Origin of the sequence: Pseudomonas graminis (genome assembly GCF_001705435.1) — a bacterium.
GTDB classification, from domain to species: Bacteria; Pseudomonadota; Gammaproteobacteria; order Pseudomonadales; family Pseudomonadaceae; genus Aquipseudomonas; species Aquipseudomonas graminis_B.
The window spans coordinates 57,257-114,379 of sequence record NZ_MDEN01000062.1 but is presented as its reverse complement, the minus strand read 5'-3'; the positions used below and the strand labels follow the sequence as shown (position 1 = coordinate 114,379).

General features: G+C 61.4%; 53 protein-coding genes (2 of these 53 only partly in view). 25 read left to right on the top strand and 28 right to left on the bottom strand.

The window, feature by feature from the left end:
* The 8 genes from BBI10_RS12630 to BBI10_RS12595 all read left to right on the top strand — a co-directional run.
* Positions 1-171: the final stretch of a GH36-type glycosyl hydrolase domain-containing protein gene (locus BBI10_RS12630; protein WP_065988852.1), read on the top strand. Its footprint begins 8,475 nt before the window's first position; only the last 171 of its 8,646 coding nucleotides appear in the window; its start codon lies beyond the left edge, outside the window; its stop codon occupies positions 169-171.
* A gap of 64 nt (positions 172-235) precedes the next feature.
* On the top strand, positions 236-958 hold the full coding sequence (locus BBI10_RS12625) for a Crp/Fnr family transcriptional regulator (RefSeq protein WP_065988851.1): 723 nt from the start codon (positions 236-238) through the stop codon (positions 956-958).
* 95 nt (positions 959-1,053) lie between these two features.
* Positions 1,054-1,815: a YoaK family protein gene (locus tag BBI10_RS12620; protein ID WP_065988850.1), complete on the top strand. Its 762-nt coding sequence runs from the start codon at positions 1,054-1,056 to the stop codon at positions 1,813-1,815.
* A gap of 88 nt (positions 1,816-1,903) precedes the next feature.
* A complete protein-coding gene (locus BBI10_RS12615; RefSeq protein ID WP_065988849.1) occupies positions 1,904-2,179 on the top strand; it encodes a metal/formaldehyde-sensitive transcriptional repressor in 276 nt (91 codons plus the stop codon).
* Between the two features lie 20 nt (positions 2,180-2,199).
* Positions 2,200-3,135 (top strand): CDF family Co(II)/Ni(II) efflux transporter DmeF, encoded by a 936-nt coding sequence (dmeF, locus tag BBI10_RS12610; protein ID WP_065988848.1) that lies wholly within the window; start codon positions 2,200-2,202, stop codon positions 3,133-3,135.
* 35 nt (positions 3,136-3,170) lie between these two features.
* Positions 3,171-3,524, top strand: a complete 354-nt coding sequence (locus BBI10_RS12605; protein ID WP_065988847.1) for a hypothetical protein — start codon at positions 3,171-3,173, stop codon at positions 3,522-3,524.
* A 6-nt stretch (positions 3,525-3,530) separates the two neighbouring features.
* Entirely contained in the window at positions 3,531-3,701 is a 171-nt protein-coding gene (locus tag BBI10_RS12600) for a DUF1289 domain-containing protein (protein WP_065988846.1), read from the top strand.
* 142 nt (positions 3,702-3,843) lie between these two features.
* The gene (locus BBI10_RS12595; RefSeq protein WP_065988845.1) at positions 3,844-6,303 is read left to right on the top strand and encodes a mechanosensitive ion channel family protein; all 2,460 of its coding nucleotides are present in this window, start codon (positions 3,844-3,846) and stop codon (positions 6,301-6,303) included.
* 32 nt (positions 6,304-6,335) lie between these two features.
* Here BBI10_RS12595 and BBI10_RS12590 read toward each other — a convergent pair whose 3' ends face one another.
* Together BBI10_RS12590 and BBI10_RS12585 are read right to left on the bottom strand one after the other, a co-directional pair.
* Entirely contained in the window at positions 6,336-7,973 is a 1,638-nt protein-coding gene (locus tag BBI10_RS12590) for an EAL domain-containing protein (RefSeq protein WP_244160354.1), read from the bottom strand.
* Between the two features lie 98 nt (positions 7,974-8,071).
* On the bottom strand, positions 8,072-8,476 hold the full coding sequence (locus tag BBI10_RS12585) for a g-type lysozyme inhibitor (protein WP_065988844.1): 405 nt from the start codon (positions 8,474-8,476) through the stop codon (positions 8,072-8,074).
* Positions 8,477-8,833: 357 nt separating this feature from the next.
* On the opposite strand from BBI10_RS12585, the gene BBI10_RS12580 reads away from it, so the two are divergent.
* The 5 genes from BBI10_RS12580 to BBI10_RS12560 all read left to right on the top strand — a co-directional run bounded on the left by BBI10_RS12580 (position 8,834) and on the right by BBI10_RS12560 (position 14,857).
* Positions 8,834-9,526, top strand: coding sequence for a bacteriorhodopsin (locus BBI10_RS12580; RefSeq protein WP_065988843.1), 693 nt, complete (start codon positions 8,834-8,836; stop codon positions 9,524-9,526).
* Positions 9,527-9,537: 11 nt separating this feature from the next.
* Positions 9,538-10,386, top strand: coding sequence for a Brp/Blh family beta-carotene 15,15'-dioxygenase (locus BBI10_RS12575; protein ID WP_065989067.1), 849 nt, complete (start codon positions 9,538-9,540; stop codon positions 10,384-10,386).
* Between the two features lie 335 nt (positions 10,387-10,721).
* The gene (locus BBI10_RS12570) at positions 10,722-11,573 is read left to right on the top strand and encodes a phosphate/phosphite/phosphonate ABC transporter substrate-binding protein (RefSeq protein WP_065988842.1); all 852 of its coding nucleotides are present in this window, start codon (positions 10,722-10,724) and stop codon (positions 11,571-11,573) included.
* Between the two features lie 31 nt (positions 11,574-11,604).
* Positions 11,605-14,523 (top strand): GGDEF and EAL domain-containing protein, encoded by a 2,919-nt coding sequence (locus tag BBI10_RS12565; RefSeq protein ID WP_065988841.1) that lies wholly within the window; start codon positions 11,605-11,607, stop codon positions 14,521-14,523.
* Positions 14,524-14,617: 94 nt separating this feature from the next.
* On the top strand, positions 14,618-14,857 hold the full coding sequence (locus BBI10_RS12560; protein WP_065988840.1) for a hypothetical protein: 240 nt from the start codon (positions 14,618-14,620) through the stop codon (positions 14,855-14,857).
* A 21-nt stretch (positions 14,858-14,878) separates the two neighbouring features.
* Here the strand turns inward: BBI10_RS12560 and BBI10_RS12555 are convergent, their stop codons facing one another.
* The 9 genes from BBI10_RS12555 to BBI10_RS12515 form a co-directional block, all read right to left on the bottom strand.
* Positions 14,879-16,033, bottom strand: coding sequence for an ATPase (locus BBI10_RS12555; RefSeq protein ID WP_065988839.1), 1,155 nt, complete (start codon positions 16,031-16,033; stop codon positions 14,879-14,881).
* Between the two features lie 213 nt (positions 16,034-16,246).
* Positions 16,247-17,080 carry a phosphodiesterase gene (locus BBI10_RS12550; RefSeq protein WP_065988838.1) on the bottom strand — a complete coding sequence of 278 codons (834 nt, stop codon included), beginning with the start codon at positions 17,078-17,080 and terminating at the stop codon, positions 16,247-16,249.
* Positions 17,081-17,102: 22 nt separating this feature from the next.
* Entirely contained in the window at positions 17,103-18,134 is a 1,032-nt protein-coding gene (locus tag BBI10_RS12545) for an ABC transporter ATP-binding protein (RefSeq protein ID WP_065988837.1), read from the bottom strand.
* Positions 18,131-18,925 carry an ABC transporter permease gene (locus BBI10_RS12540; RefSeq protein WP_065988836.1) on the bottom strand — a complete coding sequence of 265 codons (795 nt, stop codon included), beginning with the start codon at positions 18,923-18,925 and terminating at the stop codon, positions 18,131-18,133. Before BBI10_RS12540 ends, BBI10_RS12545 begins: the two co-directional genes overlap by 4 nt.
* Complete coding sequence (locus BBI10_RS12535; protein WP_197985849.1) at positions 18,922-19,743, bottom strand: ABC transporter permease; 822 nt, start codon at positions 19,741-19,743, stop codon at positions 18,922-18,924. The genes BBI10_RS12540 and BBI10_RS12535 overlap by 4 nt, the downstream gene beginning before the upstream one ends.
* 48 nt (positions 19,744-19,791) lie before the next feature.
* The gene (locus tag BBI10_RS12530; RefSeq protein WP_065988834.1) at positions 19,792-20,796 is read right to left on the bottom strand and encodes an ABC transporter substrate-binding protein; all 1,005 of its coding nucleotides are present in this window, start codon (positions 20,794-20,796) and stop codon (positions 19,792-19,794) included.
* On the bottom strand, positions 20,780-21,811 hold the full coding sequence (locus BBI10_RS12525) for a LacI family DNA-binding transcriptional regulator (RefSeq protein ID WP_065988833.1): 1,032 nt from the start codon (positions 21,809-21,811) through the stop codon (positions 20,780-20,782). The genes BBI10_RS12530 and BBI10_RS12525 overlap by 17 nt, the downstream gene beginning before the upstream one ends.
* Positions 21,812-22,090: 279 nt before the next feature.
* Positions 22,091-24,673, bottom strand: coding sequence for a M10 family metallopeptidase C-terminal domain-containing protein (locus BBI10_RS28230; RefSeq protein WP_065988832.1), 2,583 nt, complete (start codon positions 24,671-24,673; stop codon positions 22,091-22,093).
* A gap of 151 nt (positions 24,674-24,824) precedes the next feature.
* On the bottom strand, positions 24,825-25,571 hold the full coding sequence (locus BBI10_RS12515) for an SDR family oxidoreductase (protein ID WP_065988831.1): 747 nt from the start codon (positions 25,569-25,571) through the stop codon (positions 24,825-24,827).
* A gap of 100 nt (positions 25,572-25,671) precedes the next feature.
* On the opposite strand from BBI10_RS12515, the gene BBI10_RS12510 reads away from it, so the two are divergent.
* Together BBI10_RS12510 and BBI10_RS12505 are read left to right on the top strand one after the other, a co-directional pair.
* On the top strand, positions 25,672-26,577 hold the full coding sequence (locus tag BBI10_RS12510) for an AraC family transcriptional regulator (RefSeq protein ID WP_065988830.1): 906 nt from the start codon (positions 25,672-25,674) through the stop codon (positions 26,575-26,577).
* 190 nt (positions 26,578-26,767) lie between these two features.
* Positions 26,768-27,151 (top strand): DinB family protein, encoded by a 384-nt coding sequence (locus tag BBI10_RS12505; protein ID WP_347876468.1) that lies wholly within the window; start codon positions 26,768-26,770, stop codon positions 27,149-27,151.
* 133 nt (positions 27,152-27,284) lie between these two features.
* Here BBI10_RS12505 and BBI10_RS12500 read toward each other — a convergent pair whose 3' ends face one another.
* Positions 27,285-27,599, bottom strand: coding sequence for an RcnB family protein (locus BBI10_RS12500; protein ID WP_065988829.1), 315 nt, complete (start codon positions 27,597-27,599; stop codon positions 27,285-27,287).
* A gap of 266 nt (positions 27,600-27,865) precedes the next feature.
* On the opposite strand from BBI10_RS12500, the gene BBI10_RS12495 reads away from it, so the two are divergent.
* Together BBI10_RS12495 and BBI10_RS12490 are read left to right on the top strand one after the other, a co-directional pair.
* Positions 27,866-28,423, top strand: coding sequence for a GNAT family N-acetyltransferase (locus BBI10_RS12495; protein ID WP_065988828.1), 558 nt, complete (start codon positions 27,866-27,868; stop codon positions 28,421-28,423).
* Between the two features lie 102 nt (positions 28,424-28,525).
* Positions 28,526-29,704, top strand: a complete 1,179-nt coding sequence (locus BBI10_RS12490; RefSeq protein ID WP_065988827.1) for an MFS transporter — start codon at positions 28,526-28,528, stop codon at positions 29,702-29,704.
* Between the two features lie 44 nt (positions 29,705-29,748).
* Here BBI10_RS12490 and BBI10_RS12485 read toward each other — a convergent pair whose 3' ends face one another.
* Both BBI10_RS12485 and BBI10_RS12480 read right to left on the bottom strand, forming a co-directional pair.
* Positions 29,749-30,123, bottom strand: coding sequence for a MerR family transcriptional regulator (locus BBI10_RS12485; protein WP_065988826.1), 375 nt, complete (start codon positions 30,121-30,123; stop codon positions 29,749-29,751).
* 577 nt (positions 30,124-30,700) lie between these two features.
* On the bottom strand, positions 30,701-31,588 hold the full coding sequence (locus BBI10_RS12480) for a LysR family transcriptional regulator (protein ID WP_065988825.1): 888 nt from the start codon (positions 31,586-31,588) through the stop codon (positions 30,701-30,703).
* Positions 31,589-31,691: 103 nt separating this feature from the next.
* Between BBI10_RS12480 and BBI10_RS12475 the strand changes: the two genes are divergently transcribed.
* Positions 31,692-32,354, top strand: coding sequence for an NADPH-dependent F420 reductase (locus BBI10_RS12475; protein ID WP_065988824.1), 663 nt, complete (start codon positions 31,692-31,694; stop codon positions 32,352-32,354).
* 22 nt (positions 32,355-32,376) lie between these two features.
* Here BBI10_RS12475 and BBI10_RS12470 read toward each other — a convergent pair whose 3' ends face one another.
* Positions 32,377-32,811 (bottom strand): GlcG/HbpS family heme-binding protein, encoded by a 435-nt coding sequence (locus BBI10_RS12470; RefSeq protein WP_065988823.1) that lies wholly within the window; start codon positions 32,809-32,811, stop codon positions 32,377-32,379.
* 187 nt (positions 32,812-32,998) lie between these two features.
* On the opposite strand from BBI10_RS12470, the gene BBI10_RS12465 reads away from it, so the two are divergent.
* Positions 32,999-33,433 carry a GNAT family acetyltransferase gene (locus BBI10_RS12465; protein ID WP_065988822.1) on the top strand — a complete coding sequence of 145 codons (435 nt, stop codon included), beginning with the start codon at positions 32,999-33,001 and terminating at the stop codon, positions 33,431-33,433.
* 87 nt (positions 33,434-33,520) lie between these two features.
* On the opposite strand, the gene copM is transcribed toward BBI10_RS12465, so the two are convergent.
* A complete protein-coding gene (gene copM, locus BBI10_RS12460) occupies positions 33,521-33,862 on the bottom strand; it encodes a CopM family metallochaperone (protein WP_065988821.1) in 342 nt (113 codons plus the stop codon).
* Between the two features lie 452 nt (positions 33,863-34,314).
* Here copM and BBI10_RS12455 point away from each other — a divergent pair, with 452 nt between their 5' ends.
* Positions 34,315-36,801, top strand: coding sequence for a hybrid sensor histidine kinase/response regulator (locus BBI10_RS12455; protein ID WP_244160363.1), 2,487 nt, complete (start codon positions 34,315-34,317; stop codon positions 36,799-36,801).
* Between the two features lie 30 nt (positions 36,802-36,831).
* Here the strand turns inward: BBI10_RS12455 and BBI10_RS12450 are convergent, their stop codons facing one another.
* The 9 genes from BBI10_RS12450 to BBI10_RS12410 form a co-directional block, all read right to left on the bottom strand.
* Complete coding sequence (locus BBI10_RS12450; RefSeq protein WP_065988819.1) at positions 36,832-42,057, bottom strand: DUF4011 domain-containing protein; 5,226 nt, start codon at positions 42,055-42,057, stop codon at positions 36,832-36,834.
* Positions 42,058-42,236: 179 nt separating this feature from the next.
* A complete protein-coding gene (locus BBI10_RS12445; protein WP_065988818.1) occupies positions 42,237-43,430 on the bottom strand; it encodes an ABC transporter substrate-binding protein in 1,194 nt (397 codons plus the stop codon).
* Complete coding sequence (locus BBI10_RS12440) at positions 43,427-44,431, bottom strand: CobW family GTP-binding protein (protein ID WP_065988817.1); 1,005 nt, start codon at positions 44,429-44,431, stop codon at positions 43,427-43,429. The genes BBI10_RS12445 and BBI10_RS12440 overlap by 4 nt, the downstream gene beginning before the upstream one ends.
* Positions 44,428-44,727, bottom strand: coding sequence for a hypothetical protein (locus tag BBI10_RS12435; protein ID WP_065989066.1), 300 nt, complete (start codon positions 44,725-44,727; stop codon positions 44,428-44,430). The genes BBI10_RS12440 and BBI10_RS12435 overlap by 4 nt, the downstream gene beginning before the upstream one ends.
* Before the next feature lie 64 nt (positions 44,728-44,791).
* On the bottom strand, positions 44,792-45,538 hold the full coding sequence (locus BBI10_RS12430; RefSeq protein ID WP_065988816.1) for an SDR family NAD(P)-dependent oxidoreductase: 747 nt from the start codon (positions 45,536-45,538) through the stop codon (positions 44,792-44,794).
* Between the two features lie 60 nt (positions 45,539-45,598).
* Entirely contained in the window at positions 45,599-46,360 is a 762-nt protein-coding gene (locus BBI10_RS12425; RefSeq protein WP_065988815.1) for an SDR family NAD(P)-dependent oxidoreductase, read from the bottom strand.
* A 24-nt stretch (positions 46,361-46,384) separates the two neighbouring features.
* A complete protein-coding gene (locus BBI10_RS12420; protein WP_065988814.1) occupies positions 46,385-47,725 on the bottom strand; it encodes an MFS transporter in 1,341 nt (446 codons plus the stop codon).
* Between the two features lie 27 nt (positions 47,726-47,752).
* Positions 47,753-48,634, bottom strand: a complete 882-nt coding sequence (locus BBI10_RS12415; RefSeq protein ID WP_065988813.1) for a polysaccharide deacetylase family protein — start codon at positions 48,632-48,634, stop codon at positions 47,753-47,755.
* Positions 48,634-50,046, bottom strand: a complete 1,413-nt coding sequence (locus BBI10_RS12410) for an amidase (protein ID WP_065988812.1) — start codon at positions 50,044-50,046, stop codon at positions 48,634-48,636. The genes BBI10_RS12415 and BBI10_RS12410 overlap by 1 nt, the downstream gene beginning before the upstream one ends.
* Before the next feature lie 341 nt (positions 50,047-50,387).
* On the opposite strand from BBI10_RS12410, the gene BBI10_RS12405 reads away from it, so the two are divergent.
* Positions 50,388-51,380 carry a GntR family transcriptional regulator gene (locus tag BBI10_RS12405; protein WP_432213748.1) on the top strand — a complete coding sequence of 331 codons (993 nt, stop codon included), beginning with the start codon at positions 50,388-50,390 and terminating at the stop codon, positions 51,378-51,380.
* Positions 51,381-51,446: 66 nt separating this feature from the next.
* Here the strand turns inward: BBI10_RS12405 and BBI10_RS12400 are convergent, their stop codons facing one another.
* Positions 51,447-52,499, bottom strand: coding sequence for a GGDEF domain-containing protein (locus BBI10_RS12400; protein WP_065988810.1), 1,053 nt, complete (start codon positions 52,497-52,499; stop codon positions 51,447-51,449).
* A gap of 263 nt (positions 52,500-52,762) precedes the next feature.
* On the opposite strand from BBI10_RS12400, the gene BBI10_RS12395 reads away from it, so the two are divergent.
* Positions 52,763-53,788, top strand: a complete 1,026-nt coding sequence (locus BBI10_RS12395; RefSeq protein ID WP_065988809.1) for a YrzE family protein — start codon at positions 52,763-52,765, stop codon at positions 53,786-53,788.
* A gap of 97 nt (positions 53,789-53,885) precedes the next feature.
* On the opposite strand, the gene BBI10_RS12390 is transcribed toward BBI10_RS12395, so the two are convergent.
* On the bottom strand, positions 53,886-54,185 hold the full coding sequence (locus BBI10_RS12390) for an ArsR/SmtB family transcription factor (RefSeq protein WP_065989065.1): 300 nt from the start codon (positions 54,183-54,185) through the stop codon (positions 53,886-53,888).
* An 85-nt stretch (positions 54,186-54,270) separates the two neighbouring features.
* Here BBI10_RS12390 and BBI10_RS12385 point away from each other — a divergent pair, with 85 nt between their 5' ends.
* Both BBI10_RS12385 and BBI10_RS12380 read left to right on the top strand, forming a co-directional pair.
* Positions 54,271-55,362 (top strand): NADH:flavin oxidoreductase/NADH oxidase, encoded by a 1,092-nt coding sequence (locus tag BBI10_RS12385; RefSeq protein WP_065988808.1) that lies wholly within the window; start codon positions 54,271-54,273, stop codon positions 55,360-55,362.
* A gap of 130 nt (positions 55,363-55,492) precedes the next feature.
* Positions 55,493-56,371: a LysR family transcriptional regulator gene (locus BBI10_RS12380; protein WP_065988807.1), complete on the top strand. Its 879-nt coding sequence runs from the start codon at positions 55,493-55,495 to the stop codon at positions 56,369-56,371.
* A 17-nt stretch (positions 56,372-56,388) separates the two neighbouring features.
* Here the strand turns inward: BBI10_RS12380 and BBI10_RS12375 are convergent, their stop codons facing one another.
* The gene (locus BBI10_RS12375; protein WP_065988806.1) at positions 56,389-56,814 is read right to left on the bottom strand and encodes a VOC family protein; all 426 of its coding nucleotides are present in this window, start codon (positions 56,812-56,814) and stop codon (positions 56,389-56,391) included.
* 299 nt (positions 56,815-57,113) lie between these two features.
* Here BBI10_RS12375 and BBI10_RS12370 point away from each other — a divergent pair, with 299 nt between their 5' ends.
* Positions 57,114-57,123, top strand: the 5' end (the start) of a protein-coding gene (locus tag BBI10_RS12370) for an acyloxyacyl hydrolase (protein WP_065989064.1). The gene runs 503 nt beyond the window's last position; the window shows 10 of its 513 coding nt (coding positions 1-10); it begins with the start codon at positions 57,114-57,116; its stop codon lies beyond the right edge, outside the window.

Genomic DNA, 57,123 nt, shown 5'->3' with positions numbered 1-57,123 from the left:
GTCCGTGGCGAGACGGCCGGCAGCTCGATGACGCTGGATGGCACGCCGGTGGACGGAATGACACTGACGCTGGTGGACGATGGCGTAGAGCGCTGGGTTCGCATCCAGTGCGGCGGTTCGCAGCCGGCAGCCCCCAAGCCGGTGGATTACGCGAAAGCGGCCGATGATTGACCTCCAGCGCCGGCGCTGCACTGGAGTACTCTCCGTTGGTCGTCCCCACTCCTGGAGCTCCACCATGTACACGGCGCCGCAGCCCGTCGACAACCACCTGCTTGCTGCGCTGGCCGATGAAGAACTCGTGCGTCTGGCGCCGCACATGGAGTGGGTGCAATTGGTATTGGGTGAGGTGCTGTATGAGCCCGGGGACATTTTGCGTCAGGTGTACTTTCCCACCGACTCGATCGTGTCCCTGCTGCAGGTTACCGAGAGCGGCGCCTCCGCAGAGATCGCCGTGGTCGGCAACGAAGGGCTTGTCGGCATTGCCGTGTTCATGGGTGGCAAGAGCACGTCCAGCCGCGCGGTGGTGCAGAGTGCCGGAGGCGCCTTCCGCCTGCCCGGCCATAAACTCAAGGAAGAATTCGATCGTCACGGCGAGCTGTTGCTGCTCATGCTGCGCTACACCCAGGCCCTGATTGCGCAAATGTCACAGACCGGTTTGTGCAATCGCCACCATTCGATCGACCAGCAATTGTGCCGCTGGTTGCTGTTGTCGCTGGATCGACTGCAAGGCAATCAGCTGACCATGACCCAGGAACTGATGGCCAACATGCTCGGTGTGCGCAGAGAAGGCGTGACCGAAGCGGCGGGCAAGCTGCAGCGCCAAGGCGTGATCGAATACACTCGGGGCCAGATCAAGGTCCTTGACCGCCCGCGACTGGAACGGTTGAGCTGCGAATGCTATTCAGTGGTGAAGGCCGAGTCCGACCGCTTGCTGAGCTATACCCGACGACGTGAGTGATCAGGTCATTATCAGGGTCTTGAAGGCTCAAGGCGGTGATTGCACGGATCGGATGAAAACGGCGTCAGGAACTTCAGCAGCCACGGGACCCTTTGATGGCGATCAGATACATCCGCAGCCTGACCGGCCGAAGACGCACACCGGACGCTAACCGCCACCTCGGGTTTGTCCTGGCCTTTGTGGCCGGCGCCATCAACGCCGGGGGCTTTCTGGCGGTTCAGCAGTACACCTCGCACATGACCGGCATCGTTTCGTCCATGGCCGATAACGCGGTGCTGGGTGCGTACGACCTGCTGCTGCGCGGGGGCAGCGCCCTCTTGTCTTTCATGGCAGGCGCGGCCTGTTCGGCCATCATGGTCAATTATTCCCGCCGCAGACGCCTGCACAGCGCGTTCGCCCTGCCCCTGTTGTTCGAGGCGTTTTTACTACTCTGCTTCGGCTTTCTGGGCCCCAGGCTGGCGGCCGTGGACGGATTGGTCGTGTCCCTCACGGTCATGCTGCTGTGTTTCATCATGGGCCTGCAAAACGCCTTGATCACCAAGGTTTCCAAGGCTGAAATCAGAACCACGCACATCACCGGCATCGTCACCGACATCGGTATTGAACTCGGCAAGCTCGTCTACTGGAACGGCGCTACACCGCCCGGGCAACCGCGAGTGGTCGCGAACCGCGGACGGCTGAAACTGTTGACTGCTCTGGCATTGAGCTTCTTCACCGGCGGTGTGGTGGGTGCGTACGGGTTCAAACACGTGGGGTACACCGCGACCGTACCGCTTTCGCTGGTCCTCGGCATGCTGGCGGTCGTGCCTGCCCTGGACGATGTGCGGCGCTATGTCCGGCGTGCATGCCGGGAGTGATCCATCGTTGATCCGTGCCCGAGTCAACCCTTGCATAGGTATAGGGGGTACCCCTATGCTGCATCCCGTCTAGCCAGGGGTGTATCCGATGGGTCATGTCGCAGCCAACAAAAACGATCTTCTCAAGCGTGTCAAACGCATCGCCGGACAACTCCAGGCCGTCGAACGGGCGTTGGAGTCGGACCTCGACTGCGCCAAGACGCTGCACCTTGTCGCCGCCACTCGCGGGGCCATCAACGGCCTGATGGAGGAGATCATTGAAGACCACGCGCGCGCGCACGTGGCGGATCCTGGTCTCAGCGAAGCCGAGCGCAGCAAAGGTGTCGAAGAGCTGCTTGAAGCCATTCGTCGTTATTCCAAGTGAACACATCCAGGCGCCCGCTTATGCAAAGTCCGAACATCAATTACCTGCACGACCACGTCTTCCTGGGCTCGGCGCACGATGAGAACGCCAGGCGTACGCTGTGGGTGGTCGCGCTGACGGTGGTGATGATGGTCGGTGAAATCACCGCCGGGTATGTCACCGGCTCGATGGCGCTGCTGGCCGATGGTTTTCACATGGCGACGCATGCCGGTGCATTGGGCATCGCCGCGGCCGCCTATGCTTACGCCAAACGCAACGCTTCCAGCCAGCGCTTCAGTTTCGGCACAGGAAAGGTAGGGGATCTGGGCGGCTTCGCGTCGGCACTTATTCTCGGCATGGTTTCCCTGGGGATCGGCGTTGAATCCGTCATGCGCCTCTTGCAGCCCACCGATGTTCAGTTTGGCACCGCTACCCTCATCGCGATTGCCGGGTTGATCGTCAACATCGTCAGCGCCCTGTTGCTGGGCCACGGGCACAGCCATGGACACGATCATGACCATCACCATGATGATCACGGCCATCCCCATGCCCCTCATGGCAACGACAACAACTTGAAATCGGCCTATGTCCACGTCCTCGCGGACGCGCTGACCTCGGTGCTGGCCATCGCTGCATTGCTCGCCGGTCGTTATCTGGGCTGGGTATGGCTGGACCCGGCCATGGGCATCGTTGGCGCCCTCGTTATCGCGCGGTGGGCCTGGACTTTGATGGGCGTCACCGCAGGCGTATTGCTCGATCAGACTGACGCACACGTTGCCGAGGAGATCCGCCAGTTGGTTGAAGAACCGGGAGACGCCACCATCACCGACTTGCACGTCTGGCGGGTCGGCCCCCAAGCCCATGCGGCCATCGTCAGCGTCCTTGGCGCCGCCACTGCGGACGCCGACACCATCCGTGAACGTCTCCAGCCGGTCCATGAAATCAGGCACCTGACGGTCGAATTTCGACCGGCCTGATTGAGCGCTTCTGCCCTGCCCCAGAGGAAATTGCCATGCCACCCGGCAAACGTGAACTGGCGCGAATCGAACGCCGGTTAATCGCCACGCTGACCGAAGCGTGCGAAACAGCAAAAAGTGAAATCAAAGGCTTCACCTGGCTGACCCACACGGCTGACCTGAACGCGCTGGCTGACACCCTGAAGGTGATCTGGGTGTTCGAAACGCGGGCGGACAAACAGCGCGCTCAGCTTGAAGCGAAGGCGCGCATTTTTGAGCTGACGGCCATTGCGTTGAATGAAGCCTGCATCGACCTGAAACTCTCGGATCGCAATGTTCGCCTTGACTCCGAAGAGGAATGCCAGCGCGCTCATGAGGGCAACTGGCAAAAGCGACTTGGTCAAGGGTGACTGACGATGGCCAAAGAAATTGAAAACCCATGCATCGCGGTGTGCCAGCTCAGGGATGATCTGTGTGTGAGTTGTGGCCGGACGAAGGACGACATCAGAAAGTGGAAACGCATGAAGCGGCCTGAAAAAATGGCGGCGGTGCAAAGGGCGAGTATGCGTTTGAAGGCGCTGAAATAGGCCTGTGGAGGGTCGTTCGCCATGAGGCGGCGCCGTAGGTAGGCCAGATGTTCCAAGCCAGGTTTGTATTGGTCACCGGTATATCTGTACTCTCGAAAACGATACAGCCAGTTGACATTTCTACGGACGGACACCCCATTCAATGCGCGTATTGCCAAACTCTGCTTTGTCTTCCGTCGTTCGGCGCTGGTTAACGGGCGCATTGATGTGCTTAGCGACTATTGCCCATGCTGATGCCTTGCCTGGCAGCACTGCGGCATCGGACTTGCCCTCAGCGAAGGCATCACCGATCGCCCTGACGGATATTCTTGATCGCGCCGCCGAGGATCAACAGCGCGTGGATATGGCCAAGCGGCTGCTTGCCTCGCCGGACCCGGTTATCCACCTGAGCCGCTCACTCGACGATATCGCTCGTCCTGCTCGCGCCAAACAAAATACGGCTCACAGCGTCGTGTTTGGTGAGTTGCCTGTCATGCGAATTGAAAGCCTGGCTCGGCATTGGGAGTTTGACGCTCGCCGCCTGGAGCGTTGGGATATGCAAGCGCGTCGAGCCTTTGGCCCTTACTCCGACGCTGCCTTGCAACTGGCGCAACGCCGGGCGGTCTGGGCGTCGACCCAGACCGCAGGCCTGCTGGACGGGCTGCCGCCGGTGCTCTCCGCTCGCATCACCAACATGCTCACGCAAGTTGACTCTACCGAGGCGAATCTGGGTGTGGAGCTTTCGCGGCAGTTTGCACTTATGCAGCAAGCAAGCGAGCTTAAAGCCACGATCGAAGCTGGCGGCAACGAAGTGGCCCTGGCGCTCGACACTCTGGACCGCCGGCTGCTACGCATCGATGTTGCGCCGCTCTGGCAGGGCCTTGGTTCGAGCATGGATCAAGCCTCAACCTGGGACGCCATGTGGCGAGGTTTAGAGATCGAGGTGCAATTCGCCCGCGACTACCACTCGGCTGGGACCCGCAATCAGCAGGCCCTTACGCTGGTGCAGATACTGCTGCTGCCCCTGATTCTGTGGTTAGTGGTCCGCAGCCGGCGCACGCGGCGTCTCCAGGAGAATCCGGACAAGCTGACGCGCGCATTACGTCGTCCTTTTTCCACGTGGCTGCTGCTGTGCATGCTTGCGGTACTTGTACTGGAGCCGGATGCTCCGCTATTGGCCCAGGAAATTGCGCTGCTGGTGGCCTTGATTCCTGTGCTGCGATTGCTGCCCAGTGGTGCCCTGCGCGCGCTTGGGGTATGGCCTTATATCGCTGTTTCCATGTATGGACTGGATCGGTTGGGCATTCTGGCTGCCGATAACGGCGGGATTTACCGGATCTACCTCCTCGCGGTCAACGGCCTTGCCTTGGTGCTGACCCTCTGGCTGCTTTGTCGTGCAATTCCGGCGATGCAGAGTCCTGACAGTCGCTTACAGCAAGTCATGCGTCCCATCGGCTGGATAGCAGCTGCCTTGCTGACCGTAGCGCTTGGCGCCAACGTCGTCGGCAATACCTCGTTGGCCGAAACGTTAACCAGTGGCGTGATCGATAGCGGTTACATGGCCCTGCTGCTCTATGCAGGCATCGCCGCATGCGTGGGGCTGTTTCAGGCGTTGTTAGGGCAACCGGAGCTCGCCAATCGCCACTTCGTTCGACATCAGGAAACGGCGTTGCAATCTGGATTCACTCGCCTGCTGATGCTTGGCGCTGCCATCGGCTGGCTTCTCTACAGCATGGATCGATTTCGCGTGCTGCGGCCGCTCTACGGCGTGGGCAGCACGGTCATGGAGTTTGGTATCGATGTCGGTGAGTTTTCCCTGAACATTGGCCATCTGCTGGTGTTCCTGCTGTCGTCCTGGCTCGCTTTTTGGGCGGCTCGCACCGTAAGGCGATTGCTTCGTGCAGAGCTGCCCAATCACGCAGGCTTGCCGCGAGGCGTGGGAAATAGCATCGCATCACTTAGTTATTATGGCGTTCTGATGCTTGGCCTGTTAGTGGCACTGTCTGCGGCAGGGTTCAAGGTCAGTCAGTTGACGCTGATCTTCGGTGCGCTGGGTGTGGGTATCGGATTCGGGCTACAGAACGTCGTGAATAACTTCGTCTCTGGCTTGGTGCTTATGTTTGAACGGCCAATCCAGCCGGGCGACCTGATCGATGCAACGGGGACCTCAGGCACGGTACGCGAGATCGGCCTTCGTGCGACAACCATCCGCACCTCAGATGGCGCCGACGTGGTTGTGCCGAATGGCCTGCTGCTCAATGGCAACCTTACCAACTGGACCCTGTTCGACAAGAGTCGGCGTATCGAAATCCCCATAGCCGTCGCACACGGCTCTGATCCTTCCACAGTACTGTCAGCGTTGGCTGCAGTCTTGCGTGATACACCGGGCGTGGCTGAACAGCCTGCGCCGGTCGTCGTGTTGACCGGCTATGGGGATAACGCCCTTAATTTCACGATAAGTGCCTGGACACACGACATCGGTAGCTGGGTAAGGCTGCGCAGTGAAGTACTTGCGCGGGTATTGGTCGCTCTCCAACAGGCGGGGGTTTCGCTTCCCCATAAGCAGGTTGAGGTGAATTTACACACCGTGCAGGATGAGCAAACGCGTTTCCCGTTATCCTGACAGGTCTGCGACACCTGATTGGCAGCGGCGGCTCATCCATCTGCTTTCGCGACAGTGCGTTCTTCCGAGCCCACATAAGAGATGAACCCTTCTGCGCTCATCGCTTTGGCGAACAGCCAACCCTGGGCATAGCGAACGTTGCGGGAACGCAGATAGGCCAACTGTTCTGCTGTCTCGACCCCTTCCGCCACAACAGCCAGTCCCAACGATTCAGCGATGTTGATCAACTGGTCCAAAAGGACCGCTGCCTTTTCAGCGTGGGCAATGCCAACGACGAAAGACTTGTCGATTTTCAGGATATCCAGCGGTAGCTGTTGCAAATACTGCAGACTTGAATACCCGGTCCCGAAATCATCCAGCGCCATCACATAGCCCGACGCCTGAGCTCTGCTGATGGTGTCTTTTGCCGCTTCCAAGTCCATGAACCCGGTTTCGGTTGCTTCCAGCCAGATCTGTGATGGCAGTATCCCTGCCCGCTCTCTTATCCCGTCCAGCACGGTGATGAACCGGCCACTGCTTACGTCAGCTGCAGACAAGTTGATGGCCACATGCATTGAACGATCATTCAACAGCAGAGTGCCGAGATCGTATATCACTTGACTCATGACCTGATCGGTCATGGCCAGGATCAATCCGCTCTGTTCTGCCAACGGAATGAACGCATCAGGAGGGACGGATCCATGACCTGGCTTGATCCACCGTACCAGCGCCTCGGCACCCACGCAGCGTCCATGTGCCAGCTCGATGATGGGCTGGTAATGGACCACGAACTCATGGTTCTTCACTGCGCGTTCAAGTTCTGCCAGAGGTGAAAGACGGCGCTTAGACAGGCGGACAATACCGAATACCGGCACAACTGCCAGTAACAGACCCAGTGGGATCATGTACAGCGCGTGGCGGACAAGCATGCGCATCAGTTCGGCACGGGGAATCGCCGCAACTGCTATCCAGGAGCCCTGGCGGACCGACGTATACAAGTAGCCGTCCTTAAGTCCTTTTGTCGGGCCCGAATGCGCCAGGGTGACGATGCTTTGAGTGCCGTGATCGCTCGCACGTACGAGATCGCCGTTACGGGTGGCTATCGCCAGCCTGACACGATGATCGAACAGCACATCCAACAGTTGCTCTGAATCCACCAGAACGTTAAACGCCGTGTATTCCAGAGCCATCATTGGCTTGGATGATTCAAACAAGGGCGACACGCCGATCGAGATCTTTACGCCATCGTCAGTCGTAAAATCCGCGGGCCGTGCCTCTATTTTCCTGCCGATCATTCCCCACGAGCCACACACGAAAATGTCCTCGTGGATATAACCCACCGATTTCACTGACAGCGTGTTTACCGCAACAAGACGCATCTGATCGATGCTCTCCGGGCTACAGGGGCGCAACTCGCTGGCGGCAACTGACTTCAGTGCATCGGAAGCCTGTAACAGCGTCGACTGGGCACGCTGCGACAATAACACCGCAATTTCTTCCAGCTGGCGCTCGGTGCTGTGCAGCGTTAGCAGCCATCCCACTCCGCCCATCACGCCTACTGTCAGACACGTGACGAGAGTACTTGCAATTACGCCCTGCCAGATTACAGACGACCGCATCGGCCCCGCCTTGGTGATAGAGAAAAGGACTGACTGCTTACTTCGCAACGATAGCTTATCCCGGCCGAACATTACTGGCCCGCTCCTCGGCCATCCATCGTTGTCAGTGCGCAGAAATCCGGCGTCACCAAGACAACTTTCAATCCATATCAGCGGCCAGTTGCGGCAGATCAGTCGATGCTGAAGGTGATCGCATAGGGCACCGCCTCACTACGCCTGGCTGATGCGCGCATCTGAAACACCTGCACCGTGTACTTGCCCGACGTCGGTAACGCCCCGGACCAATCCGCATCAACACCACCACTGCCCAATGCTGCGGATTGACCGGGCTTGTCGCCAGGCGCAAACACGTTGAAGTTGGCATTGCGACTGCCCGTGATCCGTACCGTCATGTGCTGACCTGACCTGGCAGACAGCGTGTACTGGACGCTGTCATAGCCGTTGAATGATCCGTTGACCTTCGTACTGTTTGTCCCCTTGGCAAAGCTGACCGGCACAGTCGTCACTTTATCGGCAGCCCAACACAGTGAAGAACTGAACGTGAGTGCAAGACCGTAAAGTATCGCTTTGTTCATATGCGCCCCCTTGGAAAGTGGCTTTAAGCAGCACCTGCGCAACGCCTTGGAGGATGCGCTACGCAGAATCCGATAGCTGATCACCGACCGACACGTTCAAGCCAGACAGGCGAGTTATCTGTAGCCATCATAGCGTCACTTTTTCGGGCTGCTCGGATCGACGACGTTGATCCCGGAGCAACCTGGTGGTGAATGTGGGGAATGCAGGCCCAGGGAGCGGAGTCTGTCAGCACCAGCGAAACATCTTGAACCATTTTAGTCCGTGACTTCTCTATCTGACTGCAGCGCTCGGCAAAGCCCCTCTTAATTGGAAGATGGTGTCGCCAAGCGGATCTCATAGACTATCTGGACACCCCAATGACCCCAATACCTCTGCTCCTGGGCTTCGTCATCATGTCGCTTGCCTCGTTGGCCATCTACGCCAAAGGCGCTCACAGCGGCCCATTGCGCGGCCACACACTGGTCCACTCCGCCGTCCCTTTCATTGCGGCAACGGCCTACCTCTGCATGTACCTGGGCGTGGGCAACCTGATCAAACCGGACGACAGCGTTACCTATCTCGCTCGCTACGTCGACTGGGCCTTAACCACGCCTCTGCTGCTGGCCGGGGTCGTTAGTTCGGCGTATCTGGGCGCCCGTGAGCAGGAAGGCCAAGCCGGCTTCGTGGCGTCTATCGTGACCCTGGATGTGATGATGATAGTGGCCGGTCTGATCGCCTCGTTGGCGCCTTACGGCACTTTGAAATGGGTATTTTTTGCCTGGTCGTGCGCGGCTTTTGTCGGTGTGCTTTATCTGCTGTGGAAGCCACTGGCGAATATCGCCGGGCAGCATCCGGCCATTGGCGCGGCGTACCGTAAAAATATCGGTTTTCTCACTGTGCTCTGGTTGATCTACCCGGTTGTTTTCGCCATCGGGCCAGAGGGGATATGGATGGTAAGCGATGCCGCAACCATCTGGATCTTCCTGGTCCTCGATGTTCTGGCCAAGGTCGTGTACGCCTTCACCTCCGAGCGCAAGTTGCACGCCGCTCTGGCGAAGTCAGGCGCCTGAAAGTGAACAGGATGGGCTGGCTAGTCATGCTGTCGACCGCCGTGATTGCCAGCCTGGCCGGGGCAGCGACGCAGATGACGTTTGCGCTGGCGGTAGGGTTGGGCCTGGGGCTTCTCCACGGGGTAAGCGATATGCATCTGGTGGCAACGGCACGACGCCCCGCTTTCCTCTTTTCCTACCTGGCGACAGCCCTTGGGTGTCTACTCTGCTGGCAGCTGGCAAGTGCGACAGCACTCCTGTTGTTTCTGGTGCTGTCGGCCTGGCATTTTTTCCATGAAGACGAATTGTTCCACGAGCGGCTGACATCGCTGGCGTTGGGGCTCTTCATCATTGGCGGTCCGGCAGTGGTGCATGGAACAGAGGTCGCCCGGTTGCTCGCGTTAACCATCGGCTCGGGCGAACCCCATGGACTGGCGGAACGGCTGACGTGGTTGCTCGCCACAAGCGGCGTCATCGCGCTACCGGTATTGCTGCTGGCCTCCTGGCGCCAACGCAGCCTGTGGTTAGCGGCCACGCTGTTTGCCGTGGTGCTGTTACCACCCCTCGTCGGCTTCGCTGTTGGATTTTATAGCTTGCACGCCGCGCCTCAGACCCAGGTTCGCCAGCGTCTGTTGGGCGCGCCTCACCTGTCTGCCTACCTGCGCCTCACTTGGCCAATATGCCTGGGCGCTGCCCTGTTCATCGTGGTTGGAGGTCTTGTCTTCCTGCTGCAGGAAGGCACCGGAATCCGCGCGCTGTTCGCTGTATTAACGGCCTTTGCAGTACCGCACATGATCGTATTGCCGCGTTTTCTGCCAGTGGGTAAAGCGGCGGGTATAGACGGCCAGCCACCCTCGGAAGCGCGAGTGGTTGAGCGGTAACTGACCCGCACACTAACTCTTTGACCCACTCAGGTCGCCTTGCTTCTACCAAGACGAATGCCCGGGCGGGCCAGACGCGTCACCATCAGGAATGCATCCACTGTCGGAATAAGGGCTCTTCCTCCAATCACCTCCCTCATCCAAATGAGTATGGGGTAACGGCCTTATCACAGGGATCAATGCGGGCGGATTAGTGGATCCAATAGACTTAACTAATTATTTAAGCAAAGGGTGCTTAAGATCCCCCGCGCCCGGCCGATTATATTGGATTGATGAGTTTGATTTAACTTTAATCACCGTTGGGTCAGAAGCTAGTCTACCGCTGGAGTGAACACGTGACGTTACGCCTAACCTGCAAAGCTTTTATTATTGCGCTGTCTTTTGGGTTGTCAAATGTGGCGAGTGCCGAAGACGTTAAAGTCTACAATTTTTCGCCGGTCAATCAATACAACCTTAATCTCTCAGCCAGTTTCTGGAACCCCATCATTCGGTACGTGTCCGATAAAAGCGGCGTGAACCTGACCCTGAAATTAGGGCGTACCTCCTCCGACACCACCAGTTATGTGCTCGCACAAGAAGTTGATTTCGCTTTTACCAACCATCTTTTCAGTCCAGAGCGGGACAAAATGGGTTGGAAGGTGTTTGGTCGCCGTGACGCCCCTCCCCTGGAAGGGCAAATCGTGGTACCTGCCGATTCCCCCATCCATAGCCTTGCTGAACTGGAAGGCCAAGAAGTCGTGTACCCGGGACCCGAAGCGTTCATCGCTTATAAAGTCACCAGCGCCGAATTGGTAAAGAAAGGGATAAATACGTCTACGGTGTTTGCAGGAAACATGGATGGTGCGTTCAGCCAGCTGATCAGTGGCAAGGCCCAGGCAATGGGGGTTAATTCACAGCTGGTCAGCGGCTACACCGAGAGAGAAGGCAAGTCGTTCCGCGTACTGTGGAACTCGTCCTTGTTCAACGATTTAGCCCTCATGGCCTCCCCCAGAGTGTCTCAAAAAGAACTGACGGCGGTCGCCGATGCATTTTTTAATATGCAATATGATAGTGAAGGCAGCAAAATTCTTCATGACGCGACTGAGCTCGTCCATGCACCTGAACCGATCAAGTTTATTCCTGCGACGGAAGCGGATTATGCGTCCTATCGCGATTTTTATAACAGCGCTCCAGCAAACCATAAGTAATCAATCTCACACCTAGCGGGAGAGGCTGTTAATGAATTTCTTTAAAAGCCTGATGCCCAGATCACTGACGTCGCGCATATTGGCGATGCTGTCCATTTTGATCGTGGTATTTCTGACAACCGGGCTGGGTCTTTTTTATAAAAACCAGATGCTCCAGCACATTGAAGAGATACAAGACAGCGCTAACATGCTGATAGAGGTGGCGGCACAGGCCGTTGAAGAAAGCGTCATCATCGGCGATTACGACACCATCAAAAGGACCCTCGAAAAAACCCTGTCTCGCTCACCGTTCAAGTCGGCCATGTTTATTGACCTGTCAGGTGGCGTCATTCGTCTGCAGGCACCCAAGGCGCCTGCTGGAAGAGCCCCTGCGTGGATAGAATCCGAGGTGGCTGCACGGTTATTCGATGTCAACCGTCCGATAACGATCGGGGGCAAAGATTATGGCGTGATGCGCCTGTCTTTCAATGCCGAGAAAATTGCGGCTGAACTGTGTACGTTGGTGGTGCAGGCGACCGTACTGGCAGTGCTTTTTCTGCTGACCAGTTTGCTGTTGATGGGGTTCATGATCAAACGGTCGCTCGCACACCTGGACAAGCTTCACTCTTATGAAGCGGAAATCGCTTCGGGTGCGGTGGCAGCAGAAGCGATGTTGGTGGCCGATGCGCCCGTGGAAATACAGGAGGCTATAAAGGCGGTAAACCGTACGGCAGCCAGTATGCGCAACCACTTTGGTCAGCGCATTGAATCGTTGATGAACACATTGGTGCAGCATAAGAATGCCCTGGATGAGGTTTCGATCGTTTGCGAATTTTCACCCTCCGGCCGTATTACCTATGTTAACGAACGATTCGTGTCGAGCGCCCAGCGTTCTCGCGCTGAGCTTCTGGCGTTGACGATCGATGAAGTCTGGAACGGCATGTATTGCGCCACTCAGCCGTGGCAATGGACACCTGAACGTGAAGTGTGGAACGGTGAGGTCAGGCTTTCAGGTCGTGCCGGGACAGATAAATGGCATCAACGCACCATCATCCCGATCCTCGATGACAGGGGCGGCGTTGAAAAATATATCTGCATCGACATCGATATCACCGACCGAATAGAGTTTGAGGTCGCCATTCTGGATAACTCCAGAAGGCAAAACCTGATCGCCTTGTTTGGCCAGCAGGCATTGACCGAGGAGAACGTCAGAGCCCTGGGTCAACTGGCGGCGCTAACAGCGGCGCAAGGTTTAAAAATGAGCAAGGCAGCGCTATCAGTCGTTGACCAAGTGAGTCACGGGGTGATCCTCAGCGCTGAGATTGGCCTGACCCACGATGACATCCGCCGCAGCTACGCGAGCCAAGTGTCCAGCCGTATGGGCGCTTCGACTGAGCTTGCCATTATTTCCGATGGAGCTGATGACACCTACAAGCTGTTGACTGATGACACAGTGGAAACCCATGGCATCAGAAGCACCCTGGAAGTTGATATATCGTGCAGGGACGTTTTCAAGGGCGTTCTTGGGGTGTATGCCACCACTGACTACGTGTTTACCCGTGAAGATGTTAGCTACATCCAGACATTGGCAAACCTGTTGGCAGCCGCGCTTGAAAGGGATGACGCGAAGAAAAAACTCACCCATCTTGCCGAGAATGATTCGCTCACCACCTTGCCCAATCGCTGGTTTCTCAATAATTACCTGCACGCTGCAATCAGCCGCACAGCCTCCGCGCCATCTGCAATAAGCGTCATCTTTATCGATCTCGACAGATTCAAAACCGTGAACGACACCATGGGGCATTCCGTGGGCGATGAGTTGCTTATCCAGGCGAGTCGACGTCTGGAAGAGTACATCGATGAGAACAGCATGGTTGCGCGACTGGGCGGGGATGAGTTCTCGATTGTGGTCACACACCCTGTCTACTCGGCAAGTTTCATCAAATCCCTGGCGGCCCATGTTGTTGACGCAATGGAGAAGCCGTTCAACCTTCGCGGCCAGGACATATTTGTTTCAGCAAGCGTGGGCATCGCCAATTATCCGTTTGACGGAGATGACGCCGGCGTCATCCTCAAGAATGCGGATACCGCCATGTACCATGCGAAAAAAAGTGGGCGTAATAATTTCAAGTTTTATAACGCCGAGATGAACGAAAGTGCCGTTAAACGCTTGCAAACTGAAACACTCTTACGGGGTGCGCTGGAACGCGATGAATTTATTCTGCATTTCCAGCCAAAGGTCAGCCTCGCAGATGGCAGCATCAGTGGCCTGGAGGCTTTGTTAAGGTGGAATCATCCCTCGCTCGGCCTGGTGTCTCCCGCTGATTTTATTCCCATGCTTGAGGAGACCGGCCTGATCATTCCGGTGGGCGAGTGGGTGATTCGGAAAGTCTGTGAGACGTTGAAAAGCTGGGAAGACAGTCATATCAGACTGGTACCCATCGCCATCAACCTGTCCGCCAGGCAGCTTCAGGTAAAAGGCCTGGCCAACATCGTCAAACATATCCTGGAAGAATACGGTATCAACCCTACTCTTTTAGAGTTCGAGCTCACTGAATCGGTGTTGATGATTGAACCCGAGTCGGCGGTTGAAATACTTCGAGACATCAAGTCATACGGGATAGGCCTTTCGGTCGACGATTTCGGAACGGGTTATTCCAGCCTTGCCTACTTGAAGCGATTCCCTATCGACATCCTCAAAATAGACAGAATGTTCATTAAAGACATCATGAGCAATCATGAAGACGAGGCGATCACCCGAGCGGTCATCGTATTGGCGCATGAGCTGGACTTGAAGGTCATTGCCGAAGGGGTCGAAACATTCGAGCAACTGGAGCTGCTGGTGAAACATGGCTGCGATCAGATACAGGGTTATCTTTTCAGCAGACCCGTACCGAGGGATGAGTGCGCTGCGATGATCAAGTCGTCACGTACGCTGGACATAAAATTTGCCGAGCCTGATGTTGCGTAAACCCGTGATATTGAGGTCGCCACACTCTCCAGTTGTTGACACACTGTGTGGCAATCTCCTCGGGCACCCCGCCCGACTTCTACCTGGACGTCACATGACACCCAACGCAGAACTCTATAATCCCTCCACCGAATACGCTGACAAGCTGATCTCGCGGATTGGCCAAACACCTTCGTGGATCGCAAAGCGTATCGGTGTGACTGACAAGCGCATCCGCTACATCCTGGATGGCGAAAGGACCGTCAAGGGCGAGACCACCCCGATTCAGATGACCTACACCGAGCAATTTGCCCTTGAGTGCCTTGTCCAAGAGGCGATAGCCCTTAAGAGGTGACGGTTGCGGGCTGCCGCGACGCTACAAGCCGTCCAGCAGCCCGTCGGCACGGAGCAGATCAACGATCACGTGCTCATCCACCGCGTAAACGCCCCGGGAAGCCTTCCAGACCAGGTTCTTTTCCTGCAAGGCAATGAGCGCTTGTTGCACCCCCGGCACCTCAACCTTGATGGCACTTTCGGCAACGCCTGACTGCTTCATCGCTGTGGCGTACAACGCCATGGTGGGCGCCTCGAACGGGGCGAAGTTATCGCCCATGCTGCCCATGACGCGAATGACGGCCGACTGGATCGGGGTCAGGCTGTGGATCACCTTCTTGAGGTTCGCGTTCAGCTCATCCGCCTGCGACCGGACCAGCTCGGCAAAACGCTCAGGTACATTTTCAGGGTCGATGAAAAAGTCGAAGCGAATAGCATCAGCTGCTGCGCCAAGCAATTCGGGCCGATAGCCACTTTCTTTGAACAGCTGGAACACTTCTGCCGGATCGAGCGGAGATGGCAGGTCGATATTGGCGCACAGCCAGTCGATGTAGTTCTGATCGAGCGTCGGGAAAGGCACCATCGACGCGCCGAAGAACGCCTGATCCTTGCTGTTGCGCAGCATGGCCAGCTTGTCCCGGTTCGAGCCGGTGCAGACGATACGGAGGCCATGGTGCCGGGAGCTGTTGAGTTCGTCCCTCGCCGCCTTGAGTGCGAACAGCGCCGCCACACCCGCCTCGGTAGTGATCGCGTGTTGCGCTTCATCGATCATCAGCACGATGAGCTTCTTTGATTCGTCGGAGAGCGCCACCAGCGCCGTGGTGAGGTCGATGTCCCTGCCAAGCCCGATTTTATCCACGCTGAAGTTCAAGCCGCCGACAACGACCTTCTCCACGCCGGACGCCTTGGCCAGCCGTGTGATGAAACCGTCGCTGCGACCCACCGCTTCGCGGATGGCTTCCACGATGACCAGACCTGGGTCTTTGGTGAGGTCTTGCCAGAGGTCGGCATACAACACAATCGCACCCGCTTTTTCCAGCGCAGGCCGCAGGTCTTCACGTGCGAAGGTGGATTTGCCGGTACGCCGTGGCGCTGCCAGGAAGACGCCGGAGCTGGCGGAACTGCCCACCGACACCTGCATGATCAGCTTGGAGAGCCGGGTGGCCAGCTCGGGACGGTGGTAGAGGATTTCAGGCATTTGTAGCTCTCTGCACAGCTCTATAGGCAATTATAGAGTGACTATAGACCAATTATAGATATGGGTGAAATCTACGTTTATAGGCGATTATAGAACGACTATAGACTGATTATAGGTAACCCAATTCAGTCGTACGCCAACCATCAGCGCCCGCAGAACATTCGGGCGCCGCCAGGCCAAAGCGTAAGGACAGTCCACCGAGATGGGGCGTGCCTAATCGATCAACCCCTGAGCGTCGTAAAACGGGTACGGCCCCGGGTAATCACCGAACACGCCGTTGTGGGTCACCAGGCCCTGCTCCGCTTCCCAGCGATGCAGCAGATAGCCCGCCGGCTCGAGGTTGAAATGCGCCGGGGCGTCGTCGCGCAGGTCGAGCACGATCTGGTGCGAGGTGCCCGGGCAGGTGCAACTGATGCTGCCGCCGAAGCGCCGTTGCATCGGCCGATGCAAATGACCGCACAGCACCCGTTCGACTTGCGGGTGCCGTGTGATGACCTGCTCAAGCGCCGCCCCGTTAATGAACGCTTCGCGCTCCATGTGGCCGATACCGGTGACAAACGGCGGGTGGTGCATGATCACCAGGGTCGGCACCTCCGGGCGCCGACCGAGCACGTCATCCAGCCAGGCCATCTGGCTGTCCAGCACTTGGCCGCCGTGGGCACCGGGGATCGTCGAGTCCAGTCCGATCAGACGCACCGGGTGCTCTTCGACGACCCAATCCAGGGGCGACTGGGGACAGAGCGGCAGGTAAACGTGATCGGCAAATTCGGCCAGCAGGTGCTCGCGGACGTCGTGATTACCGGGCACCAGGTAATACGGCATGCTCAGGCGCGCCAGCTCGGGGTGCAGGACGGCGTATTCATCCGGCCGACCGAAGTCCACCAGGTCGCCACTGATCACCACGATGTCCGGCCGCGGCGTGCTGGCGTTCAGATGATCGACCGCGCGACGCAAGGCGCCGAGGGTGTCGACCACGCCATAGGTCAGCTTGTTGCCGGCTTTAAGGTGCAGATCGCTGATCTGCGCGATGAGAAACGGGGCGTTCACATTCAACTCACTTAAACAAGGATCACGGGTGCAGGGCGAACAGCGCCTGCGGCTCGATGGCCAGGGCAATGAGATCGCCCGGCGCATGAATAACGCTGTCGGCGCTGTCGACCAGCAGCGGTTGCGCGGCGCCGACCTCAATCAGCAAGCGGCTTTGCGCGCCCTGAAAAAACTGTCCCAGCAAACGCCCGTGCAGGTGCCCTTCGCGCGTCACCACCCGCAGATGCTCAGGCCGGCAATACACCGTGGATGGCTCACTCGCCTCAGCCCAGGGCAGCTCGCCGCCGCTGACTTTCAGGCCGTTGACGGTACGGCCTGCCACCGAAAAGGCATTGAGGTTGCCGACGAAACCGGCCACGAAAGGATTGGCCGGCTGCTGATAGATTTCACGCGGCGTGCCGAGCTGGGCGATGCGCCCTTGCTGCATGACCAGAATCCGGTCGCCCAAGGCCATGGCTTCGCCCTGATCGTGGGTGACGAACACTGAGGTGATGCCGAGGCTGCGCAACAGCTGATCGAGTTCGCTGCGCAGGCGTTCACGCAGTTGCGCGTCCAGTGCCGCGAGGGGTTCGTCGAGCAGCAGGACTTTCGGCCGTGGCGCCAGCGCGCGGGCCAACGCCACCCGCTGACGCTGTCCGCCGGACAGCTCATGAATGCCGCGTTTGGCGTGCTCTTGCAGGCCGACCAGTTCCAGCAGTTCGGCGCAGCGTTTGTTGCGCTCGGCAACAGACATGCCGCGCACCTTCAGGCCATAAGCGATGTTGCCTTCCACGGTGAGGTTGGGGAACAGCGCGTAATTTTGAAAGACCATGCCGACGTCGCGACGCTCGATGGGCAGACGGGTGACGTCATGATCACCGAACAACACCTGGCCTACGTCCGGCCGCTCCAGCCCGGCGATCATCCGCAGGGTGGTGGTTTTACCGCAACCGGACGGGCCGAGGATCGCCAGGGTCTCCCCCGCCTCGATGGTCAGGTTGAGGTCGTGAACGGCAACAGTGCCGTCGGAGAAAGCCTTGCGGCAGCCGATCAGGCGCAGCGTGGTTCCAGTCATCTTTGCTCTCCACGGGAAAGGCGCGCGCTGATGGCCTGCAACGCCACCAGCAGCGGCACGATCATCAGCAGAAATATGAGGGTGTAGGCGCTGGCGACTTCCAGCCGCGCCGAGGCGTAACTATCCGCAAGACCGACCGGCAGGGTTTTGGTCATGGGCGTGTGCAGCATCCACGTCAGGTTGAATTCGCCCAGGGACAGCGTCACCACCATCAGCACGCCGGCGAGAATCCCCGCCCGGCAGTTGGGCACCACCACGCTGAAGAACCGTCGCAACGGCCCGGCACCGAGACTGGCGGCGGCCTCCTCCAGCGTCGGCAGGTGCTGACGCTGCATCACCGCCATCACTGGCCGCACCAGAAACGGCAACGTGAACAGCACATGGCCGACGAGGATGAACAGCCAACTGCTGCGAAAACTGCCGAACTGGCCGTAGGTCAGCAGCAGGGCCAGGGCGCTGGCCAGGCCGGGCATCGCCACCGGCAAGACCATCAATTCCTCGAAGGCGCGACTGAAGCGGTTGTTCATCCGCACCAGCGCATAGGCCGCCGGGACGCCGATCACGCAGACGCACACCGCACACGCCACCGCCAGTTGCAGGGACAGCCACACCGTCGGCGAATAGGCCTGCCAGACTTGCGCGATCCAGTCGAAGGTCAGTCCGCTGGACACGCCCTGAAAGTAATTGCGGGTGAGCCCGGCCACCAAGGACATCAGCACCGGCACCAGCATGAAGGCGCAGACCAGCAGCGTGAACAGCAGCTGCGCGATGAACAGCGAAGAGCGCTTCACAGGACCGTCCTCGATTGCTTGACCATGCGCCGCGCGAGCAGCAACACCGCCCAGGTCAGCGCGCCGAGCACCACCGACAGCGCCGCCGCGACAGTGAAGTTGGCGTAGTTGGTGAACACGTTGTAGATCGCCACGGGGGTGACGTTCAGCTGGGTGCCGAGGGTGAACGCCGTGCCGAACGCGCCCATGGACGTGGCGAAACAGATCGCCCCGCAGGACACCAGCGCTGGCGCGAGCCCTGGAATGATCACGTCACACACCACGCGCCAGTGCCCGGCGCCTAGGGAGTGGGCGGCCTCCTCCAGGCTGCGGTCGAGGCTTTCGCAGGCGGCCATAATCGTGAGGATCACTCGGGGAATCGAGAAATACAGGTAGCCGAGGAACAGCCCCGCCAGGGAATAGGCGAACACCCAGCGCTCACCCGCCAGTTTCAGGCCGAGCATCGCGAACAGCCCCTGCCGCCCTGCCAGCAGAATCACCAGAAAGCCCACCACCACGCCAGGAAACGCCAGCGGAAAGGTCAGCAGCGCCACCAGTGTGGTGCGACCGAAAAAACGCTGACGGGCGAGAAACACGCCGGTGATGCCGCCGACCAACAGCGCGGCGAGGGTCACCACGGCGGCGAGCACACAGGTTTGCGCCAGGCTGCCCAGATACTGCGGGCTGCTGAGCACTTGCCAGTAACCGCTGCCGGCGCCGTCCCGTTGCTGTCCGCCGAGCACTATCAGGTGCGCCAATGGCAGCAGCCAGAACGCCGCCAGTACCGCCGCGGCGGGTGCGAGGGCCCAAGCGGCCGTCGGGCGCAAACGCCGTTTCAACAACCCACCCGCGGCCACGTTGTGCGCCTTCAACACCGTGCTGCTCACTTACTTGACCTCGCTCAGGTAACGCGCCGAAAAGGCTTCCTGCACGTCGGCCATGTGCTGGTAATCCACCACACCGGCGCGGGCGTAATCGCTGTCAGGCAGGAATTGCGCGGCCACGTCGGCCGGCATTTTCATCGCACGAACCGGGCGCAGATACGCTTTGGCCCACAGCGCCTGGCCCTGCTCGGAGAGCACGAAATCCAGCACCTTCTCGGCGTTGGCCTGATGGGGGGCATTGGCGACCAGGCTCATCACGTAGGGCACGCTGATGCTGCCTTCCTTGGGGATGACGAAGGCGACATTGGCCTTGTCCTTGTAGCGGGCGCGGTAGGCGTTGAAATCGTAATCCACCAGGATCGGCAGCTCGCCTGAAAGCACTCGGGCGTAGGCGGTCTGCTTGGGCACGATCGGCGCGTTCTTCGCCAGTTTCTGGAAATAGTCGATGGCCGGCGCGAAGTTATCCAGGGTGCCGCCCATGGCCTGGTTGATCGCCACGGCCGACACGTAGCCAACGAACGCGCTGGACGGATCAAGGTAACCGACCATGCCTTTGTATTCCGGCTTGAGCAGATCGGCCCAGCTCTGCGGGACCGGCAAACCGCCCAGGGCATCGACATTGACCATGATGCCAAGGGTGCCGGAGTGGATCGCGAACCAGTGGCCTTCCGGGTCTTTCAGGCCTTCGGGAATCTGCTCCCAGCCTTTGGGTTTGTAGGTGCCGACGACGCCAGCCTTCTGCGCCTGCAAACCGAAGGTCACGCCGTAATACACGACGTCCGCCACCGGCGCGGCTTTCTCGGCCACCAGTTGCGCCAGGGATTGGCCGGAGTTCTTGTTGTCCAGCGGCACTTGCACGCCGGTGCTGTCGGCGATCGCCTTGAGCTGGGTGCCCCAGTCCGCCCACTCTGGCGGGCAGTTGTAGCAAATCGCGGTTTCGGCGGCCTGGGTCAGGCTGGCCACGCCACACAGCAGCAGTGCCGCCAGGGTTTTACTGAAGCGGATCATGGAGCGTCTCCTCGTAGGGCTGATTGTAGGGTTGAGTACTTTCACCAGGCCGGATGTGGCACGGCAGGCAATGGGAAGTCGGGGCGGCGCCGGCGATCTGCGCCAGCAATTGATCGATGACGGTGGTGGCCAGGGCGGCAATCGGCTGGACCACGCTGCACAGGGTCGGGTGCATCTGAGTGCCGATGTCGATGCCGTCGAAACCGATGATCGACAGTTGCTGAGGAACCGCCCATCCGTGGCGGCGCAGTTCGGCGATCAGGCTGATCGCCAGCAAATCGTTGGAGCAGACCAGCGCCGTCGGCGCGTGAGGTCCGCTTAATAAAGGCGCGAGCGCAGTGAAATCGGCCTGGGTGTGGCTGGGCATTTCGATGATGGGCATGGCGGCCAGGCCGTGTTCAGCCATTGCGTCGCAGTAGCCGGCGTAGCGCTGCCGCGCCCGGTCGGACTGCAGCGTCGGCCCCGCGACCATGCCGATGCGTCGATGACCGGCCTCCAGCAGATAGCGCGTGGCCAGGGCCATGCCGGCACGGTTGTCCACCGAGACGGCGCTGTATTCGGTGCTGCCGGGCTGGTGATAGGCGAGAACAAAGGGCGTGTCTTCGGTGCTGAGGCTTTGCAGGACGCGGTTGCTGTGGGCGTCCGTGACCGTCAGCACCAGGCCGTCGACCCGTTGGCGCAGCAGCTCTTCAACCACCGCGCTTTCCCGCTCGGCGCTGTAGTCGGTGGTCGCCAGCAGCAGGTTGTAGCCCCGCAACCGCGCGGCGCGCTCCATGGCTTGAAACTGTTCGGCGAACACCGGGTTGAGCAGGCTCGGCACGACGACGCCAATGAGCTGGGTGGTTTGAAGGCGCAACTGACGGCCGAGCAGATTGGGCCGAAAACCCAGTTCTCGCGCGGCGGCGAATACTTGGTCACGGGTTGTCGGGCGTACCACTTCGGGGGAGGCGAAACAACGGGCGGCGGTCGCTCTGGAAACCCCGGCCACCCGTGCGACGTCTTTCAGGTCACTCATGATCACTCGCTTGAGATCGATCTCATTGGCGAGGACATTAAGGTGTCAATGTGGCATTTCAGGGGCGAGGATGTGACAGATTGGAGTCATTGGGTGAGGCAGGACTGACTGCCAGGCGGAACTCGGACTGGCTCAACCCACTGTAGGACCGGCTTTAGCCGGGAAGGCGTCAGGTGTCACACCGTTAATACGGGATGTCAGGACTGACCTCTTCCCGGCTAAAGCCGGTCCTGCAATGAGATCGCGTGGAGCCTGAGAGACCGCATGCATTGACGGCGATCAGGCGTCGGACAGCACCACATGGTCCATCGGCGCCGCCACGCCCACCACCTTGATCTCAGCCGCATTAACGGCGGCGCTGAAGGCAAAGTCCTCGGCTTTCAGACTGTGGCTGTAATCCCCCGCCAGGGTGACCTGGAATTTCTGGCCAGCGCTGTCCGCTTCGTTGCTGCGAACGTAGGTGCGGTCGCTGTTGGCGTTGTAACTGACCTGCAGAGTGTCGTTACGCCCGTCGCCCAGGCCGGTAAAGCCAAGCGCCGAAACATCCAGCGTGTCGTGGCCAGTGGTGAAATCAGTGATCAGGTCCGCCGCCCCGACGTAGCTGTCGCTGATGTGATCAAAGCGGAAGGTGTCCTCGCCCGATCCGCCGGTGAGCTTGTCGCTGCCGGCACCGCCAACCAATAAATCATCGCCGACGCTGCCGGCCAGCACGTCGTCGCCCGCCAGGCCAAACAAGGTGTCGTTGCCCCAGTCGCCATACAGCGTATCGGCGCCTGCCGTGCCGGCGGCGTTCACTGAGGTCAGCGGCTGGGACGAATCGGTGCGCGTGTCATCGGGGTTGGCGAACAGCACGTTGCTGGCGGTCAGGTCATAGAGGTGATTGCCGCTGAGCAGGATTTCGAAGCGGTTGCCGTCGGCGTCCGGCTCCAGCGACTTCAATGCCGTTTGATCGCCGGCGAGGTTCAGCACCACTTTCAGCGTGCCGTCGTAGCCGTTGCCCAGGCCTTTGTAATTCAAGGCGGTGAGATCCAGGCGATCATGGCCGTTGCTGTTGAAATCCGTGATCAGGTCGCGTTGCGCGTAGCTGCCGCTGGCATCGTTGCGCAGGCTGTCGCTGACGCGGGTGTAGACGAAGGTATCTGCGCCTGCGCCACCGGTCAGCGTGTCGCCGCCGCTGCCGCCGATCAGACGATCCGCGCCGCCGTCGCCGGACAACGTATCGCGACCTGCACCGCCGAGCAGCACGTCGTCGGTAGCGGTCCCCAGCAGCTTGTCGTCATTGGCCGTGCCGGTGATCGACGAAAAGAAGTTCGCCGCGCTCAGGGAGCTCAGGTGGTTGCCGTCCAGTGCCAGTTGAAAACGGTTGCCGGCGGCATCGGCGTCCAGGCTGGCGAGGTAGGTGATGTTGGTGCCAGCGTTATAGGTCGCTTTCAGCGTGCCGTCGTGACCATTGCCCAGGCCGGACAATCCCAGCAGGGTCAGGTCGAGACGGTCGCTGGTGTCGTTGAAATCGGTGATGCGATCGGTGAATGACGTGGTGGCCGTGCGGTAGCTGTCGCTGACCGAGGTAAAGCGAAACACGTCGCTTCCCGTTCCGCCGCTGAGGCGGTCCGCGCCTGCACCGCCCTGAATGACATCATCACCGGCGCCGCCATCGATGCGATCGCGCCCTGCCCCGCCACTGATGAGTTCGTCCGAGCGGCTGCCGATCAGCGTGTCGGCGCCCGCACTGCCGCGCACGATCAGCACATCGCTGTTGTTGTAGACCTGGCTTGCGTTGCCCGCCGCGCTGATGTCGCCGGCTTGAGTGCCGTTGATGACGTTGCCGAAGATCACGCTGCCTTCCACGCTTGCCACGTCCGACGGCACCTCGGCCACGCCCCAGGTCGATCCGGCGCCGCCGGTGATCAGGTTGTCGTAGACGAAATTCTGCGTGCCGTTATCGCTGCCCAGGTTGCGGATGGCCACTTCCGGCACGTCATTGCCTTGCGCATTGGTGTGGATGACGTTGTTGGACACCTCGATGTGGGTCGTGCCTTGCAGATTGACACCCGAGCCGCCGTTGCCGTGGATGTCGAGGCGATACACGCCGCCGTATTCGATGCCGCGCATGTGCACGCCATCGCCGCCGTTGCCGGAGACGTCGCCACCGATGACGCTGAAAAAGCCGGTGTCGACGCCACTTTCTTCATGGACGTAAATCCCGTCGCCAGCGTTGCCGGACGCCTGGTTGTCTGTCAGCGAAACCGCTACGCCGCCCAGGCCGACATTGATGCCGTTGGCGCCGTTATCCAACGCGCGGTTGTCCTGAAAGGTCAGTGCGGGCAGCGAACCTCCCACTGCAAACCCGTCGGAGGCGTTGTCGGTGGCCGTGCTGTTGCGCACTGTCAGATGCACCGACGCGCCGGTCAGGTCGAAGCCACTGCCGCTGAAGTTCGTCGCGGTGACGCCGTCGATCAGCAGGTTGGTACTGTTCGCCCCCGACTGGGACCAGCCACTGACCTGCCCACCGCCGTTGGCCTGATTGCCATCCAGCGTGAGATTGCTGACGGTGGCGTCTCGCACGGTGCTGCCTGCCACCACGCCCAGCAGAGACGTGGTGTTCCAACCGGTGCCATCGGCCAACTGGAGCACGCTGTCACCGGCACCCTCACCGGTGAGGGTGACGTTGCTTTTCAGCGCGAGCGCGTTGCCCGAACCGTCGCTGTCCGACACCCGCCAGGTGCCGCCAGGGATGTAAACCTTGCCCCCACCCGCGGCGCTTGCGGCATCAATTGCCTTCTGGATGGCGACGGTATCGTCAGTAGTGGCATCGCCCTTGGCGCCATAATTGCGGATATCAAAAGTGGGGGTGATGCTCATGCGCTGCTCCTGCCTGGAAAACTGACGACCTGTGAGCCGGTTGTCGCAACCGGCTCGGGGAACAGCTTGGACCGGTGGAGTTCCTGATTGTTAGTTCCCTTGAAGGGGCTTTCGTCGGATGGGCAGCACGATCCGCGATAACAGCGGATCGTCAGTCCGCCTCCCCCATCAAGGCGACCGCATCCGCGCCCGCCGCGATGCGCATCGGCGAACCAGGGTCGTTCGCCGCCCCCCAGATGGCTTCGGCGACATCCTGGGCCTCGGTCACCAGTGTCGATTGCGACCACTCGCTAAACACGCGTTGAGCCAGATCGGCATACGCGTCCGGAATGCTGCCCTGCATGCGGGGCTGTGCGTTTTTGCCGAAGTCGGTCCCCGGTGCGCGCCCCGGCAGTACCAGGTTGACGCGAATGTTGAACGGCTCAAGTTCCAGCGCCAGGGATTCGGTGAAGGCATTTACCGCCGCCTTGCTCGCCGTGTAGATGCTGAGCAATGGCAGTGATTTGATCGTCACGCTGGAGGTGACGTTGATGACGACCCCGGCGCTGCACTGGCGGAACTGCGGCAGTACGGCCTGAGTCATCGCCATGGTGCCGAAGGTGTTGGTGTCGAAGATGCTGCGGATCTTCTGCATCGAGCAGCCTTCGAGGGCGCCCAGCAGTCCGATGCCGGCGTTGTTGACCAGAACATCAATCGGCCCGGCAACGTCGATCGCGTTCTGGATGCTGTCTGGGTCGGTGACGTCCACCGCGAGCACGCGCAGATGTTCGGACGTTTTGAAAAGCGCTGCATCCGGCGTGCGCATGGTCGCGATAACTTTCCAGTTTCGGTCGATAAAATATTGGGCGGTAGTCAGGCCGAAGCCCGAAGAGCAGCCGGTGATCAGAATGGTTTTCATGGTGTGTATCCATCGCGTGATTGACAGTGACACAACGATAAGCTGTGGTAACCGGACTGAATATCATCGCCCATCCGCTATTCTTTTGCAGGAGTCCGGAATGCTCGATCCGCTCGCTGAAGTGGTCACCCTGCTGCAACCCAGCGCTTCACTGTCCAAAATCGTCAACGGCGCCGGCGCCTGGCGGGTGCAGCGCTCCGTACACGGCCAGCCTTTTTACTGCGCGATTTTACAAGGGGAGTCGAGGCTTTCGGTGGCCGGGCAGTTGCCGATGACCCTGCAGGCAGGCGACTTTGTGCTGATCCCGGCGGCTTACGATTTCGAGATGATGAGCCTTCAGCCCGTTCTGGAGGGTGACGCTGAACGGGTTCCCGTCGAGGTCCGTCCACGGGACATTCGTGTCGGCCCGCCCGATGTGCCCGTCGACGTTCAGTTGTTGGTAGGTCACTGCACCTTCGGATCGCCGGACGCTGCTTTATTGGTCTCGCTGCTCCCGCAACTGATCCACGTGCGCGGCGAGCCCCGACTGGCGACGCTGGTTGGCTTGGTGACCGGGGAAGCCCGGGCTCAGCGGCCAGCAAGGGACGTGATCCTCGCCCATTTGCTGGAAGTGCTGTTTATAGAGGCGCTGCGTTGCACCGCCACCGAAGCGGCGCCACCCGGATTATTACGCGGACTGGGCGACGAACGCCTCGCGGTGGCATTGCGGCAAATGCACGGGCATCCGGGCCGCCCGTGGACCGTGGAACAACTGGCGAGGGAAGCCGCCCTGTCGCGTTCGACGTTCTTCGAGCGTTTTCAGAACGCATTGGGTATGCCACCCATGGCGTATCTGTTGGCGTGGAGAATGGCGCTGGCAAAAAAGCTGCTGCGTGAGCGCGTGGAGGACATTGCCGGGATTGCACAGCGCGTGGGTTACGGCTCGGTGAGCGCGTTCAGCGTGGCATTCAACCGCTACACCGGGCGCGCGCCGGGTCGGTACTCGCGGGAAGGAGACGGTGGGTGACTGACCGCCCGCACATTCAATACGATTTGTCGTTCCAGCCATCTACACGGGGCCCTCGGATGAACAGCTATCTGGCGCAGGCACACAATAATCAATGGTCTAACCGGCGCTTGCTCTCGGCATGCCTTGGCTTAAGCGACGAAGAATACCTGGCGCCGCGAACAGGTTTTTTCCCTCGATCGAGCTGACATTGCGGCACATTCTTGATGTCGATCAGTTTTACCTGGCGGCACTGACGTTTGATCTGAAGGGCCAACGACAGAACCTGCCCGAGAATCTGTCGATTCAGCAACTGGTCCAGCTCCAATCCGGGGCCGACGCCCGACTTGTCACCTATTGCGAAGGCTTGAGTGAGGACGTCTTGAGCAGTCGAGCGCGCGTGGTGCGGGCAGCAGGCATTATTCCTGAACAGGTGGATCGCTTGCTGCTGCACTTATTCCAGCATCAGATTCACCACCGTGGACAGGTTCACGCCATGCTGTCCGGTACCCGCATATCACCGCCACAACTGGATGAATTTTATCTGGATGGGGATTTGCCCTTGAGGGCCGCCGACAGGCCTCTTCCCGGCTAAAGCCGGTCCTACCAGACCACACACATCTAGTCAGGCTAGCGGTGAGCCCACTGTAGGACCGGCTTTAGCCGGGAAGGCGTCAGACGTCACGCCTTCATTCGTTGACTGAGAAATGGGGTCTCAGCCAACGGCGTTACTTGTGCCCCTTGGCCTTCGGCACCATCTGTTTGATCGTCCCGGTAGGGATGTCAATCAACGCGTATTTGTCCTTGATTTCCACCCACTGCTGGTTCTTGTCCGGTGCAGTCAGGTGGCGTGCGCGCCAGTCTTTAACGGCGAGGCTCGGACGTTGGTACTGGTCAGGGGCGTTATCGCCTTCCTTGATTTCCTTGACCCCTGCTCCCGGCCGATCCATCGTCACGCTTGGCTGTTCGGCAGCGTACGAAAAGCTGCTGACGGCGCATACGGCGGTGAACAGCAGATGAGGGAGGTATTTCTTTCCGAGCATGATCAGATCCTCTGGCAGACGAGTGCCATTTAATGAATAAAGGGTGACGGTGCATCCGTCATGCTCAGACCGGGACTGATTCGGAGGAGTTCGATCGGATCAGGTGCCATACGCTCCCATCGACTTTCGTGTGCTTGCCAGCGGAGCAACAGCCGAGACCAGAAGCTGGCGATCAACAATGTCCGGGAGCCAGTGGCCGGACGCTTGTTCTCTGCCCAATGAATAGGGCATCAATGTCGCTGCACTGTTTGCAGGGAGAAACCCACATGGACAGCCCCACGCTCCACACGGCTCGACTGATACTCGCCCCGCTGCTGTTGACAGATGCGCCCGCGATTCAACAGGTGTTTCCCCAGTGGGACGTGGTCCGGTATCTGGACAGCCATGTGCCATGGCCCTATCCCGAAGACGGCGCACTGACCTACATCCGCGACGTCGCGCTTCCTGCTGCGGCAGAGGGAAGCGAATGGCACTGGACGATACGCCTGATCGGCGAACCGGCGCGGGTGATCGGCTGCATCAGCCTGCACGATCAGCTCAAAAACCACAGGGGTTTCTGGCTCGCGCCGCAGTGGCGCGGCCAGGGCTATATCCAGGAGGCGTGCGAGGTGGTCAACGCCTTCTGGTTCGAAACGCTGCAGCGGCCAGTGATGCAGGTGCCCAAGGCGGCGGGCAATGATGCCTCGCGAAGGATTTCTCAGCGCGAAGGCATGCGACTGATCGAGCGCCGGGACGGCCATTTCGTCTCGGGTCCGATGGTTCAAGAACTCTGGGAATTGACCCGCGAGGAATGGCTGGCGATGCAAGCGCGGGCCTCGGGATGATGCAACCGCCACTGTTTTCCCGGGACAGTGACTTGATTGCCTGTTGACCTGCCCCGTCTCAATCCCTAGGGTAGCCGGCCTTCTTTACCCCTCGGGAACCCCATGTCCAGCCGCAGCAAGCTCCCCTCCACCGTCTACCTTCTGGGCCTGACGATTTTCTCGCTGGTGACGGCCGAGTTCATGGTCGCCGGCATGATGCCGGCACTGGCCGACGCGTTCTCGGTCAGTCTCGCCCAGGTCGGCAACCTGATCGCCTTTTACGCCTTGGGCATGGCGATCGGCGGCCCGCTTGTGACCGTCCTGCTGCTGTCAAAAGGCGTCAGCAACAAACGCTCTTTGATCGCGCTGCTCGTCTGTTATGTGGTCGCCGGCGCAGTCGCAGCGGCCGCGCAAAGTTATCTGGTGCTCGCTGCTGCTCGCGTGGTCATGGGCATCTCCAGTGCCGTCTGCATCGGTTTGTGCATGACGGTGTGCGCAGGCCTCGTGACGCCGGAACGTCGCGGTCGGGCGGTGTCGGTGGTCCTTGCCGGGCTGATGCTGTCCCCGGTCGTAGGCGTGCCGCTGACTACAGGGGTCGAGCAACACTTTGGCTGGCGTGCGAGCGCCTGGCTGGTGGTGGTGCTGGCGATGCTGTGCACGGTGCTGGCGAGCAAGCGCCTGCCGGCGAGCGCCAACGGCAGCGAACCGCCACTGCGCCAACAAGTCGCCGACATGAATAACCCGCCCCTCTGGGCGGCGTACGTCACCAGCGGGTTGATCATCGGCGCTACGTTTGCCGCCTTCAGCTATTGCACGCCCATTTTGATTCAGGAAGTCGGCGTCGCGCCGAAATTCGTCGCACCGCTGCTGGCGCTGTACGGCGTCGCGAACGTGCTGGGCAACTGGGTGGTGGGCCGGCTGGCGGATCGCTACATGATGGCGATCGTCGGCTGGGGCTTGGCAATCATGGTGCTGGCGTTATCGGGCTTCGCCCTGGCCGGGGATCATCTGTGGCTCAACCTGATGTGCTTCCTTGCCCTCGGACTGACCGGTGTGGCACTGAATCCTGCGATGGTGGCGCGCGTCATGAAAGCGGCCGAGCCCGGCGCGCTGGTGAACATCATGCACACCTCGGTCATCACCGCCGGGCTGGCGTTCGGTAGCTGGGCGGGCGGTGTGACGATCGACGCAGGCCTGGGTTTGCGCTCGCCGCTCTGGGTCGGTGCGGCCATGGCCCTGGCAGGATTGCTGAGCCTGGTGCGGCCGATAGCGATGCGTCGCAGCCAGGCGCTGTGCGACTGAAAGCGGCGTTAGGGACGGCCGGGCATTGCCAGGTGATGCCCCCTTCAGGGCGAGTCAGCGGCGCCATTGCCCAACAGCGGACAGACCTGCCCGGCCCGCTCGGCCAACAGATTGCGCAGCGCGTGCATCTGCCCGATGCGCTCGTCCAGCAACGCGATTTTCTCGCTGAATAATCGAGCGAGCAGGTCGCTGGAGACCTGCTCGCTGTTCCACAGCAACGGCAGGTTTTCGCCGATCTCCTTCAGCGAAAACCCCAGTTGCTGCGCCAGCTTGATGTACCCCACCAGCTGCAGGGTCTCCTGCGGATAATGCCGGTAGCCATTGGCACTGCGCCGGGGCTTGATCAGGCCTTTCTCCTCATAAAACCGCAACGCGTCCACAGACACGCCAGCGTGCAGTGCCACTTCACCTATTTTCATAACGTTCAATGCTCACGTTGACTCTGGACCTAAGACCAGGCTTTAGCCTGCGGGCTCAACTCTGAGGGATGATCATGATCAACGCAAAGACCAACAGGCACCTTGTCAGAGGCAGCGCCGTTTACGACTTGATAATGACGGCAGGCTTCATGACGCCCTGGACTGCAACATGGGTGTTCAGCGCCTTTGCCGCGCTTTCGGCCGCTCTGGCACTGGAGCGGCCCGTGCCTGTGCTGGACGTCAACGGGATGCTGTTCGCCAATCTGCTTGGCAGCGTGGTGGTGGTCTGGTCGTTGTGGCGCCTCGCGCAACCGAGCCGTCGCGTCGGGTTATACGACGCACTGGCAAGGGCGCTGTTTGCGGCCTGGCAGCTTTATGCAGTCGCTCAGGGAGCGAGTTTTCTGATTCTCGGGTTTACGGTTTTCGAGGTGCTGTTTGTTGTTGCACAGGTCTGGCCGGTCTGGCATTCAGGACAAGCCAGCCAGAGGGAGAAACAGGCGCCAGCGTCGTCCGGGGGGGCACTAAACGGAATAGCTGAGTCCTCGAACCAAGCGCGGCGCCCACCTGCACGAAGCGCTCAACCGAACCGCAGCAGCGCCGCATCAATAAACCGGCGCAGCTTGGCCGTTCGCTGCCGGCTGCCGGTGTACAGCATATGCAGGGGCCGGCTCGGCGCCTCATAGTCAGGCAATACTCGCACCAGCTCGCCACTGCGCAAGGCAGGCTCCAGGAATATCAGCGGGCCGAGCACGATGCCGAAGCCGTCCAGCGCGGCCGAGAGCAGCGCGCGGCTCTCGTTGACCCTCAATCGACTGGCCACCTGAACCCGCGCCACCGTCGAGCCCTTGCAGAACACCCACTCGCGGTCAGTCGGCTGCGACCACCAGGCGTAGCCCAGGCACTCATGCTGGCTCAGGTCCTGCGGACGTTGCGGCACACCGCGTTCTGCCAGATAGCCAGGCGCCGCGCAGGCCACCAGTTGGTAAGGCGCCAACGGCCGGGCGGTCAGGCTGGACACCTCCACCGGGCCGATCCTGAATGCGATGTCAAACCCCTCCTCCACCAGATCAACGAAGCGATCGGTCAACTGCAGATCGATTTCAATCTCGGGGTGCAGCCGCAGGAATGTCGTGACGAAGGGCATGAGGCGAGAGGAGCCGAAGGTGATGGGCGCGCTGATTTTCAGCTTGCCGCGCGGGGTGTCATTCATCATCTCCCCAAGGGAATCCGCCGCTCTCGCTTCACTGAGAATGTGTTTGCAACGCTCCAGATACGCCTGGCCCAGTTCGGTCAGGCTCTGGCGTCGAGTGGTGCGGTTCAGCAACCGCGCGCCGAGCCGATGCTCTAGCGCAGCGACGTGTTTGGCGACCATCTGCGGCGACAGCCCCATTCGCTCGGCCGCTTTGGCGTAAGACCCGCACTCCGCCGCCGTGACGAAGGCTTCCATGCTGCTGAGACGGTCCATGATTCAACACTCCTGGTAGCGAGACTATGTGCCTGATGATTATTTATCTGCCGCTGGTTCGCAATCATCATGGCCGCTTCCAGCACATCATCGGAGTTATCACATGCGCATCGGCATCATCGGGGCAGGCTTCATCGGGCGCGCAGTGGCGCAGTTGTTCATCACGGCTGGCCATGAAGTCATGATCAGCAATTCGCGCGGGCCTGAAACCCTGGAAAATGTGGCCACCGAGATCCCGCAGGCTCAAATTGGCACCATCCAAGATGCGACACGCTTTGGCGATGTTGTTCTCGTGGCGATTCCCTTCAAGCACTACCCCACCCTGCCCGCCGAATGGCTTGCGGGTAAAACGGTGCTGGATGCCAACAACTACTATCCCGACCAGGATGGCCCTATCCCGGCGCTGGACAGGTTCGAAACCACCACCAGCCGGCTGCTCGCCGAGCATCTGCCTCGCGCCCATGTGGTGAAGGTGTTCAATGCGATCCTGGCCGATGACCTGATGCGCGATGCTCGCCCAGTTAAAGCGCACGACCGACGTGCCTTGCCGGTGGCCGCCGATGACCCTGGGGCGAAGGCGCTGGCCGTCCGGCTACTGGACGAGGTGGGATTTGACGCGGTCGACGCCGGCAACCTCGATGAAAGCTGGCGATTCGAACGGGCCAAGCCCGCTTACTGCATTCCGTTAAGCAAGGAGGCGCTGAAGGCCGCGCTGGCCAAGGCTCAAAGGCACGTGGAATTGCCACACGGGTCTTGGCGCCACTGATCAATCGACCCATTCATACCGGTTACAGGTCGAACCCGATCGCCCGAATGGCTGCCTCGGCAATCTGCTGATCCTGCAGATAGGTGCCGCCAGAGACACCAATGCCGCCGGTCAGCTTGCCGCTGCTAATGAGCGGGTATCCACCCCCAAGCGCGAGGAATCGAGGGAGCTTGGACAAGGGCTGAAGCTTTGGATCGGCGAGGTACTCATTCCACACATGGGTCGGATAACCGTAAGAGGCCGCTGTCCAGGCTTTATCGATGGCAGCGTCGGCGGTCAGAAAAGGCGCCTGATCTGACCGGGAGAACCATTTCATGGCGCCACCTGCATCGACAACAGCCACGGAAACGGCAATCCCCATTTTTTCAGCAGCGCCAATGGCTGCATAGGCGAGCGCCTCGGGGGCTGTTCTACAAACAGTGGCGGCGCTGATGTAAAGCGGAGTCAAAGAGCTCATCGTTCAAATCTCGAAAGTGTGTTTGGTGTAGGCGCGACGCACGTGGTGAAAATCGAAAAAAAGAGACGTGATGATTGATCTCTCGGTATTGCTGGCCTGTCGGCTGGCACTGGTCTCGGGACGATAAGTCGCGAGTGCCAGCGCAGAAAATCCCTTCGCCCACTACCGCTGAATAAGGAGCCTGACCATGGTTGCCATTACCAACTACTCCGACGCGCTGCATCGCCAGGCCGTGATCGAACTCTGGAACGCTGTATTCGGCTACGAAACCGCCCATAACACGCCCGGCCTCGCCATCGACAAAAAGCTGGCCGTTGCGGACGGTCTGTTCTTTGTCGCCCTGACGGACAATGAGGTGGTGGGTACTGTTCTGGCCGGGTACGACGGGCACCGTGGATGGCTGTATGCGGTGGCGGTGCACCCCTCACATCGCAGAAAAGGCGTGGGCGTGCAGTTGGTTCGTCATGCCGAGCACGCCCTGACATTGCAGGGGTGCATGAAAATCAACCTGCAGATCGTCAGCATCAATGCCAGCGTCCAGGCGTTCTATGAGTCTGTGGGTTACTCAACCGAACCGCGCATCAGCATGGGCAAGAAAATCGACTCGAACATCACGGGTTGATGCGCACGCAGCAGCGCCTGCGTTGCCCTGCCACGCCGCATGGGCGGACATCAGCGCCCCTGATCAGGGGCGCAGGGTTTTGCCGCTTTACTTGGCCGGATGCGCTTTCAGCCAGGCCTTCATCTGCGCAATTTCCGCCGCCTGCGCCGCCACAATCTTGCGGGCCAGTTCCAGCATCTCCGGATCCTTGCCGTATTTGAGCTCGATCTTCGCCATCTCCACTGCGCCTTCGTGGTGAGGCAGCATGCCCGCCGCGAAGGCAACGTCAGGGTCGTCGCTCATCATCCCGTGATGCATGTCGTCTTTCATGGCGCCCATCGATTGCTGGTAGGCCTCATGCATCTGTTTGACGTCCTCCGCCTGATCGGCCCTGACGGCGGTTACGGCAAGCAGAGCAATCACGCTGACAACGGCGGCAATCTTTTTCATGACGAAGCATCCTGGATGAGGGTTGAGACGAAGCGGTCACGCTAGACCTTTCCACTGCGGCAAGGTCAAGGGCATTGAGCAGCCCATCGCCGCAGGCTCGATCAACACCGCCAAAACCAACGGAACAGACGCCCCGTCGGGTCTGGCAAATCAACCCTGTGGCTGGAACCTTTGGCTTTCTGCGCGAGTCCTTTCTGAAGCCGAATTGCATTCTGCCAGCATGCAGCGTAAAACGCTGGCCGCCGATACTGCTGGATCAACCGGCTGATGCAGTCCCGGAGGGCCGATGGCGCCCCTCGGTCTCAGGTCATAACGTTACGTTTACAGGTGGACACTTGAAGCATTTGACCCGGGAAGCCCTTGAGGCTGAAGTCATGCAGTTGCGTTCGGCATTGAAGAAAAGTGAAGCCCTCAGGCTGGAAAGCCTGTGCACCGGCATTCGACAGAATGCGATGGCGGGCTCGATCGACACTGCGGTTGAGCCCGCAGTCGACGGCGTGGCCGAGCAAGCGATCGAAGAGGCTCAGACCCGCTACCGCCTCGCGGTAAAGGCCACCAACGATGCCATCTGGGACTGGGACCTGAAAGACAACCACGTCCTGTGGAACGACGCCCTGGAACGGGTCTACGGGCATCCGCTCGCCACCATCGCCATGACCGGCGACTGGTGGATGGCACAGATTCACGCCGATGACAGGCAGCGCATCGTCACCTCGATCCACGACGTGATAGACGGCAGGCTGACAGGCTGGAGCGAAGAGTACCGGTTTCGAAGGGTGGACGGCACGTACGCCCAGGTCCTCGACCGCGGGCACGTCATCCGGGATGCTCAAGGCCAGGCGGTGCGCATGATCGGCGCGATGCTCGACCTCACGCCCATCCGCGACACCGAAGCGGCCCTGCGTCAGAGCGAGGAGCGGTTCAGGACCATTCTGGAAACCATCGAGGCCGCCTTCGCCATCGTCCAGGTCAAGTTCGACGCTAACGAAACCCCTGTCGATTACCGCTTTGTCGAGGCCAATCCGGCCTTTGAACGCGAGGCTGGGGTCAACCTGCGCGGGAAGTGGGTCACGGAGTTTGCGCCCGACCTCGAGCAGTTCTGGTTCGACACCTACGGACGTGTGGCCAAGACGCGCGTGCCGGCCACCTTCGAAAGCTATGCCAAAGCCTTTCAGCGCTGGTTTGACGTGCGCGCCGTGCCCGTCGGCGATCCCGCCGAATGTCAGATCGCGATCATCTTCAATGACGTGACGGGGCGGCGGGATGCCGAGGAACGTTTGCGCCAGAGCGAAGCCATCGCCCGCGCCAACGTCGAGCGCGTGCAGCTGGCGCTTGAGGCCGGGGCGATTTTCGGCACGTGGCACTGGGAGCTGCCCAGCGACAGTTTCACCGTGGACGAAGCCTTCGCCCGGGCATTTGGACTCGACCCGATGCTGGGCCACGAAGGGCTCAGCCTGCAACAAGTGGTGGAAACTGTGCACCCGGAAGACCGGGCCGGACTGATGGCGGCGATCAACGAAGCCATTAGCCGCGGCGGCGCCTACGCCCATCAATACCGGGTGCGTCGGGCGGACGGCAAATACTACTGGATCGAGGCCAACGGGCGCGTCAACTTCAGCGAGGACGGCGTCCCCCTCAGTTTTCCGGGTGTCTTGATCGATGTGGAAGAGCGGCGTTCGGTGGAAGCCCAGCGCGACCTGGCGATCGCCGCCCTGCGCACCCTCAACGACACCCTTGAACAGCGCGTGGCTGAACGCACCGCAGCCTTGATGCAGGCCGAAGAGAAACTTCGCCAGTCGCAGAAAATGGAAGCAGTGGGTCAACTCACGGGCGGGCTTGCCCATGACTTCAACAACTTGCTCGCGGGCATCTCCGGCTCGCTGGAATTGTTGAGCGCACGGTTTGCCCAGGGTCGTCTGACGGATGTCGACCGGTACCTCACGACGGCGCAAGGCGCCACCAAGCGGGCTGCCGCCCTGACCCACCGACTGCTGGCGTTCTCCCGCCGGCAAACACTCGATCCCCGCCCTACCGAGATCAACAGCCTCGTCGAGGGCATGACCGAGCTGATTCAGCGCACCGTGGGCCCCAGCATCACCGTGCAGACCGTCGGCTCGCCGGACAGCTGCGTGGCCTTGGTCGACGCGAGCCAGCTGGAAAATGCGCTGCTGAATCTGTGCATCAACTCGCGGGATGCCATGCAGGACGGTGGCAGCATCACCATCGAAACCCGCTGGCAGGTCGTGGGCTCCACCGAAGCGCCGCTGCTGGAGGTCTCCGAGGGCGAATACCTGACCCTCAGCGTCACCGACACCGGGACCGGCATGCCGGCCAACGTCGTGGCGAAAGCATTCGACCCTTTCTTCACCACCAAACCCATCGGCCAGGGCACGGGACTGGGCCTCTCGATGATTTACGGTTTCGCCAAGCAATCCGGGGGGCAGGTTCGCATCGCCTCTGTGGTCGGGCAAGGCACCACGCTGTGCATCTACCTGCCCCGCCACCACGGGAATCCCGGCGCCAATGAAGCGCACATCCCGAATGCCGCCACCCAGACGGCTGGCATTGGCGAGACGATTCTGGTTGTGGACGATGAACCCACGGTGCGCATGCTGGTGACAGAGGTGCTGGGCGAGCTGGGCTATTCCGTCATGGAGGCGGCGGACAGTGCCAGCGGACTGACGCTGCTTCGCTCGGACGTGCGCGTCGACATGCTCGTCACCGATGTGGGCTTGCCCGGCGGGATGAACGGACGCCAGATGGCCGACGCCGCGCGCGAACTCCGTCCGGGACTCAAAACGCTGTTCATCACCGGCTACGCGGAAAGCGCGGCCATCGGCGCCAACCAGCTTGAGCCTGGCATGCATGTGCTGACCAAGCCCTTCGCCATTGAAACACTGGCCGCTCGCGTGCGCGAACTGATGAACACGCCGATGTAACCCTCACTCCGCACGCGCCGATCAGGCCCCTTACACCGGGTCCTTGTCGGCCACTGCCGGCGCAGCGACGGCTTCATCAACCCATTCGGCCGCGCTGTCCCGTCGTGATTGATCCAATAGATCGTTCAGCGCGACGTGCAGCTTTTGCAACGCCCCGTGTTTATCCACCCACCAGTCGGTGGACCACAGCCGCAGCAGGTTCCAGCCCAGTCCGGTGAGAATCGCCCCGCGCACTTTGTCCCGGTCCCGGGCAGTGGCCGCGCTGTGATAGGTGGCACCGTCGCACTCAACACCCGCCAGGTAGTCGCCCGGACGATCAGGGTGAACGATGCCCAGATCGATGCGGAACCGTGACACGCCGATCTGCGGTACGACCTGCCAGCCCAGACGCCGCAGCCCTTGGGCGACCGCCTCCTCGAACGGCGAGTCATAGCCGCCGACCGAGCCTTGTATCGCCTCGGCCAGCGCTTTCGGCCCACGTTGAGCGAACTCGATGAAGTGCTTCAAATCCCGCACGGCCCGCGCGTTGGTCCGATTGAGGTCGATCATCGACGGATCGAACGAGGTGAACACCAGCATTTCCCGCCGGGACCGGGTGATGGCAACGTTGAGCCGGCGCCAGCCGCCGTCTTTGTTGAGCGGCCCGAAGTTCATCGACATCACCGGCGCACCGGGTTCGGTGGGGCCATAACCAATGCCGAGCATGATCAGGTCACGCTCGTCGCCCTGGACCGTTTCTAGGTTTTTGACCACCACCGGCTCGGTCTGGGTGTCCTGGAAGAACGGCTCGATCTGCGGGTATTGCTTGCGGGCCGCGTCCAGCAGGTCGTTGATCAGCTTCTGCTGATCGGAGTTGAGGGTGATGATGCCGATGGAATACCCCGCCGCCACAAACCCGGGGTCGGTGAGGCGCTTGACGGTTTCATCGACGATAGCTTGGGCTTCGGCCTGGTTGTAACGCCCGTTGCCTTTCGCGTAGACGCCCTCGACCTTGCGCCACTCGACCGCACTGGCGCGGGTTTCCGCGGCCGGGAAGGTGATCAGGTTGCTGTCGTAATAACGGTGATTGGAGAAGGCAATCAGGCTTTCATGGCGACTGCGGTAGTGCCAGCTCAGACTGTGACTCGGCACCCCTGCCCCCAGGCATTCGTCGAGGATGCTTTCCATGTCTTCGGCGGTGTCGTCGTCACCGGCGTTCGGGCCACGGTTGAAGAAGTTGGTGGGCGGCATCTGCCGGGGGTCACCGGCGATGATCACCTGCTTGCCCCGGGCAATCGAACCAATGGCGTCCCACGGCGCGATTTGCGACGCCTCGTCGAAGATCACCAGGTCGAACGGCGGCTGATCGGCGGGCAGGAACTGCGCAATCGACAACGGGCTCATGAGCATGCAAGGGGCCAGACAATTCAGCGCATCGCCCATCTCGATCGCCAGCTGCCGGACCGGTTTGTGCCGGCGCGACTTCTGCAGCTCGTGTTTGAGAATGGCAAAGCCGCTGCTTTTGGGAATGTCGTTCTTGGACGGAATCAATCCGCAGAGTTTGGCGCGGATATAGCGCACGGTCAGTTTCGCCAGCTCGTCGTCCAGGCGCACGAAGGTGCTGATGTCACTCATGTGCTCGGCCGCGACGAAATTGCGCAGCAACGGTTCGCCGTCGATGCCCTGGGTGGCGAACCAATGGGCATAGGCCGTGACGAAGGTCTCCTCGGTGGCAGACGGCAACAGACTGCCGACTTCCAGTTCCTTGGCAAGATTGGCCAGGCCGGCCTCGGCCGCCTGTTCGCGCACCCGGCACCAGTCGCACCACGCCTTGAGCTGCTCTTCCTGCTGCTGGATGGCAAGTGACGTCGCCCGAAGTGTCGCCACGCTCAGGGACGTTTGAGTGCTTGTGCACGCCAGCGCGGCGAACAAACGCACGGCCGCCTCAACGCGGGACAACCCCTGCTGCAAGGTCGATACCGCGGTAGCGAGTTGGCCATTCGGCGCCAGCATGTCGTTCGCGTCGATCACCAGACGCGCCACGGCGCCGCGCAAGGCAACCAGGTGTTCGGGTGATTCGGCCATCCCGATCAGCCTGCCGCGCAACCCCTCGGCCAGGGTCACGGCCTGCAGCGTGCGCACCGGGTCGCTCTTCAGCCCTTGCCAGCCAGGGATCGATTGCATGTCGCTGGCCAACGCGTCCATTTCCAGCAGCTGGGCGTGCAGGCGCTCAAAAATAGCGAGGTCTCCGACGGTGTCCGGCAGGCCCGCCGCGCCACCGAGAGAGGCGAGTTTCTTCGCCACCTTTTTCTGGGCCAGCGTTCCCAGGAACCAGAACTTGCCCTCGGCGTCGTGCCACTCATTGCGCAGTTGCGCGACCGGCACACGGCGGCACGCTTCATCGGCGTAATCCAGTGACAGGGTCTCTTCAAGCTCCCGATAGCTCTCGAGCAACTGGCAACTGCGCCGGGCGGCTTCGATACGCGCGGCAGCGTCGGGTGCAAAGGCAAACGACAGGTTCAGGCCATGGGATTCAAGGATCAGGGAGACAAGATCATGCAGCTGCTGGACCTGAGCCACTTCAGCCACCGGCAACGGCACGTGGGTCAGTGCCAGCAGCCGCTCACTGGCGGCGTTCAATTCATCGAGGGACGGGGGCACTTCCCGTGCGGCACCGGCAATCTGTGCCTGCCAGGCGTTCGACCATTGGGTCTGCGCCAGGGCGCCAAACTTACCTGACAGGTCGCGGGCGGCACTGCCATTGAGTCCCAGGCGACGGGCGAGATCCAGCAACCCGGCGTACTCGGCCCCATCGTGTTCCGTGCCCGTTTCCCAGGCCAGCCTTGGCGTCTGCGGGCTGTGATCGCGAACCACCCGGCCGATGGACTGGTGTAGGGTCAGGCCGTTATCCCAGCGTCGGTGCAGCACGTCGACCAGCTGATTGAGCCGTGAGCGCAGGGCCTGCAACCGCGCGGCTTCACGCTCCCATTCCTCGGCGCTCAACGCTTCACTCACGTCCCAGGCGCGGTCCAGCTGCTTAAGCACTTCAACCTTCGACGCCTTGCTGGAATGCAGCTCCAGACAGAACTCGCCGAGGCCCTTTTCCGCCAGGCGCCTAAACACCACGTCAAGGGCCGCGCGTTTCTCCGCCACGAACAGCACGCGCCGGCCGAGGGCCAGGTTGTGGGCAATCATGTTGGCGATGGTCTGGGATTTACCGGTGCCGGGCGGACCGTCCATGACAAAGCTATGGGTGTTGGCCGATGCCACCACCGCTGCCACTTGCGACGAATCGGCCGGCAAGGGTGCGAACAGCTGCGCCGGCGTCACGGTCGCATCCAGACGCTCGGGCCGGGGGAATTCGGCCGAACCGGAAAAGCCTTCTCCCGCCGTGTCGGGGTCCAGCAGATGCTTGACCAGAGGGCTTTGCAGCAGCTGCGCCGCGTTGGCGTTCAGGTCTTTCCACATCAGGTATTTGGCGAACGAGAAGGTGCCCAGCACCAGTTCGGTGCTCACCTCGAATCCGGGGATATCGCGCACGGCCCGGCGCACGCTGTTCCAGATGCCGGCCACATCAATGCCGCTCCCGTCGCTGGGCAGCTCACCGTCCAGCCCGGGAATGATCAACTCGAAATCGTGGCGCAGCAGCTCAAGCAAGGTCAGGTTGAAACGCGGCTCTTCGTCGAGCAGGCTCAGGGTGACGCCGGACAAGGCGCTTTTACGCTCGAGTTTGACCGGCAACAGAATCAGCGGCGCGGAATAGGTTTTCGGGTCGTCGGCGCTTTTCTTCCACTTCAGGAAGCCGATGGCAAGGAACAGCGTGTTGGCCCCGCCTTCCTCCAGATCGCTGCGGGCCTTGCGAAACAGGTCGATCAGCGTGGCTTCCAGCTTGACCTTCTCCAGACTGGCCAGGACTTCGCCGCGCGCCAGTGCCTGACGGGCCACTTCGTCGACCAGGCTTTCGTTGTTCTGCTGTTCATACAGGGCCTCATCGCGGCCGCCGCTTTTCAGGTCTGGGACGGCCACCACGCGGATGCGCTGACCGCTGGAGAGCAGGTCTTCGAGGGCCGCAGGGTCGGGGCACAGCAGACGCACGCCTTTGGCGCTGTCCGGCAAATGCAGCAGACGATTGCGCGTGGTCAGGTCGAGCAGTTTGCGTTGCCACAGCGTCAGTTTCCCGGCCGGGCCCGAGGCGTCTTCATTGATCTCGACATCGAACCCCGGCAGCGACGGCGCTTCCTCCAGCCCCTCAAACACAGGCGGTGCATCGTCGGCCCCATCGACCGGGACAGCTGACACCAGCGCCATCGGGCGAATCTTCTGCATCCGGGCGCGGTGCACATCCACGGCCATGATGAACTGCTCATCGTCGAGCTCCCGTTCGGCGGCAGCCACCGCACGGGAAAAACTCGGCGCCGGCGCCTGGGTCGCCAGGGTCGTCTCGAACACCAGCATTTCTTTCAAATCGAGACGCTTGCGCACGGCCGACGCTTCATCGGTCAGCAACTGGGAAAATTCCTGCGGCTGCAACCAGACACCGGCGAACGCGTGCCCCTTGGTCATGACCAGCAACGCATTCAACCCGGCCTGCTCCAGCGCGGCCGCGAACAACAGTGCGGTATCCAGGCACGTCGCCACGCCGTTTTCCAGCACCACACTCGGCGGTCGGATTTTCTGGCCCTGCTGCTCGAAACTGGCGGGCGGCAGCGCATAGCTCAGTTGGAAGCTGCACACCCCCGACCAGATGGCGGAAGCCAGCTCCCAGGTGCGGGTGCGGGATTTGCTTTCGTAGCCGTCGATGCCGTCTTTCTTGCCGGCACGGCGCAAGACCTGCGAGGCGGCTTTGAGCACCCGGTCCACTGCGGGGTCGTTGGGCATGCAGAACGCGGCGAGCAACTCCGGCATCGCGCTCAACCCGCCCCATTCGGTGCGGGCGAGCAGTTCGGTGGGGAAGCGCTGCTCGACGAGGACCGTCTCGCCCTGGGACACGCGCATGACCACGTCGGCGTTCAGGCTTTCCGTCAGGCCGGACAGGTAACCGGCGTTCAGCTTGATGTCGCGATCAGAGACGCTGAGGCGATCACCGGGATGGATGCGGTCAATATTCCAGCTTCGGCTTTCAACGAAGTCCGGGTCAGTGCTTAAGGTCAGTACCAGGTTTTCAAGGGTGGTTTCTTCCTGGTTCCAGAGGCTCAATTCGCGCACGAGGGGAACGGCATTCTGGTGGGAGGCGAAGCCGATCTTGCGGGCGATCAGCGCTTCAATCTTGATGTTCATTCACGGGATCCTGAAGCTACGAGCGCAGGCCTCCTGTAGAGGCCGCCAAATGGCGCCTATAGTCCATGAGTAATCGACGGTTGTGAATGTGTTTATCGGCTAATCAGCCAGCCGGGCATTTTGCAGGGACGCCAGCGCAGCGGTCCGCAACGCCCCGGCTTACGGCCCGCGCCAGGGCTTCACTGCCTGCGCGTGCCTTTGCTGCCGGCCCGGGAGATGTCCCCCCAGCGGCGCACCAGGTAGTTGTGTTCATCCATGACCGCATTCCACACCGCGATGTGGCCCATGCGCTGCTCGTAGGAGCCGCCGTCGCGCACTTCGCCAATGTCGATCAACGGCAGGCCGTCGCTGCCCATCAGTTGTTCCCGGGCGGGCAGCCCGGCGTACCAGTAATCCCACTCGGCCGCACTCAGGTGTTCGCGGCTGCGCGCCGGGTTGCCGATGTAATAACCTTGGCGGGCCATGACCGCGCCGGGCCAGCCGGACAGCCACCAGTTCAGGTACGCATAGGCCGCATCGAGTACCGCGCCCTTGGCATGGCGTGACAGGGACAACCCGCCGAACCAGCCGCGATAGCCCTCACGCGGGACGGCGACCCGGTATTTCACGCCGGCGCGATGCAAGCGCACCAGGGTCGGCGACCATAGGCTCTGGATATCGATGGTCGGGTGCAACATCAGCTCCGCCGCTTCTTCATCGTCAGACCAGAACGCGCCGAACATGCCCTGCCCCTGCTTGCGCACGAGGATGTCGGCCAGCACGTCGATCTCTTCGATGCTCAGGTTGCCGATGTCACTGAACTGCGCCAGCCCGGCGCCTTGCACCGCCAGTGCAGCGTCCAGCGCGCCAATGGCCGCGTCGCTTTGCAGCGCCACCCGCCCGCACCACGCCGGATCAACCAGCCAGCCCCAGCTCTCGTCCGCCGAACTGAAACCGGCGGGAAGGCGCTCGGGGCGATAGGCGAAACTGTCGGCGTTGTGGGTCAGTGGCAACATGCTGATCCGCTCACTTACCGCGCTGCCGAGGCTGCCGTCGTGCTGCACGAACAGGCGCTCGCTGGGCACGCTGCCGCTGCCGAGCCGGTCACTGGCCGACAGCCTGCCGCGCTTGGGCAAGTCATTGATCTCGTGCCACAAAGCGACACGGCGCGTATCGATGGGCTGGATGGCGCGGGCGGGCCAGACGAAATCCACGTTGTGGAACCACTGGTCATAGAGGTCGTAGCTGTCGGGCTGCATGACCGCGATGCGCTGGGCGGTCTGCACGTCATGCACCTGATACACCAGCTTGATGCCCAAGTCCTCTTCGGCGCGCACGCGCAGGGATTCAAGCAGCGTCACCGAAGTGCCCAAGACCCGCAGCGTCACCGTCATGCCAGCGCTTCCCGGGGCGCCGGCGCCAGGCGGTCGGTGAACGCCTCGAAGGAGCGGCGCAGCAGCGCAGTGTCCAGCCCGCGCACGATAAACACCAATCGCGAACGACGGTCGTCGCCGGGCCATTGCGGCAGGTGCACCGGCGCATGCAGGCAATGCTGCACACCATGAATGACGACGGGGGCGTGGCTGTTGTTCACGTTAAGCAGTCCTTTGACGCGCAGGATTCGTTCGCCGTGGCATCTTAGCAGCATGGACAGCCAGACCCCGAAAGCGACCCAGTCCAATGGACGTTCGAAGGTCAGGCAGCAGACCTGCGCTTCGCCGTGGCGGGCGGGTGCCGAGCACACGGCCATCAGGTGCCAGCGCGCGACTTCCTGCGCGGGATCAGGGCTGTGCAGCCCGTCACCGAGCAGCAGCTGATCGCCGCTCTGAATGGCATCCGTGGTCAGCACCGGCGCGGGGTTGATCGACTGCAAACGCCGCTGCAGCGATCGCAGCGCATCGTCATCGGCGAGGTCGGCCTTGCTGATCAGCAGTCGGTCGGCGGCGGCGACTTGGGCCATCCATTCCGGGTGCAGGCGCTCCTGCAGCGCGGCATGGCTGGCATCGACCACCGTCACCACCAGACCGATGTGCACCCGCCCGCGCAGGTGCGGGTCATTGTTGATGGTGGCGAGAATGGGCGCCGGATCGGCCAGGCCCGTGGTTTCCAGCAGGATGCGTCGGAACGCGGGCACTTCACCTTTTGCCCGGCGCTGAAGCAAGTCGGTCAGGGCATCGCGCAATTCGCCGCGAATGGAGCAACAGACACAGCCGCTGGGCAGCAGGACGGTGTCCGGCGCGACCTCTTCCACCAGCAGGTGATCGATGCCGACATCGCCGAATTCATTGATCAACAGTGCCGTGTCGCCGAGGGTTTCGCCCTGCAGCAGGCGCTTGAGCAAGGTGGTCTTGCCGCTGCCGAGAAAACCGGTGATGACGTTCAGCGCGATGCTCATGGGTGCTGCTCCAGATGGTCCAGCAGTCGTTCATCCAGTGGGTCCAGCGGGCGGCCGATCAACTGCTCGGCCCGTTGCCACAGTTGATCGAGACCGCTGGCCAGTTCCTGCTTGCCGGTGGCGCCGAGCAGCAGGTAGGAGACGCCCTGAAAGTCCTCCACCTTCAAACGAAACGGCGCCACCACCTTGTTGATCGCGGCGATCCGGCGCAGGCGTTCGCGGCGACGGGGCAGTTCGTCGCCGAGGGGGTCGCTCCAGTGCACGTCTTCGCCCAGCAAGCCGCAGAGTCCACACATGGTCATTCGCTCCTGCTTTATTTGGTGATGAGCTATTCGCGGCTATGTTCTTTGTGCTTGGGCATCAAGGCATCACATCGCCGGAATTGGGCCCCAGGGTCTGGCCGACGAACAGGTTGCCTCCCGGCTCGCTGGCCAGCAGCACGGCGACGGGCGCCACTTCTTCCGCCAGACCAAAGCGCCCCAGGGGCAGCTCCGCCGCCTTGGCGGTTTTCCAGGCGCTGCTGATCCCGGCCACCAGCGGCGTTTCGATCGGCCCCGGCGCAATGGCGTTGACCAGCACGTTGTCCTTGGCCACTTCCAGGGCGAGGGATTTGCTGAAGCCGATCACCCCGGCCTTGGCCGCCGCGTAATGGGTCAGCTCGGCGCCGCCCTTGATGCCCAACTGCGACGCGACGTTGATGATGCGTCCCCAGCGCTGCGCCAGCATGTGCGGCAAGGCGCGCTGACTGGCGATGAACACGCTGGTGAGGTCGACCCGCAGCATGTCATTCCACATGTCCAGGGTCAGGTCGACACAGCGGGCCTGGGTGAGCATGCCGGCGTTGTTGACCAGAATATCGATGCCGCCAAAGTGCTGAACGCAGGCGTCGACGCCGGCCTGCGCGCCCTCGACGGTGCCGACATCGGCGACGCTTTCGACCACCTCGACGCCCAACTCGCGGCAGTGCTGGGCGGTGTTCGCCAGGGTGACGGCGTCGCGATCGGCCAGGACCAGCCGCGCGCCCTGCTCGGCATACGCCCGGGCGATGGCGGCGCCGATGCCGCTGCCTGCGCCGGTAATCACCGCGCGTTTATTGACCAGTTGCATGGTGCTTCCTCTTTCAGTCTGCGGCTTGTGGCGCAATCAATAGCGGATCGGCGCTACGCCCTACTCCGGCCAACGCACGGTCAGGCCGCCATCGATGACGATGCTTTGTCCGGTGAGATAGCTGGACTCGTCGCTGCACAGGAAGCGCACCAGCGAGGCGACTTCATCGGCCCGGCCGATACGGCCCAGCGGGATGGCACGGGCCGCCTTGGCGAGGCCTTCCGGTCCGAGTGAGTTTTTGCTGTCCAGCGATTGCGGTGTCTCGATCAACCCGGGGATCACGGCGTTGCAGCGAATCCCCCGGGGCGCCAGCTCCACCGCCAGTGAGCGACACAACCCGGGCACCCCGGCTTTGGCCGCGGCGTAGTGCGAGTGGTCCTGCCAGCCATAGACGCCCCCGGCAATCGACGAAATCGCCACCATGGAGCCGCCCTCGCCCATGTGCCGGGCCGCCGCGCGGAAAGTGCGCATCACACCGGTGAGATCGACATCGAGCATCTCGTTCCAGCGTTCGTCGGTCATTTCCAGCAACGGTGCGCGGCGCAGCAGGCCGGCATTGGCGACCGCGTAATCAATCCGGCCGAAGCGGCTGATGGCCTGCTCGGCCAGGGCGTCAACCGAGGCCGTCCGGGTGACGTCCAGCTCCGCCATCAGGCATTCGCCGCCGGCGTCGGCGACCAGCCGCGCCGTGATCTCGGGGTCATGGGGGTCGGCCGGGTAATAGCCGCCCACCACGGCAACGCCCTTGTGCGCGAACGCCACCGCCAGGGCCTGGCCGATCCCGCTGGCGGCCCCGGTAATCAACGCTACGGTGCGAGTCATGTTCAGCTCCTTATTGGACGGTTGCTATTGGACGGATTCGGGGCGCACATGGCGGGCGGCGAACATCAGTACACCGGACAGAAAGCACGGCACGGCGCCGAAATACAGCGCCGACGTCTGCCAGTCGCCGCCAGCGCTCAGCACCGTGGTCGCGCCGAACCCTGCGACCACCGCGCCAATCGGGCCCATGGCGTGGATGATCGCGCCACCGGTGGCGCGGATGCTGGTCGGGAAGCTTTCGCTGATGAAAAACAGGGCCGCGGAATACGGACCGATCAGGAAGAACAGCCCGAGGCTGTACAGGCCGACCACCGTGGGCATGTTGCTGGGGCCGAAGAGCATGCCGGTGAACGACAGACCACCGAGCATCCAGCCCAGGCCGATCACGTTGCGCCGGCCGATCTTGTCGCCCATCCAACCGTGGCTCAGGTAACCGCAGTAACCCACCAGGTTCGACAGCACCAGGATGATCAGCGAGTTCTCGAAGGAGATGTGGTGCACGCTGACGATCACGGAGGTGCCCAGCACGCTGAACACTTGAATGGCCGCCCAGTTGAGCAGGATCGCTGCGCCGATCACCAGCGTGGCGCGCCGCGAGGTGCCCCGGAACGCTGCACCGATGCCAGCCGTGCGATGCTCTTCGTAGTCCACGCCGTAGGTCATCGCCACTTGCCTGGCCTGCTCAGCGTCGCCGGCCTTGCGCAGTTGGGTGATGCGCTGGTGTATCTGGAACTGCGGGCTCTCCTTGAGCTTGCGTGCCATGAACGCGATCACCAGCGCCGGGATCGCGGCGAAGACGAAGCAGCCCTGCCAGCCGATAATAGGCAGCAGCACCGCGGTCAATCCGGCGGCAATCAATGCGCCGACCGGCCAGCCGCCCTGCACCAGGCTGTAGATGAAGCCACGGCGTTTGGCCAGGCGCGGGTCCTCGGAGGCCGCATAGATTTCGCTGAGGTACGTGGCGTTAACGGTTTCTTCGGCGTACCCCAGCCCGCTCAGGGAGCGGATCAGGATCAGCGGCGACTTGCCCCATGACCCGCCCAGTGCCGTCAGCGCCGAGCAGATCGCGGAACCGGTGACCGTGAAAATGATGCCCATGCGTCGACCGAGACGGTCCACCAACGGCCCGATGGCCAGGGCGATGACCGCCGTGCCGACCGCAGCCCAGGTGGCGATTTCCGCCTGTTCCGCTTCGCCCCACTGAAAGTGCCGACCGATTTCCGGCAGCAAGGTGCCGAACAGGATGAAGTCGTACACCGCAAAGACCCACGCGAAAAAAGCGATCCAGGTGGCGTAGCGCACTTGCTCGGAAGTCAGTTGCTGGGGTTTCCAGCCGGTCAGATCAAGCTTGTTGTAGATGGACATGGGTCACGCCTCGGAATGAAGGGCCAATCAGCTGTGGCGAGGGTTACGGCGGACGAAGTCATCGGCGATTTCGTCGAACGTGACAAATTTGACGCCGGCATGGCTCTGGATGTGCTCGATCAGACGCTCCAGCATGAGCAGCACTTGCGGACGACCGGAGACGTCCGGGTGGATGGTCATGGTGAACACGGCGTGCTCGTGCTCGCGGTAAACCCAGTCGAACTGATCGCGCCACATCTCTTCCAGATGGCGCGGGTTGACGAAGCCGTGGCTGTTGGGCGCCTTTTTGATGAACATCATCGGCGGCAGGTCATCGAGGTACCAGTTGGCCGGAATCTCCACCAGGTCGGTTTCCTGACCGCGCACCAGCGGTTTCATCCAGGTGTCGGGGTGCTGGGTGTAATCGATCTTGGTCCAGCTGTCGCCGACGCGGACGTAGTACGGATGGAAGTCGTTGTGCATCAGGCTGTGGTCGTACTTGATGCCCTTCTTGAGCAGCAACTCGTTGGTGACCTTGCTGAACTCCCACCAGGGTGCGACGTAGCCGGTCGGGCGTTTGCCGGTCATTTGGGTGATCAGCTCGATGGACTTGTCGAGCACGATTTCTTCCTGCTCGGGGGTCATGGCGATGGGGTTTTCGTGGCTGTAGCCGTGCACCCCGATCTCGTGACCGGCGTCGAACACGGCCTTCATCTGCTCGGGAAACGTCTCCATCGAGTGACCGGGGACGAACCAGGTGGTGCGCAGGCCGTAGCGCTCGAACAGTTTGAGCAGCCGCGGCGCACCCACCTCACCCGCGAACAGGCCCCGGGAAATATCGTCAGGCGAATCTTCGCCACCGTAGGAACCTAACCAGCCTGCCACGGCGTCGACGTCGACACCGAAGGCGCACAGAATTTCTTTAGCCATCATCGTTCTCCAGCGGAGTTATCGGATCCTTCGTTTCGGGACGTGCGCAACGCGGCCTCAACGGCCAGCGCTGCGCGTAATAAACGTGAGTCTTCGCCACACGGCGCGCTGATCAACAGGCCCGTAGGCAGGCCGAGCGCGTCGCGGCCGCTGGGCAGCGACACGCCCGGCATGTCCAGCAAACTGCCCGGCATGGTCAGGCGCAACGTGGCCAGATTGGTGCGGATGAACAGGTCATCGTCGCTGAGCAATGGCGCGAGCGGCGGCGCCACATGGGCCACGCTCGGGGTGATCAGAAAGGCGCCATCGAGTTCGTCGCTCATCTGTTGCTGAAGGCGCTCGCGGGCGTTGTAGAGGTTGATCAAGTGGCTGGCCGGGAACGCCCGCGCCGCTTCAAGACGGCGTCGTACGCGAGGGTCGAGTTGCGCGGCCGCGTCGCTGTCGAGCAAGGCCTGATGCAGGGCGAACGCTTCCGCCGCACCGAGCCAGCCTTGCTGCTGGATCAGATCAAGCGTGGCCTGAAAGGCAGGCGACGGACGCACCTCGATCAATGCGCACTGGGCCTGCACCGCACTCACACCGCGCAGCAAATTGTCACGCACCGCGGGCTCGACGCGATCATCCTCAAGGACAGCCTGATCGACCCAAAACCGCTGGCCGGCCAACGGGCGTGGCAGCAAAGAGGTCGATTTCGTGCGACCCCGCAGGATGTCGTCAATGGCGATCGCATCGCGCACGCTGCGTGTCAGCGGGCCAAGGCTGTCGAGGCTGTGCGCGAGGGGAAAGACGCCGTCGCGGCTGTAGCGCCGGCAACTGCTGCGAACGCCCACCAGGCCGTTGAAGGCGGCCGGGATGCGGATTGATCCGGCCGTGTCAGTGCCCATGGCGACCGGGACGATGCCCGCCGCAACCGCCACCGCCGAGCCGGACGAGGAGCCGCCCGGAATACGCGGCTGGTCATGCCCGAGGGGATTGTGCGGCGTGCCGAAATGGGGGTTCAGACCCAGGCCCGAGTAGGCGAATTCACTGAGGTTGGTCTTCCCGACGCTGACCATCCCGGCCCGTGACAGCAGGCCGACGGTCTGCGCGTCCAGCAGCGCCGGCGCGACATCACGGCGCACCGCCGCGCCTGCAGTGGTCGGGCTGCCGGCCACGTCAAACAGGTCTTTCCAGGCGATGGGCACACCGTCCAGCACGCTGGCGGGTTGCCCGGCCTTCCAGCGCGCCGCCGAGGCTTGAGCTTCGCGACGCGCCCGGTGGGTGGAGAAAGAAATAAACACGTCATCGACTGCGGCGGCCTGGTTCAGTACCGCATCCAGGGCCTGCACCGGGTCGCTTCGGCCACTGGCGAAATCTTGTGCCATGGCCAGTGCGTCGGCGAGTAACGGATCCGGGAGGCGAGCGTCGGACATTTCATCTACCTTTAATGTACATATTCGGGAAATGTACATTTAGCAAAGGCAGAAAGCGTGCCAGAGTGGGCGTACGCTGATATCTGGAACGACCCGATGGACAAGTCTTCGGGCCAGAACGGCCGCGCTAGATACGTTGCCAGGCTTTTGAAGCTGACCGAAGGTGCGGGTTTACGAGCGTGAGGTGATGAGCGGCCTCAATAATGGATATTTACGAAAAGGTACGTTTTAGTGCAGAAAAGTAACAACGGCTCCAATACCGTGCGTTCTGACGTGACCCGCAGTGACAACCTGTCTTGTGCGAGAATCGCCGCCCGCCTCTCGAGAAGTGTATGAAATCGATGTCCGTCGAGGATTCCCGCACCCCGTCCCGCTACGCCACGATCCGGCAGGTCCTGCGCGATGCCATCGTCAACGGTGACGTGGCTGAAGGATTGGTGCTGCTCGAAGCGCCGCTGGCAGAGCTGTTCGGCACCAGCCGGGTGCCGGTGCGCCGGGCGCTGGACCTGCTCCATGAAGAAGGCCTGATCAGCCGATTCAACGGACGCGGTTATCTGGTCAATCCCGACGGCACCCACGTGGAGCCGCTACGACTGGCCCTGACCCACCACCAATTGGGTCTGGACAGCAGTGAAGAACTGGTCGACACCCGCCCGCTGGGGGAACGGATTTACGAGGAAATCGGCGCGGCGCTGTCGACCTGTATCGCGTTCGGTCATTACCGGCTCGACGAGCAGATTGCCGCCGAACACTATGGCGTGAGCCGGGCCGTGGTGCGCGAGGCGCTGATGCGTCTGCGTGATCGGGGGCTGGTAGAGAAAGAACCCTACTCCCAATGGCTGGCCGGGCCGCTTACGGCTCGGGAGGTGACCGAAGACTACGAGCTGCGCGCCTGCCTGGAGCCTGAAGCGTTGCGCCAGACCGCACCGGGACTGAGCCGCGACGACCTGGTCGCCATGCTTGCGCGGGTCGAAGCGGCGCAGAATAACCCGCAGTGCAGCCTGGCGGACATCGAGCGATTGGAGGAGGACCTGCATCACCACTGCCTGGCCGGCATCACCAACCGCAAGATCGCGACGTTGATCCGCCAGGGCCAGAGCCCGATGATCATCAGCCGGATTTTCTATAGCCAATTGGGTATCGGCCCTGACGACGCGATGCTGGCCGAACACCGTCTGATCCTGGAATTGCTGCTGCACGGCGCCTTCGATGCCGCCGCGCTGAACCTCAAGGAACACCTCAACCGCGCCAGCCAACGGATGCTGCAGCGGCTGAAAGTCCTGTCCGTGCTGCCTGAGCAGCCGGTCCCGGAATACTTGACCCGACTCAGTTGATGAAGAGCGGGCATGCGCGGAGTAGGACCGGCTTCAGCCGGGAAAGCGTCAGAGGCAACACCGCATTCACTCCGCCCGCATCACCCGATTGCGCCCCTCCTCCTTGCCCTCATACAAACGCTGATCCGCCCGGTTCAGCGCATCCCGGAACGTCTCGCCGTCTTTCAAGATGGCCACCGCAAGGGTCGCGCTGAGGGTCAGGCTCATCTGTCTGATCTCCCCGGCCTCCTCGCGAATGCGCGCCAGTATCCGCTCGGCGATCAGCCGCGCATCCTCGAAGGGGGTGTTGGGCATCAACACCAGAAACTCCTCGCCGCCCCAGCGCGCGGCGATGTCGGTGGTGCGCACGCACCGGGCGATGACGTCGGCCACCTGTTGCAGCACCACATCGCCCAGGTCGTGACCGTGCTGGTCGTTGATCTGCTTGAAATGATCGATGTCGATCAGCACCAGCGCCGTGGGTATCTCGCGGCGGCCCCCGCCCAACTGACGCAAGCGCTGCAGCACTCGCCGCCGGGTGTAGAGGTTGGTCAGGCTGTCGCGGTGAGCGGAGTGATAGAGGTTCATGTGCATGGACAGGTTGAAACGCACCGACAGCGCCGTGGCGTGAAGCAACAACGCTGTGGCGGTCAATGCGTTGGCGGCGCCGAACAGGTCCTGGGCGTGTTCGCTGACGCTGATCACCGGCACTTTGTTGCGCATGAGGTACCCGCCCACCGTGACAATAAGCACGGCAGCGCTCAGACAGCCGCGGCGTGCCGGCGAAGAATGAAAGCCGAAGGCGATGATCGGCACGATGCAGAAGACGTACAGATGGAAGTTGCTGTCCCAGCCCAGAACCCAGGTGGCGATGGCCGCATGGGCGATGATTTCGAGGCAGATCAGCATGCCGGCGCATCGATACAGGCGACGTTTGATCGCCAGCAGACAGGCGATGTACGCCGCGACGCTCACTGCATTGGTGACCCACATCACGGGCAGATCCACAATCAGGAACAGACCGAGCAGGAGCACGTGGAGCCCGAAAGCGATCTGCACGATCGGGATGATGTGTTTCCAGTATTCAACGGTGGCTTCCCGAGTGACCTGCGTGCGGTCATCGGCGGTGAGGGTATTCATCAGGATGTCTCGGAAAAAATAAGTACGGTGGCATGGGCGGTTGCTAAGGACAGTGTGCGGGGTGGCGCGATATCGCGATTCTGAATAGCACTAATTCCAATTTAGTCTGCTTGCAGGCCTTTGAATTTCCGGCATTTTTAAAGTTTAGGCATTTTGCCAGCATTTTATTTTTCGCCTGCATAAAACTAATTAAAAAGCCCGAGTGTCATTGAATTACGCGCAAGGACTCTTGCGTTCTGCCAATGACCAAAGGAACTGCCACTATGATTCGTGATGACCGAGTAACGCCCGCTGGCTACGATGATCCTGTCTACCGGGGCACCGCTGTTGCTCCCTTGCTCAAACGTATTTCCTGGGGCGCCATTCTGGCCGGTGTGGTACTCGCACTGGTGGTCTCGCTGATGCTCAGCCTGCTGGGCACCGCCATCGGCAGCGCCAGCATTGATCCGTTGCAGGAAGCCGACCCGCTGGCGGGCATGGGCAAAGGCACTGGCATCTGGCTGGGTGTCAGTATGGTCATTTCCCTGTTCATCGGTGGCTGGGCCGCCGGCCGGTTGGCCCATCGCGAAGGCGCCTTCCACGGCATTCTGGTCTGGGCCAGTGTTTCGCTGATCAGCGTTTACCTGGTGTCCAGCGCCGTGACCGGCGTCGTACGGGGCGGTCTGAACCTGGCAGGCAGCGGCCTGTCGGCAGTGGGCAGCGGCATCGCACAAGTGGCCCCGGCTGTGGGCGGCAAGATTCAGGAGCAACTGCGGGCCCAGGGCATTGACTTCAACCTGGACGATATCCAGGGTGAAATCGAACAGGCCATGCGCCAGACCGGCAAGCCGGAACTGGACCCGAACAAGGTCAAGCAAGACGTCGCCACGACCCAGGAAGACGCTAAAAACACCGCCCAGCGCAGTGCTGAAGCCCCACAACAGGCCGACCAGCAACTGAGCGGTTTGCTGGACCGCCTGAAAGCCAAGGGCGACCAGGCGTGGGATGCGGCTGACCGCCAGGCGTTCGTCAACCTGATCAAGGCTCGCGGCAACAAGACCGACGCCGAAGCCAACCAGATCGTTGATCAGGCCCAGGCCAGCTACCGTCAGGCGTACGCCAAGTACCAGGAGCTGAAAGCTCAGGCAGAACAGAAAGCCCGTGAAGCGGCTGACGTGGCGGCGAAAAACATTTCCCGCGCCGCCTGGATCCTGCTGATCACCCTCGTGGTGTCGGCCCTTGTCGCGGCAGGCGCTGGTGCAATGGGTCGTCGTACCCAACCGGCTGCGAAGATCGTCGGCGCTGTCTAAGCGTCGCGTATAGCGCAAAAAAAATGGCCCGATCCTGTGATCGGGCCATTTTTGTTTCAGGTCAACCTCCCCGCCGTACATCTGAAAACCACCGCGCTCAATCCTGAGCCAGGATGCTTCGCAACAATCCCGGAAACCGTGCATCCAGCTCGTCAGCGCGCAGGGAATTCATGTGGGTGGTGCCGATATTGCGGGTGTGCACCAGGCCTGCATCCCGCAGCACGCGGAAGTGATGGGACATGCTGGACTTGGGCCGCCCGCCGTCGAGTTCGCCACAGGTGGCCTCTGACACCGAGGAAAGACAACGAACGATTTCGAGGCGCACGGGGTCACTTAATGCGTAAAGCAAACGCTCAAGTGTGAGTTCGGTCGGTAACGGATGTTTGAAGGCGCGCATGCCGCCCATCATAGCGGGGGGTTTCATCCTCCGCCATATTTCGAATACTATCGAACAAGCGAATTCAATCATCAGGAGTATTTCCATGTCGGCATTGTTCGAACCCTTCACGCTGAAGGACGTAACCCTGCGTAACCGCATCGCCATTCCTCCAATGTGCCAGTACGTGGCAGACAACGGCGTCATCAACGACTGGCATCACGTTCACCTCGCGAGCATGGCCCGCGGCGGTGCCGGTCTGGTCGTCGTCGAAGCCACAGCCGTCTCCCCTGAAGGCCGCATCACCCCGGGCTGCGCCGGTATCTGGAGCGACGAGCACGCCCAGGCATTCATCCCTGCCGTGCAAGCTATCAAGGCCGCCGGCTCCATCCCCGGCATCCAGATCGCCCACGCCGGTCGCAAGGCCAGTGCCAACCGTCCATGGGAAGGCGACGACCACATGGCCGCCGATGACACCCGTGGCTGGCAGACCATCGCGCCGTCCGCCATCGCTTTCGGCGCCAACCTGCCGAAAGTCCCGCAGGAAATGACCCTCGACGACATCGCCCGGGTCAAGCAGGACTTCGTCGACGCCGCGCGCCGCGCCCGTGAAGCAGGCTTCGAGTGGATCGAACTGCACTTCGCCCACGGTTACCTGGGCCAGAGCTTCTTCTCCGAACACTCCAACCAGCGCACTGACGCCTACGGTGGCAGCTTCGACAACCGCAGCCGCTTCCTGCTGGAAACCCTCGCTGCCGTCCGTGAAGTCTGGCCGGAAAACCTGCCCCTGACCGCGCGCTTCGGTGTGATCGAGTACGACGGCCGTGACGAGCAGACCCTCAGCGAATCCATCGAACTGGCGCGCCGCTTCAAGGCCGGCGGTCTCGACCTGCTGAGCGTCAGTGTCGGTTTCACCATCCCGGAAACCAATATCCCGTGGGGCCCGGCCTTTATGGGCCCGATCGCCGAACGTGTGCGTCGCGAAGCCGATATCCCGGTGACGTCGGCATGGGGGTTTGGCGATCCAAAACTGGCCCAGGCCGCCGTGCAGAATGGTCAGTTGGACCTGGTCTCGATCGGCCGTGCGCACCTGGCGGACCCGCATTGGGCGTATTTCGCCGCCAAAGAGCTGGGCGTCGACAAAGCGTCGTGGACCCTGCCTGCGCCTTACGCGCACTGGCTTGAACGCTACCGCTAAGCGTCACGCGATACAGAATGCCGCCCCTTGAGGCGGCATTTTTATTTGCCGACGGCACTGGTTACTATCCGCTGCCGGCCGGCTGCCCATGCGCCCTGCCCGATTTGAATTCCCATCCCAGGACCTGACGATGATCAGAGAGTTGAAAACCTTTGTCTGCGTTGCGCGGCGAGGCACCTTTGCGGCGGCCGGACGTGAGGTCGGGCTGACGCAATCGGCGGTGAGTGCGCAGATCAAATACCTCGAAGACACCCTCGGCGTGATCCTGTTCGACCGCACCGGCCGCGCCGCCACCCTCAACGCTGCCGGGCAGCGCGCCGTCGCACTGGCTGAAGAAATGCTACAGTTGTTCGGGCGCATGGGCAGCCCCGACAGCGCCAACGATTTTCGTGGCGCGCTGCGCATCGGCGCCATCAGCACCGCGCAGACCGGCATGTTGCCCCAAGCCTTGGTGGCGCTGCGCAGCAAGGCGCCTTTTATCGAAGCCAGTCTGGTGCCGGGGGTGTCACTGAACCTGCTCAGCCAGGTGGACGCCGGCGAGCTCGACCTGGCGATCATGATCAAACCGCCGTTCGCGCTGCCCAAGGAGCTGCACGCGGAAGTCATCGCCAAGGAGCCGTTCGTGCTGATCACGCCGGCGAACATGCAAGGCGACGACCCACGGCAGATTCTCAGCGACCACCCCTTCATTCGCTACGATCAACGCTCGTTCGGCGGGCGCCGGGTGACGCAGTTTCTGCGCGAGCGCAAGCTCGAGGTGCGGCAAACCCTGGAGCTCGACGAGCTGGACGCCATCGTCAAAATGGTCCGCGCCGGGCTCGGCGTAGCGCTGGTGCCCATGGCCGGGTTGTGGCTGGAGCATGCGCAGGACGTGCGGATCATTGATCTGGGCGAGATGACCTTCTTCCGCGAGATCGTGCTGGTGAGCAAATACCTGCAGCGGCACACGCCACTGCTGGACCTGTTTCGCCGTTGCGTCATCGACACGCTGAATCAGCCGGCGCGCTGAGGGCCATCTGCAGACGGCTATTTGGCGAAGAGTTGACTCATGTCTTTGAAGGCCTTGAATTCCAGGGCGTTGCCGCACGGGTCGAACAGAAACATGGTCGCCTGCTCGCCGACCTGGCCCTGAAAACGGATATAGGGCTCGATCACAAACCGGGTTTCGCGGGCGCGCAGCCGCTCCGCCAGTGCTTCCCATTCCGCCCAGTGCAGGATGATGCCGAAATGCGGAACCGGCACGTCGTGACCGTCCACGGCGTTGGAATGCACGGATTCCTGGGATGTGGTTTTGGGGTGCTCATGGATGACCAATTGATGGCCGTAGAAATCAAAATCGACCCACTGCTCGCTGGAGCGGCCTTCGGAAAGACCGAAAACGTCGCCGTAGAAGTGCCGCGCGGCGGCGAGGTCATAAACAGGAATAGCGAGGTGAAATGGCGAGAGGCTCATGGTCGATCCTTGGACGGGAATGATAGGAACGGATTGTTGACCGTGATCGACCGCTGCGAAAGCAGATATCTCTTCTGCTGAGCCTCACCTATTTCGATCAATCACGCCTTCTATTCAACGGCAGCGTTGAAATGTCCAAAGGCTCGGCAGTGGGGTAAGGCAGCTGGGCGTGCAAAAACGCCACACGGCAAAGCAATTTTTCGCAGTGCCAATGGAACTTTAGTAGTGGCATTATGCCCTACATCCGTTCGGGTGATTTATCCCCCCCGGTTCCACTGACCTTCTTGGCTACCTCCACCATGAAAAAGC

Coding starts and splice junctions, on each gene's coding strand:
- BBI10_RS12420 (WP_065988814.1), bottom strand. CDS start 47,725: ATGTCCATCTACAACAAGCTTGATCTGACCGGCTGGAAACCCCAGCAA.
- BBI10_RS12510 (WP_065988830.1), top strand. CDS start 25,672: ATGCTCGATCCGCTCGCTGAAGTGGTCACCCTGCTGCAACCCAGCGCT.
- BBI10_RS12440 (WP_065988817.1), bottom strand. CDS start 44,431: ATGAGCATCGCGCTGAACGTCATCACCGGTTTTCTCGGCAGCGGCAAG.
- BBI10_RS12575 (WP_065989067.1), top strand. CDS start 9,538: ATGGGCTGGCTAGTCATGCTGTCGACCGCCGTGATTGCCAGCCTGGCC.
- BBI10_RS12585 (WP_065988844.1), bottom strand. CDS start 8,476: ATGAACAAAGCGATACTTTACGGTCTTGCACTCACGTTCAGTTCTTCA.
- BBI10_RS12375 (WP_065988806.1), bottom strand. CDS start 56,814: ATGAGCCTCTCGCCATTTCACCTCGCTATTCCTGTTTATGACCTCGCC.
- BBI10_RS12530 (WP_065988834.1), bottom strand. CDS start 20,796: ATGATCCGCTTCAGTAAAACCCTGGCGGCACTGCTGCTGTGTGGCGTG.
- BBI10_RS12390 (WP_065989065.1), bottom strand. CDS start 54,185: ATGCGCGCCTTCAAACATCCGTTACCGACCGAACTCACACTTGAGCGT.
- BBI10_RS12450 (WP_065988819.1), bottom strand. CDS start 42,057: ATGAACATCAAGATTGAAGCGCTGATCGCCCGCAAGATCGGCTTCGCC.
- BBI10_RS12600 (WP_065988846.1), top strand. CDS start 3,531: ATGGCCAAAGAAATTGAAAACCCATGCATCGCGGTGTGCCAGCTCAGG.
- BBI10_RS28230 (WP_065988832.1), bottom strand. CDS start 24,673: ATGAGCATCACCCCCACTTTTGATATCCGCAATTATGGCGCCAAGGGC.
- BBI10_RS12525 (WP_065988833.1), bottom strand. CDS start 21,811: ATGAGTGACCTGAAAGACGTCGCACGGGTGGCCGGGGTTTCCAGAGCG.
- BBI10_RS12430 (WP_065988816.1), bottom strand. CDS start 45,538: ATGCAACTGGTCAATAAACGCGCGGTGATTACCGGCGCAGGCAGCGGC.
- BBI10_RS12385 (WP_065988808.1), top strand. CDS start 54,271: ATGTCGGCATTGTTCGAACCCTTCACGCTGAAGGACGTAACCCTGCGT.
- BBI10_RS12605 (WP_065988847.1), top strand. CDS start 3,171: ATGCCACCCGGCAAACGTGAACTGGCGCGAATCGAACGCCGGTTAATC.
- BBI10_RS12465 (WP_065988822.1), top strand. CDS start 32,999: ATGGTTGCCATTACCAACTACTCCGACGCGCTGCATCGCCAGGCCGTG.
- BBI10_RS12580 (WP_065988843.1), top strand. CDS start 8,834: ATGACCCCAATACCTCTGCTCCTGGGCTTCGTCATCATGTCGCTTGCC.
- BBI10_RS12500 (WP_065988829.1), bottom strand. CDS start 27,599: ATGCTCGGAAAGAAATACCTCCCTCATCTGCTGTTCACCGCCGTATGC.
- BBI10_RS12470 (WP_065988823.1), bottom strand. CDS start 32,811: ATGAGCTCTTTGACTCCGCTTTACATCAGCGCCGCCACTGTTTGTAGA.
- BBI10_RS12590 (WP_244160354.1), bottom strand. CDS start 7,973: ATGTTCGGCCGGGATAAGCTATCGTTGCGAAGTAAGCAGTCAGTCCTT.
- dmeF (WP_065988848.1), top strand. CDS start 2,200: ATGCAAAGTCCGAACATCAATTACCTGCACGACCACGTCTTCCTGGGC.
- BBI10_RS12475 (WP_065988824.1), top strand. CDS start 31,692: ATGCGCATCGGCATCATCGGGGCAGGCTTCATCGGGCGCGCAGTGGCG.
- BBI10_RS12395 (WP_065988809.1), top strand. CDS start 52,763: ATGATTCGTGATGACCGAGTAACGCCCGCTGGCTACGATGATCCTGTC.
- BBI10_RS12445 (WP_065988818.1), bottom strand. CDS start 43,430: ATGACGGTGACGCTGCGGGTCTTGGGCACTTCGGTGACGCTGCTTGAA.
- BBI10_RS12405 (WP_432213748.1), top strand. CDS start 50,388: ATGTCCGTCGAGGATTCCCGCACCCCGTCCCGCTACGCCACGATCCGG.
- BBI10_RS12490 (WP_065988827.1), top strand. CDS start 28,526: ATGTCCAGCCGCAGCAAGCTCCCCTCCACCGTCTACCTTCTGGGCCTG.
- BBI10_RS12495 (WP_065988828.1), top strand. CDS start 27,866: ATGGACAGCCCCACGCTCCACACGGCTCGACTGATACTCGCCCCGCTG.
- BBI10_RS12380 (WP_065988807.1), top strand. CDS start 55,493: ATGATCAGAGAGTTGAAAACCTTTGTCTGCGTTGCGCGGCGAGGCACC.
- BBI10_RS12545 (WP_065988837.1), bottom strand. CDS start 18,134: ATGACTGGAACCACGCTGCGCCTGATCGGCTGCCGCAAGGCTTTCTCC.
- BBI10_RS12425 (WP_065988815.1), bottom strand. CDS start 46,360: ATGACTCGCACCGTAGCGTTGATTACCGGGGCCGCCAGCGGGATCGGC.
- BBI10_RS12565 (WP_065988841.1), top strand. CDS start 11,605: ATGAATTTCTTTAAAAGCCTGATGCCCAGATCACTGACGTCGCGCATA.
- BBI10_RS12415 (WP_065988813.1), bottom strand. CDS start 48,634: ATGGCTAAAGAAATTCTGTGCGCCTTCGGTGTCGACGTCGACGCCGTG.
- BBI10_RS12515 (WP_065988831.1), bottom strand. CDS start 25,571: ATGAAAACCATTCTGATCACCGGCTGCTCTTCGGGCTTCGGCCTGACT.
- copM (WP_065988821.1), bottom strand. CDS start 33,862: ATGAAAAAGATTGCCGCCGTTGTCAGCGTGATTGCTCTGCTTGCCGTA.
- BBI10_RS12400 (WP_065988810.1), bottom strand. CDS start 52,499: ATGAATACCCTCACCGCCGATGACCGCACGCAGGTCACTCGGGAAGCC.
- BBI10_RS12625 (WP_065988851.1), top strand. CDS start 236: ATGTACACGGCGCCGCAGCCCGTCGACAACCACCTGCTTGCTGCGCTG.
- BBI10_RS12620 (WP_065988850.1), top strand. CDS start 1,054: ATGGCGATCAGATACATCCGCAGCCTGACCGGCCGAAGACGCACACCG.
- BBI10_RS12455 (WP_244160363.1), top strand. CDS start 34,315: ATGGCGGGCTCGATCGACACTGCGGTTGAGCCCGCAGTCGACGGCGTG.
- BBI10_RS12435 (WP_065989066.1), bottom strand. CDS start 44,727: ATGTGTGGACTCTGCGGCTTGCTGGGCGAAGACGTGCACTGGAGCGAC.
- BBI10_RS12480 (WP_065988825.1), bottom strand. CDS start 31,588: ATGGACCGTCTCAGCAGCATGGAAGCCTTCGTCACGGCGGCGGAGTGC.
- BBI10_RS12595 (WP_065988845.1), top strand. CDS start 3,844: ATGCGCGTATTGCCAAACTCTGCTTTGTCTTCCGTCGTTCGGCGCTGG.
- BBI10_RS12485 (WP_065988826.1), bottom strand. CDS start 30,123: ATGAAAATAGGTGAAGTGGCACTGCACGCTGGCGTGTCTGTGGACGCG.
- BBI10_RS12410 (WP_065988812.1), bottom strand. CDS start 50,046: ATGTCCGACGCTCGCCTCCCGGATCCGTTACTCGCCGACGCACTGGCC.
- BBI10_RS12615 (WP_065988849.1), top strand. CDS start 1,904: ATGGGTCATGTCGCAGCCAACAAAAACGATCTTCTCAAGCGTGTCAAA.
- BBI10_RS12560 (WP_065988840.1), top strand. CDS start 14,618: ATGACACCCAACGCAGAACTCTATAATCCCTCCACCGAATACGCTGAC.
- BBI10_RS12555 (WP_065988839.1), bottom strand. CDS start 16,033: ATGCCTGAAATCCTCTACCACCGTCCCGAGCTGGCCACCCGGCTCTCC.